This is a genomic window from Breznakia pachnodae (assembly GCF_030814225.1).
In the GTDB taxonomy this organism is placed as follows: Bacteria; Bacillota_I; Bacilli_A; order Erysipelotrichales; family Erysipelotrichaceae; genus Breznakia; species Breznakia pachnodae.
Window position 1 is genome coordinate 173,015 of the sequence record NZ_JAUSUR010000007.1, and the last position, 57,002, is coordinate 230,016.

Consider the following 57,002-nt stretch of genomic DNA (forward strand, 5'->3'; position numbering starts at 1 on the left):
CAAGATAATGGTCTTGTTTCATTCTCTTAATTACATACATGATATGAATTATTAAATTTTGAACAACAACATCAGATACTTTATAATGACTATTCGTCAGAATATCTACTACAATATTTCCAACCTTTTTAATTAGTTCTTCTTCATCATTTAAGAAGATATCTATGTTTACCCTTTCATTGAGTATACATCTTCTTTTATTCTTTTCACTTCCCTCAATATACATTCCATATTTTGGTTTCACAATTATTTTTAAATCATATTTCGCAAGTGTTTCTCTTACAATATTTAAATCCTTTGTCATTCTTGATTCAGAAACAAAGAGTTCATTTAAAAGCATATCCTTTCTAATAAATCCCTTTACATTAAAAAAACGATAAAGAATGTGAGTAACACGTGAAGTAGTATCACTAAAATTTCTACAAATAATAGAATCATTTGCTTCGCTTAGAAAATATTCAAATTTTTTACTATCACCAATTGTTATTTGATAACCATATCCAGTTTTTGAGGTAATAATAGTACTATAGTCGTGTAAAGCCAAATCTAAAACTTTAATATCAGCTTGAATGGTTTTATCACTTACATTCAATCGTTTGGATAATTCTTTTGAAGACAGGTATCTATCTTGATTATCTGTAAGTTCTTTTAATAATCTAATTTGTCTGCTTTTCAACATATCATTTCGTTTATCTATTCCCTACTATAGATACGACTAACCTCCTTATGGCTTTCTCCTACATCCTTCTTTAATTTTATTGTATCAAATATTTATATAATTTAATATATGGCATCGTTATCCACGTGAGATTTATCAAATACTTCAAAAAAAGAAACCATATATTATAGTTTCTATGATTCTAAAATATATTAGTATATTTCCAATGACATATAAAAATGGAATCATCATAATAGTTCAAATGATTCCATTACCTACAATTATTATTAATTAGCAGTTATTAAAGTTAGGATCAATATCTCGCGGACTAAAATAACCTTTTATGCAATTAGGGTTTCTTATACATATTTGAACATGCGTTTTTTCATAAATCCCTGAATTATCATAGACTGGATTTCCTTCTATAAAAATCCCCTTTACAGAATCATACTCATATTTCTTATATCTTTTGTTTAGATTATGTAAATACTCAATAACTCTACAATCTAATTCTCTTAACAATAAATCTGTTCCCTTCTTTCCTATTTTGTTTGTTGGAACTTTCTCACCTAGATTTTCTAAATCATCTACCATATTAGAATATGATTTTTTTAATAATTCCAAATTAATAGTTTCATCTAAACTTAGACAATGTCCTAAATCTATTACTGCTCCTATAACTGCTGGATTTTTATTTTACTATAAGGATTCTTACTCTGATCTACTGCCCAATCATATGCTCTTTTATAGTTCCTCTCCCAAAAATATTGTCCATGTCCTAACCAATCATAATTATTTGTACTATTCTTCAACCTTTTACCATTCTTCATGACTTCGTCAAAAGTACTTTGATCACATCCATGAAATCCAATAATTAAATTAGATATTTTTGAATACATTTATTTTAGATCCTTTATCTTTCCGTCTTTCGTGATTAATCCTGCCCCATATAAATTATCGAATGCCAATTTACGCTTTTCACTTTCTGTCATTTTTTCTCTATCTTTATGCATTTTTTTCATAAATGCTATCATTCTTTTTGCATGTTTGTCATATTCACTTTCTGTATGTAATGGTTTCATATTATCAGTTCCTTTCTCGTTTGAATTTTACTTTCTTCTACTCATATATTAACATGAAACACAATCTCTCCTAAATAGAAACGTTTTTCCCTTTTCTTACAAATATCAACTATAATTTGATTAATATTGACTTTTTAACTATGATTTAGATAAAAGAAAAACTACTATTTCTAGTAGTCTTTGTTACACTATTCTTTATAAGGACACTTTATATCTTAAAGAACTTTATAGATAAGTGGTTCTTTTTCAATTTCATGGTCTTCAATCACAAGACAAGATCTCATATCTTCAATTAGACTGTCTTTAAATGAATCATTTACATAAAGTGTACATAAGACATCACCTTTTTTGATGTAATCATATCTCTTTTTATGAAGTACAATTCCTACACCATGATCAATCTTATCTTCAATTTGCATTCTTCCTGCACCCAGAGCACAAGATAACAATCCAATTTCTTTTACATGCACTGTATTTAGATATCCTTCCACATCTGCAATCACGTCAACGGTTTTATTAGAAATAGATAACAGGTCATAGTTATTGATTACTTCTCCATTACCGTGTTGATGCTCAATCATTTCTTTTAATTTTGCAAGTGCTGATCCATCCTTAATACATGCAACTACTTTTTCTCTTGCTTCTGCTTCATCCTTACAGATGCCAGCCATTGTTAGAATTGTACAAGATGAGTGTACACATAATTCATAGAAATCTTCATCATAATTTCCTTTTAAAGTTTCAATTGCTTCAAGGACTTCTAATGAATTTCCTACACTAGTGCCTAATACATCATTCATACTTGTGATTTCAGCTGCAACTTTACGTCCAACGCTTTCACCAATCTCAATCATGCGTTGAGCCAGTTCAATTGCATCCTCTTTATTATTCATGAATGCTCCATCACCACATTTAACATCCAGTAATATTACTTCACTACCTGCAGCAATTTTCTTTGACATTACACTAGAAGCAATTAATGGAATACTACTAACAGTTCCAGTTACATCGCGTAATGCATATAATTTCTTATCTGCATATACCATATCATTTGTCTGTCCAATAACTGCACATCCAATCTCTTCTACTTGCTTCATAAAATCTGCTTCACTAACTTCAACTTTTAACCCTGGAATTGATTCCAGTTTATCTAAGGTTCCACCAGTAAATGATAACCCTCTACCACTCATTTTAGCGACCTTACAGCCACAAACAGCAAGAATAGGTGCCAATACTAATGTTGTCTTGTCTCCTACTCCACCAGTCGAATGCTTGTCCACAAACACACCATCATAACCTGAGAAATTATAGGTTCTACCACTGGCAATCATTGCTTGAGTAAACACTGCAAGTTCTTCTTTGTTTAATGAATTAAAATAGATTGCCATAAGTAATGCAGATGCCTGATACTCAGCAATACTTCCATCACAATAAGCTTCAATAAAGTATTCAATTTCTTCTTTACTTAAGACAAATCCATCTCTTTTCTTTTCAATTATTTCAATTATGTTCATAAGTATACCTTTCCTGTTATTCATCTAAATCAGAAGAATCAAATGCAAAAGGAATCAATTCCTCTACTGTAGTTTCTCTGATTTCATGCTCGTTCGCAAGAGTAACTTTCGCATTCCTTGGAACCAGTTCCACCATTACCTGACGACATGCTCCACAAGGATAGGTAAGTTGTTTTGCCATAGTAACAATTACCATTTCTTCAATATCTTCCTTGCGCACACCTTGACTATATGCATAAAACAATGCACTGCGTTCTGCACAGTTTGATAAACCATAGGATGCATTTTCAATATTTGCACCAAAGTATTCTTTATCTTTTGTTTTTACACATGCAGCAACTTTAAAATTAGAGTATGGCACATAAGCATTTTTTAAATAAGCTCTTGTTTTTTCAATTAAACTATTCATGTAGTCCTCCTATTTTAAAAATAAAGCCAAATTCAAAATGGAACTTGGCTTCATAATTGAATTATCGTTGTCCAGCGTCGTAAATCTTTCCAGCTGCCTTTGGACCAACCGAACGTTTCGCAAATAGAATCAATGCGATAATCGTTAGTACATAAGGGATACTGTAGAAAAATTCTGTTGGTAATCCTGATAGTCCAGGAATGTTTCCAGAGTATGATGAAATGATTTCTGAGAAACCAAAGAATACTCCAGTAAACAGACAGCCAAGCGGATGCCATTTTCCAAATACCAAACATCCAAGTGCAATAAATCCAACACCATGAATTACACTGGCACTAAATTGAATATTTGTAGTCAGAACCATAATCCCACCAGCTAGACCACCTAAGAAACCAGAAGTTAAAACACCGATATAACGCATTTTAGCCACATTAATTCCCATAGACGCACTTGCTTGTGGAAATTCTCCACATGAGCGCAGACGTAATCCAAAACGTGTCTTATACATTAAGAAGTATGTGATCAACACAAGCGCTACCGCAATAAAGAACGTTGGATACGTATTATTAAAGAACATTGGTCCTAAGATCGGAATGTCCTTTAATATCGGAACTGATATCTTCGCAATATTTGTTGGGAAGTTTGGTGTTCTTTGTCCATCAAATATTAATTGACATAAGTAAATTGCAATCCCTGTAGATAACATATTTAGTGCTACCCCAGAAATTGTCTGGTCTGCTTTCAGGTTAATCGAAACAAATGCATGGATTGCTGAATATGCACACCCAACGATTGCCCCTACAAGAACTCCAATCCATGGAGTGAAATTACCAAATGTATCACTTAGTAAAATCGTTGCCGTTGCCGTTGCAAATGCACCAACCAACATAATACCTTCTAACGCAATGTTAATAACTCCACTACGTTCAGAGAATAAACCACCAAGTGCCGCAATAACAATCGGCGTTGCCATAATTAAAGCCGCGGGAAACATCTGTAGAAATAAATTCATGCTTTTACTCCCCCTTCCACTTTATCATTCTCTATTTTATTACCATCGCCTTCTATTTTATCCGGCTTTTTCTTTTTCTTACCAAACTTACTAAGCAATAGTACAATACCATATTGCATAGCTACAAACAGTACAATACCTGCAGAAATAATTTGGTTAATTTCTTTTGGGACACCTGCTGCTTGCATTAATGGAGCCATTACATTAAGTAGACCAAACAATAGTCCAGCTAACATAATTCCAATCGCATTAAATGCACCAACAAAGGCTACAGCAATTCCATCGAATCCATAGTTTTCAAAGGCTCCGATAACTCTACCCATATTAAATGTTCCAAGTGATATAACCGCACCAGCCAGACCTGCAAGAGCTCCGGCAATCATCATTGAATAGATGACATTACGTTTCGTTTTCATTCCTGCATATTGTGCAGCATCTTCATTGAATCCTGTTGCTCGCAAGCTAAATCCAAATGATGTTTTATTTAAAATAAACCAATATGCGAATATAGCTAATCCAACAATTAAGATTCCCCAATTCAGACGAGAATTGTTTGTAATTGAACTTAAGAAATCACTTGATAATGAAGCTGATTCAGGTATGATTACAGTCTTTGAAATACTAGATCCTGGTAATGACTTCAAAATAAAGTTTGAGAAGTACATTCCAAAGTAATTCAACATAATACATACTACAACCTCATTGATCTTGTAACGGCTTTTTAGAAACCCTGGAATTAATCCCCAGATAGCCCCAGCAAGTGCTCCAGCAACTACACAGGCAATTGCGTGAATAACACCAGGTAATGGAACTAAAATAGCGACACAAATACTTGCACAGGCTCCAACCATTACTTGTCCTTCTGCTCCAATATTAAACATTCCTGTACGATAAGCAAATGCTACCGATAATCCTGTTAATATGATTGGCAGAGAAGATACGATAAACTCACCCGTATTACGTAAGTTGAAATTACCAAAATTATCAAAGGTAAAACCAACCAATCCTCGTAACATAGCGTTAAATAAAACCATTGGACTATAACCAGAAATCACCAAGATGATAAGACCAAGAACAAGTCCCAATCCAACTGATATAAGTGATATTTTTATTGGTGAAAGGGTCTTTTTCATGATTCCTCTCCTTTCTTAGTTCCAGCCATATATAATCCAATATCTCTGAAATCTGTTTCTGAACGATCTAAGAAAGCAGTACATTCACCATCATGCATAACTGCAATTTTATCTGATAAATCTAAAATTTCATCTAAATCAAGTGAAACCAAAAGTACAGCAGTTCCTTTATCTCGTTCTTCAATTATACGTTTTTGAATATATTCAATGGCTCCTACATCCAACCCACGTGTTGGCTGTACAACCAATAATAGTTTAGGTTTACGTTCAATCTCTCTTGCGATGATTGCTTTTTGCTGATTTCCTCCAGACATACTGCGAGTTAAAGAATCTTTTCCTTCACCACTACGTACATCAAAAATCTCAATCAGACGATCTGCATGCTTATCAATCTCGTCTTTCTGTAAAATTCCACGTTTTGAGTATGGAGCATCACTGTAAGATTGCAACACTAAATTTTCTTTTAGTAGGAAATCCAATACTAGTCCATATTTATGACGATCCTCAGGAATATGTCCAACCCCTTTATCAAAGCGTTTCTTAATTGACATATTACTAATATCCTCACCATTCAGATTAATGCTTCCCTTATCGTTCTTCATCAATCCACATAATGCATATATTAATTCACTTTGTCCATTGCCATCAACCCCGGCAACACCCACGATTTCACCAGCACGAACCTGCAAAGAGAAATCTTTTACTTTACGATTTTTATCTTCATCACAGACATCAATATTCTTTACATCCAAAACAACTTCACCAGGATGTGCAGGACCCTTTTCAACATTAAAGTTAACATTACGTCCTACCATCATTTCTGCCATTTCTTCTTTTGTTGTATCTGCAACATTTACGGTTGCAATATACTTCCCACGACGTAGGATACTACATTCATCTGCAACTGCCTTAATCTCTTGAAGTTTATGAGTAATCAAAAGAATACTCTTCCCTTCTTTTACTAACTTCTTCATAATAGCGATCAAATCATCAATTTCCTGCGGTGTCAACACTGCTGTTGGCTCATCAAATATAAGAATCTCCGCATCACGATACAACATTTTTAAGATTTCCACCTTTTGCTGTGTACCTACTGAAATATCTGAAATTTTCGCATCTGGATCAACTTTAAATCCATATTGATCTGATAAATCTAAAATCTTCTTTTTAGCTGTTTTATAATCAATCATGTGGTTTTTCATTGGTTCTTGACCTAACACAATGTTTTCAGTAACCGTAAATGATTCCACAAGCTTAAAATGTTGATGTACCATTCCAATATGCAATTCAGTAGCTAAATTAGGATCCATATCCTCGATCAGTTTCCCTTTGACTTTAATTTCTCCAGAAGTTGGTTTATATAAACCAAATAAAATAGACATTAATGTCGATTTTCCAGCTCCATTCTCACCAAGTAAAGCATGAATAGATCCTTCCTTCAAACGAACGGTAACATCATCATTGGCCTTAATTCCAGGGAACTCTTTTGTAATGTTCAGCATTTCAACTGCATATTCCATTTTATTCTCCTTTTCCTATAAATGGGAGAAATGACTTTCTCCCATTATATATTACTTATTCAATTGTTACGTTCTATTAGTTAGTAGAACCGTTTGAAATTGTTGGAGTTTCTCCAACTTCGATATCTCCAGCTATAATATCTTCAATTGCTTTATCTAAAGCAGCTTTAATATCATCACTTAAGTTAGGATTTTCTTCTGGGTATCCTACACCTTCTTCTTTAAGTGTGTATGTAGTGATTCCAGCTTCAAATTTGTCATCCATAACTGCTTGAGCAGCATCGTAAGTTGCAACATCTACACGTTTTAATGCAGAAGTTAAGATTACTGATTTTTTATTTCCATCTTCATCAGCTTCACCATATTCACCAGTTTCGTATTGGTCTTTATCAACACCTACTACATAAACGATGTCTCCAGCTTCACTTCTAGTTTGAGCTTCTTTGATAACTCCATTACCTGCGTTTCCAGCAGCATGGAAGATAACTTTTACTCCAGCGTCATATTGTTTAGCAGCTAATGTTGTTGCTTTACCAGCATCATCATAACTTCCAACGTAGTCTACATGAATTTTAACATCAGGGTTAGCAGCAAGTGCTCCTTCTTCAAATCCAGCTTGGAAAGCTCCAATAACTTCACCTTCCATACCACCGATAAATCCAACATCATTAGATCCTAATTCTTTCGCTTCTAATGCAGCTGCAACTCCAGCTAAGTAAGAAGATTCGTTAGCAGCAAACAATGCACTTTCTACATTATCAGCTTCAACCACACCATCAATAATCAAGAATTTTGTGTCAGGATATTGTGATGCAACATCTGTCATAGCATCAACAAATAAATAACCAGCTGCGATTACGATATCATTCCCATCATCTGCCAATGTTGAAAGGTTAGTAGTGTAATCAGCTTCTGTTTTTGATTCTAGGAATGTATAACAACTTTTGTCTAATTTGTTGTCTTCAGCAAATTTTTCTACACCTTCCCAAGAACCTTGGTTGAATGAACGGTCATCAATACCACCCATGTCAGTAACAAATCCAATTTTGATCGGACATGTTTCATCTTTTGCGCTGTCATCTCCATCATCTGATGACCCACCACAACCAGTTAGAACTAGCATCAGGCAAGCCGCTACAGCAATAATACTAAATTTTTTCATCTTTACCTCCAGCTTTTCGCTTTTCTTTTGAAAAATTTCAATCTGTATACTTTATTTATACAATAATTATATCACTATGTCCGTTGTCTAAAACAACTTTTTTGAATTTTTCTGCATAATTTTCACTTACGCTTTCATTTCCAAAGTACTCTATACCAACTGAGCGAACTCCATATGGACGGAATCGAAGAAGTTTATATGGAATGCCATCATGTAAATGCTGGCTTACATAAGTAACTGTTGCTTCGTTTTGCGCATCTTGATTAGGAAGTAATACCGTTCTTACTTCCTCGAGTTTGTTTTTACTCTGCAAATAATCCAAATTCTTTTTGACTAATATATTATTGTATTGGCAAATTTCATAGTGAAAGTCTTCATCACTTGCTTTCACATCGAGCATGACTCCATCACTTATATCAAGTAACGCTTCATGCTTTTCAAAATCAACCGCACCATTACTGTCAATCAAACAAGTCAGACCTAACTTCTTTGCTTCTTCAAACAGTTCCAGCAGAAAGTCAGCATATAGCATACACTCTCCGCCACTGACGGTGATCCCCTCGATAAAAGCCAAATGTGGCTTTATATAATCGATAATATCCTGCACTGTCATTTCCTGTACTTTAGGAGACGATAGATGTGGACACACTTTAATACATGTATCACACTCCACACAGGCTTCTTTATTCCATATTACTTTTCCATCTACTTTAGATAAAGCATTTACTGGACACTTATCTACACATACTCCACAATGATTACATAAATGTATCGTTTCTGGGTTGTGACAATATAAGCAGGAAAACGGACACCCCTGAACAAATATCGCTGTTCGATTTCCTGGTCCATCAACATTTGAAAATGGAATAATTTTATTAACGAGTGCCTTTTTCATACACTCTTCTGCTTAGTGCTTTTCCTTTTTCTTCTGCACCTTTACCATATGCTGTTACCTGATTTAATGAGGCTTCGTTGTTGCGTAATCTTTCAATTTCACTACGTTTCACTAAATAACCAGTTACTCGAACAACATCATTATCAGCATTGTATCCAGTAAAGTAACGCATTCCACTTTTGAAAGCACCTTTGATAATATCTAATAATGCCTGTGGATTCTTATTCCATGTCTCATCAAATTTAAAGATATCTCCAATACCAGACACAAAGTGCTTATGCATTTTCGCTTCCAGTAACAAGTGGTCTCTTAAGTCAGGTTCGTTTCCAATTGGAATACGACATCCTGGTGAGTTATCAGTTCCATCGCTATCGATACCTACCTGCGCATGCATAACATAAGTATCGTTGCATCCTTCACAATACACACCATGGTGATCTTCCACCATGTCATGAATTGCATCAAGAATCTTAGAAGCTAACTCCTCTGCCTCCTTGCTGTGTCCATATCCTTTATTCTTATCAGTAATTCCTAATAACTTGTTGGTACACTCTGCCAAACCAACCACACCAAACATTCCAGTGAAGTTTTCTTGTTTCACAAAGCCTTCTTTCGCTAAGAAATTACTTTTAAAGAAACTTGATTCCTCTACAATATACGTAATTCGTTGATCCATATTCTTTAGTAATACTTCGACATAATGTGGAAGTATGTTATTAAGGAAGTCATCCTTATCTTTTGCTTGTAGGGCTGCGTAATATAAACGGATACGTGGCAATGTATATCCACCACCTGCAACTTTCAGTGCGTTATAGCAACTTACGATTGCATAATCTCCATTCATATCCTTTGAATACAATTCATCATTCGCAAAACTTGGTTTACTTGTTTCCAGCATACATTCTACACATTTGCGTGCAAACGCTTCACTTGTCTTTTCTGGATTATAAAGTAGTGTAAGGTTTGGAATAGCTAATTGCATTTCCTGTGTTAGTTCTAATACAATATGACCTACACGATTTTCTTCAGGTCCAATATTTGCATGGACAAATGAATCGGTAAGGGTTTTATCAATATGTTGTAAGAATAATTTCAATGCTTTTCTTGTCATTGCCTCATCTGTATCAAATGGTGCAAAAAGCGTTGAGAAGTTTCCTAAATATACAGGAAACGATGTAATACTTGGAACATGCTTATAGAAGATAAGCAGTGCATTCGTTGCTTCCCAAATATCTGTTGGTGGTTCAATCCCTAAGAATTCACACCCTTTTTTCATTAATAATTCATAGTCAGGAACAATATATCTTGGACGATAAGGCGCTAACCCTTCTCCTAAATCACATAACGCTCCATTTTCCAGTGCTTCCAGAAACTCTGGATCACGTGGCAATGAATCATCTTCACTCTCCGCAAGTCTTGCCAGTGTCAGGACTTGTTGTTGATAGGTTAAAGTTGGATCTTTAATGATCTCACTTACTTTGCTCATAAATAGCCTCCTCAAACTTATTTACGATATTTCACAATATCATCAAGCTTAGATACTCCAATAGTGCCTTCTGGCATTTTCAAATCAAAGTTATCCACAATTGTAGCACCAACATTTGCAAATGTATCAAATATTGGCAATCCTTGTCCTTCTTCCATATCCGTACTGTACGCTAAGAACGGTACCATTTCTTTTGTATGATCACTTCCTTCGTAAGTTGGATCATTCCCATGATCCGCAACTACGATTATCAAATCATCACTTTTTATCTCTTTTAATAACTGAGCCAGTAATACATCGAAACGTTCCAGTTCTTCACCATATCCTACCGGATTACGTCTGTGTCCCCATAGAGCATCAAAGTCTACCAGGTTTACAAAACATAAACCATGCCAATCCTTTTTCGCAATATCGATTGTCTGCTCCATCCCATGTACACTGCTCTTTGATTTATATGCCTCAGTGATTCCTTCACCATCAAAGATATCATTAATTTTTCCAACACTGATAACATCAAGACCTGCATCTTTTAATACATTTAATGCTGTCTTACCATAAGGTTTTAATGCATAGTCATGACGATTCGAAGTACGTACAAACTCACCCTTCTTACTTCCAGTATAAGGACGAGCAATTACTCTTCCTACTTTCCATTCTGGTTTCATTGTAAGTTCACGTGCAATCTCACAGTACTTATATAAATTATCCAAACCCATCGTTTCTTCATTACCACAAATTTGCAGTACTGAATCTGCTGATGTATATACAATCATATTTCCTGTTGCGATTTCCTCTTCACCAAACTCATCAAGAATTTCTGTACCACTCGCTGCCTTGTTTCCAATCACTTTGCGTCCAGTACGTTTTTCTAATTCATCAATTAGTTCTTTAGGGAATCCTGTTTCAGTAAAGGTCTGGAATGGTGTTTCAATATGCAACCCCATCATTTCCCAGTGACCAGTCATTGTATCTTTTCCAACACTAGCTTCTTTCATTCTTGTGTAAACTGCAATTGGTTTTTCTACTGCAGGTACTGATGCTAGTTTTGTCAGATTCGCAATTCCCATTTCTTGTAATGTAGGAATCTTGAAGTTTGGCATATGTTCACTAATATGACCTAAGGTATTTGCTCCTTTATCATATCCTTGTAGATCATCTGCTCCTGCTCCTAGTGAATCCACTACAATTGTAAATACTCGATTATACTTTTTCATATCTTATATGCCTCTATATTTTAATTGCACTTTCTAACGCAATTTCCATCATCTCATTAAACGAATTTTGTCTTTGCTCTGCTGTTGTAACCTCACTTGTTACAAGAGAATCAGAGATTGTTAATAAACAAGCTGCTTTTTTTCCTAAGATATTCGCATTGTGGAATAATGCAAAGCTTTCCATTTCCACACATACACATCCATGTTTACTGTAGAATTCTTCATGTCCATCTACATTTGATTCATGATAGAATACATCACTTGAATGAATACGATTCTCATGAACTGTTTTATTAATACTAGCTGCTGTTTCTTTTATTAATGTATTTAACTCTGCACTAGGTTTCATAACAGCACTTGCTTCACCACTTTGTGCTAATGCAAATGAAGACTCACTCCATGCATCATCAGCCAATACAATATCAAATAGTTTTAAATCTGCTGTATATGCTCCAGCACTACCGATACGAATAATTGCATCGATATCATAAAACTTAAATAACTCATATGAATAAATACCAATGCTTGGCATTCCCATTCCAGAACCCATTACCGAAATTCTTTTTCCTTTATAAGTTCCAGTGAATCCAAACATGTTACGTACATTATTAAACTGTGTAACATCTTCTAAATATGTCTCTGCTATATACTTTGCCCTCAGTGGATCACCAGGCATTAAAACTACTTTTGCAATATCCATTTCTTTTGCTTCAATATGTGGTGTTGCCATTATTAAAAACCTCCATTATTTTCTTTTCTTAAATATAACTTTTATACCCATTTTTATATTATCTTAGTGTATAATTAAAGAAAAGGTCAAGTGTCCTAAAGGAGTTAAAAATGTCATATATTTTAGACTATTGTAAGAAGCACCTACAAGAAGAGGATTATATTTTTATTTCTACCATATTTAAGAACTGCCCAGAGCACACGCAATCGCAGATGGAAATCATTAATTATGAAAAAAATCAGGCAATTATGGAAACCGGAGATGCCAACACTTATGTATATTTTTTACTAAAAGGTAAGGTTGCAATGGTAGATGAAAAAGTACCAAGTATTCCATTTACATTTGGTGAGTATAAAGCCATTGATGTACTAGGTGACTATGAGTTATTTTCAAACGTGTCTGGACGCTTCGTATCTTTACGTGCAAATACCCCATGCACTTGTATTCGCATTCAGTCTGGTGATTATATGAACTGGATCAAAGCAGATGTAAATGCTCTGTTTATTCGCGTTAATATGATTATGAGTGTATTAAGTAGAGAAACACAGTTTATGCGACAATTTATATTCTTAGATATGGAAACTAGAATCATTGTTTATTTCTATGAAGAATATTTAAAACGTGAAGTTCCTCGCTCAATTAGGATAAATGCAACTCGTGAAGAAATTGCAGGTAAAATGGCTTGCAGCATCCGTACTCTTAATAGATCATTACAGAAGATTGAAAAGAATGGTTTTATCACAAGATATCGTGGAAAGATTTATATTAGTATTGATCAATTTAAAAAAATAGAGTCATTCGTCACAAAAAATAATATCTCAATTGATAAACTTTTATGGGATGGCCAAATCTTAGTTAAATAGAAAAACACTTACAATCATTTCTTTGGTGACTGTAAGTGTTTTTCTATAGTTATAGTGTTTTTCTCATAACATATTTTTGATTAGTTTCATCATAAACTTCAAAACCACATTTCTTATATAAACCAAGTGGTCCCATGAAATCTTGAAAGAGTTCATTATATTCTTTATCTGGATATACTTCCACTATAGTAAACCCGTCTTTTTTAGCATCTTCGCAGACTTGATTTAATAATTGTGTTGCAATTCCTTTATTTCTCATATTAGGATCAATAGAAAAACAGAATATAGATTTAACTTTCACATTTGTAGCAGAATCCACAGAAGCTAAACATCCCTGCCAGCCTTCACAATGTAAACATTTAGATTTCTCATTTGCATTACACCAACCAACAACCTGATTATCTATATAAGCCAAATATCCTTGTGTTTTTCCTTTTCAACATTATCGATTGCATATCTTTTTCTATCTTCCGCAGTTGAAAAATCTTTTCCAGTATCATCCCCACTGTTCCATCCAACACAATAGCAACTGTTTTCTGGATTGTCATTTTCATGTGCGACATGCTCAAAGAAGTATAAGTAATCATCTAATAAACTAAATTTTAATTTTTTTATTTCTATTTTCATGTAGTTACTCCCAAACATTATATTGAATTTCGAAATTAATTTTTAGAAATCGCTTGTCTTATATCTAATTGTTACAATTAATACATTCTTTTTTTCCTCTACTACACGGTATACAATAACGTAATTCTTAATAAAAAATTGTCGATAACCTTTACCACCATAATTCCCAATTAACCGTTCCTCATAACGATTAGGCATAAAGTCTAATGTAAATATTGCTTTTTCTATTTCATTAATTAAGTTATCAGCTAAATCTTCTGCACCGATATGTATTGCAATATAGGTATATAGTTCATCTAAATCCCTATAAGCTTTTGGCATTATTTTTAGGGAATATTTATCCAAAGTGTTTCCTTCTTAAAGCAGCTAGAGCATCCTTTGCATCTAATAAATCTGCCTCTGTCGTATATTCCGCTTCTGCTTCAGCAATTGCCATATCCATGTATAGTGTATTCACTAGTTCCTCATATGCTTCAATACTCATAACAACTAAATCACCATATCCATTTTTAGTGATGAATATAGGCTCTTTCTTAGCATGGCAAATATCTGATATTTCATTTGTATTCCTTAAATCTGTAATAGGTCTAATATTAGGCATAATATAACCTCCTTTATTTGTACATAATTATAACATCTTTTTGTACATTTTACATTTTAAAAATAATAGAATATCAATAAAACCTCTTTAAGTAACTATCCTAATATCAAACCTCCTATTTTATGCTTATTAGTTTATTAACTTCTTCATCTTTTTATCCTAATTTTTCAAAAGAAAAAGAGCGTTATCCGCTCCTAACAAAATTTATATTATTCTTAATCATGTAGCATTGAATTCAAAACTTCTAATTCTTTTTCATCAAGATATCGCCAACACCCCTGATCTAAATAATCTACCTTAATATTCATAACTCTTATACGTTTCAACTTATCCACATGATAATTAAGAGCTGTACACATTCTTCTGATTTGACGATTCATCCCTTCCGTTATTATAAGAGAAAACGTATAATCATCTATCTGATTTACAATTGCTGGCTTTGTTTGTTGATAAGCATTGGTAACTGCATTATATATTGTTACACCATTTCTCATATTCTCGATAAAATCATTTGTGATTCTGTGATTAACTCTTACGATATATTCTTTTTCATGTTCATTAGAAGATCGTAGTATCTTATTCACAATATCACCATCATTCGTAAGTAAGATAAGTCCAGTTGTATCTTTATCTAAACGACCAATAGGAAAGATTGGGCTACCATAATTCATATAGGTAACAATATTACTTTTATCTTTTAAATCAGATGTACATGTAATTCCTTTAGGTTTATTTAGCACTATATAAACAAAGTTCTCTTGTTTATTTATAAGTTTTCCATCTACAGTAACTTTTTGTCCATCCTGTACTTTACTCCCCATTACCGCTAGTTCACCATCAATATAAACTAAACCTTGTTCGATTAATTTATCTGCTTCTCTTCTTGAACAATAACCAGAATTACTAATGTACTTATTTAGACGCACTGCATCTTTTGGCTCATGTTTAATTATTTGATTTGTTTCCTGTTTTTTCTTTCCTACTTGTTTTGCATATTTCATATGTAATTCCCTTCTATACGAGTATAATAAGCAATATATTGCGCTTTATCATATGATTTTTACTAAACATATTCTATTAGAATTAACTGTTTGTTACCACAATAAAGCTGGACTACTTTTTATTAGTTTAGTGTCCAGTTTATTTTATCTTATATTTGTCTTTTTTGATATACATAAATCAACTTATTTATTTTTTTATTCCGCATTAATTGTATACTAAGACTGGAAAAAACAATTTTACTATTATTCGTCAATCCGTATATAATAATTATATACTCTTTTGCGAAAGAAAGTAGGTGAGATTTAAAATGAATTTTATTGATATAATGCCCAAAGAAGTAAAACATAAATTACAAGAAAAAAACTATGCTGCTGGGGATACTATATTATATGCTGAAGAAGAAAATAATTACGTTTATTTTTTATCATCTGGTGTTGCTGAAGCTTACATTCAAAGTTCCAATGGAAATTTTGCAACACTTTACTTATATAAATCGGGCAGCTTTTTTGGAGAAATAGAACAATTTTACGATGGGAAAAAGCCTGTAGAAATTACAGCACTTTCAGATTGTATTGTAAAACGACTTTATCGAACTTATTTTCTGGAATGGATTAAAAATGATTTTAATGCAACAACATTCTTAATACAAGGATTAGCCGAAAAACTAATTTCTAATTCTCAATTGATAGAAAACATTTTGGAGCTCACAGTAAAAGAACGCTTGCTTCGAAGTATATCATTGCATTATCATCGAAATACGCTTGATTCACTTAATAAATCTCGACTTGCTAAAGAAGTGAATGCGCCTATTAGGAGCGTTAATCGGGCAATAGACGAATGTAAAAAGCAAGGATTACTAGATTTTTCAGATAACAAGTTTATTATTATAGAACCTAAGGAACTTCTAAAATTTCTTCCATATATAGAATGATGAAAGCAGACATCTTATTTTTCAAGATGTCTGTTTTTATTGGTCAATTGACCTTTATTATTAAGTTGTCTAAATGTAATATACTTATAAGCACAAATTCTTAGGAGGTATATCATGAATGTTGCAATAACCAGAATTTTAAACATCTTAGGTGATGTAAAAATAGTAGATAAGATAGTAAATCTAAATAACTCGGATATAAACTCTTTTCTATTAAGTGTCTTTCAATCAGCTGTAGCAAAAAAGACACCTCAAAACATGTTAGCTGCGTTTTCTACCAATCGTTTCACTAGTCCAAGCCAATTTGACCCAATCGCCTTTCATAATTTAGAGGTGAAGTTGTTATCACTCTCAGAAAAGCTTGGAATTAAAAATCTGTTACTTTCTCCCTCTGCTCCGCTTGGTAGTTGTAGTGTTTTTGGGTGTGTAAATCAAAACAATGTAATTAGTGCATCACGGGGGACCGAAACATTATCAGACCCTTCTAATATGATAGCAATTATTATTGCTGATGGGTTAAAAAAGAAAACATTATGTAACGAAGATGCTATCCATTATGCTACGACTACAAGAGTAGTACGTGCTCAAGCCTTTGAAGGTGAAGGGTTTTATGCTCACTTTGGAATATTTTGCATAGTTTCCTCTGGAAAAGATAAGGGTTCATATTCATGTGAATCTAAATTGCTAATAAAGCATCTAAACTATTACAAAGACCTCTTTACAAATATTGAAAACTCAAAAATAAGTATTTGCTTACGGAAACGTGGAGGTTATCCCGCCCGAGATGGATTCTTTGAAAAAATGACTGCTATAGTAAAGTCTTCTTTACCAGAGACTCAAATTACTATTGATTTGAATAGTGAAGACAATGCTTACTACAAAGGAATAAATTTTAAGATTTATCTGCATCACAATGATGATGTAATTGAAATTGCTGATGGAGGTTTTGTAAACTGGATTAGTGAAATGACAGGAAATAAGAAAAATCGTTGCCTGATAAGTGGGGTAGGTATTGATAGATTATTGACTTTGGAGGAATAAAATCTAAAACAGGAAAATAAATTAATACCTCTACTCTGGACAAAGAGCTGAAAAGTCGTAGAACAGGATATCATTACCTTGGAGAACACCTACACCCTATTAGCAAGCTTCGATAAGGTATATGATAAAATCAGCAATAAAGAGAAAAAATCTCTATTTCTTCGTTAATCAAAGAAATAGAGATTTTTTCATCTAATGAATCAGATTTACCTCTGAAGTCCATTTTATTCAATTATCTGGTGTATAAAGTCGGTGGAGATGTTTACGAATTTTTGTGGGACAAAAGTACGCATGTCTCAATATGCGCAGTCTGTGAGAACATATCAACCGGAATTACTGTTTCTACATTATACTTCTTAGACAACACATTCAAATTCTTTGCAAGTGTAGCCGGATTACAAGATACATACACAATTTGCTTTATGTTACTTTTCATAATACAATCCAGCATTGTTTCATCAAGACCACTTCTTGGAGGATCCACAATCAACGTATCAATCTGTTGTACTTTAGAAAGTTTCACTAACTGTTTCCCAGCATCACCAACTATAAATTCCGCATTCTTTAAATTGTTGCGCTCTGCGTTTCTTCTGGCATTCTTAATTGCATCTTTAATTGATTCAATCCCAATTACTTTATCCGCTTTCTTTGCCATAAATAAAGACATAATACCAACTCCACAATATGCTTCCACAAGAAGATTCTGGTGGTCTGGAATTAATGTATCAACAATATGATAAAGATTTTCTGCCTGCTTTGTATTTAACTGAAAGAACGAACGTGCTGATAATGTTACTTTCAAATCATCAAAACGAAAATTAATCTGTTTCTTTCCTTCTAATACATTCAATTGATCACCAAAAATCTGTATTTGTTTTTTTGATGCATTAATCGATTCACAAACTGAAATTACTTCAGGTATATTCATAACCTTATCAATACAAGTATCATCAAAACTCATACCACCATGTACAAAGGTACACTGACACTTATCATCAATCATTCGTAAGACAAGATAACGTAATCCTTTTTTATCATTATTTGTATAAGCCTTATAGTGATACTGATTTAATATCTTCACAATTTCTATTTTAATTTCATCTAAACGTTGTTCATGGACAATACATTGTTTTACTTCCACAAATCGATTTGAGTTTTGTTCGTACATCCCAATCGTTAATTTGTCATTTTTCATAGCGAAGGGAAGTTTTAAACTATTACGATAAAACAAGGGTTGTTCATTCGCTACTACGGGTTGAATTAATGATTCTTTGACTCTTGCATACTTCCATAATGTTTCTCTTAAGATATCATATTTAAAACTCAGTTGGGCTTTGTAGTTTGCATGCATCATGGTGCATGCACCACACTTTTTATGAATCTTACACTCAGGTAGTACTCGATCTTCGCTACTTTGAATAACTCGATTCAGTTCACCAATCGAGTATGTATCATGCTTTTGCGTAATACTTATATTTGCATATTCCCCAGGTAATACTCCATGAATAAAAATTGGTTTCTTATTTATAAAACCAATTCCTTCTCCATTAATTCCTATTTTCTCTATTTTTGTTTCCATTTGATTAACACCTTAATTTTCTTCTTTAACACTTGAACTTGAGTAATCACCCAATTATATAACTTATCATTTTTATATTCTCTTCTTGGATAGCTTGGACCATATACCAAATTTAAACAGTAGCCAAAATAAATAACTGATGATACTACATATATGGATAACAACGCAATGACAAGTGATGCCATTGGACCATAAACACTTTGATATGATGTCAGATAATTAATAAGCGTAAATAGTAACTGACTCAACAATATAATAACTGCTGTAGAGAATACAGCTCCAACTATTCCATAGTGGGAAGGTCGTTTCTCAAAGGTGACCATCTTATACAATAACAGAAATACAATAAACAATCCTACGGTTAAGGTAACTGCTAGTGGATATTGAAAGAATCCAGCAGCTAATGCAATTGCCGTTACACTTAATACAAGTAGTAAAAATAAAACATATGATTTCATTCTTATTAAGATCTTAGGTATATTATAGTTTTCTTTTCTGGCACTGATTAACATAAATGAGAAAATACTTCTGCTGGCTAAGTTAAAAGCCAGTACAAGGGAAACAATCAACGTTACAATGTTTGGATAATCGCGATTGGTAATATAATCAATAAAATCTGCTATTAATGATTCTGGTATAAATCGATATAAATACTCTAATAATAATTCAATATCTAATACAGAGTTATTGAATAACATTACAACTACAATTAACATTGGAAATAATGCCAATAAAAAACTGTACGATAGTGAATATCGAAACAGACTTCCTTCAAATGATGAAAATTCACTGAACACTAATTTTAGTTTCTTCATAAACATCCCCTTTAATACTTATTATTTTAAATGATATATCTTAGAAAAACAAATATAGCCCTCAAAATTATTCCAAATAAAAAGCAAGTAACGCTAACTATTACTTGCCCATTCTGGTACTTCGTTTCCTCTTCTAAGCAATACAGCTTTCTGTGATTCTGTTTGATTCAAAAATAACAGAATAGAGCGAATTTCTTCCTCACTACATCCCAAAACAATTTTGACCTTACAATCTCTTTTTAAGATATCAGCAGATACGATAATAGCTTGAACTGTTTTATTCTTCATCTCTCCACAAAATACATCAATCGGTGCATTATCATTTCCGATTGTATCTCCCAAAGATCCATAATCAACTGGATAAATCAGGTTTTTAAATTTTGGATGAGAACTGTCTTTAGGACGTTCAATCGTTAACGTACTTGATAAGAAAATTGTATCTAGTTTCTGCCAGAATAATGCATTATTTTCAAATTCTCTCATGTTAGTTCCTCTACTTATTTACAACTATAACTATAACATAAAGAAAACAGATAAGAAACCTAAACCGTATTCTTATCTGCTTAATTTTTTCTATTTTTTATCTAACTGATATTCTACAACTAGATCTTCTAATTCATCTTCAGTCATTTCACCAGAAATAAACTCTGCAACCTCTTTATTTTCAATAATAATTGTTGATGGAGTACCCTTGAAAGTATCACCTAATTCTTCTTTTAAAGCATCAAATACACCTTGAGGATCTTCCTCATTTGTAAGGTTCAACTCATAGATTTTAAACCCATGTTCAGGCATGTATACATCCAGAACATTTTGTTTATAATCAATACAGTGTGAACAGTTTGTTTGCGGATGTAAGAACCATGTATGGTCCATCCTCTTTTTTCATTTCTTCATATTCTTTATAAGTTATTTCAACAATCTCACCAGCGTCGCTACTTCTGTCATATGAGTTATCACAACCACTCAAAACAACCAAGAAACTAGCCAATACTAAGAATAATTTTTTCATCTATAATCCTCCACAAAATAATGTACTGTTTTCATAACGGTATATGCACAGGCATATAATTTATCAGGTGCAAGTTTAAGCGCTTGTTCAAAACTCATCGCTCGATCTGCAACACTGTAAATTCCAATAAAGCCCAAATCATATAACTTATTATATTCTACTCCTAATGCACCACTTATGCAAATACAAGGTTTGTTAAATTTCTTCGCAATATCCAAAACACCAACTGGAACTTTTCCATACAATGTCTGGGCATCACTTTGACCTTCTCCTGTGATAATAAGATCACAAGTTTCAATAGCATTGTCCATATGATTATAAGAACGCAAAAGTTCTAACCCACTCATAAAGTGTGCATCCAGTAATGCAAGGGCGCCACCAATACCACCAGCAGCTCCACTTCCTTCATGACTTGCTATATCATAACCTAAATCTTTGAATTTATCAGCATAATCTTTCATTGCGATATCCAGTTTCTTTATCTGGTTTGGATACAGTCCTTTTTGTTTTCCAAATACATAAGTGGCACCATTTTCACCCAGTAATGTATTCTTCACATCACAAGCTGCAATGATTTCGATATCCTTCAGAAACTTAAACTTTTTAATATCAATACGATGGATTTTCTTTAGCTGTCCAGCATTTGATTTTAAGTAATTCTTTTCTTCATCATAGAATTTAGCACCTAATGCCTGAAGCATCCCCATTCCACCATCATTGGTAGAACTTCCACCAAGTCCTAAAATAATTTTCTTTACGTTTCGTTTACTGGCATCCAACAGCAATTCACCAACACCAAAGCTTGTTGCATGCATAGGTTTGCGTTTTTCACGATCATACATATTTAATCCAATACAGGAAGCAACTTCAATCACTGCTGTCTTTCCATCATCAATTAAACCATAGGTTGCTTCAATTGGACGAAAGTATGCATCCTTTACTTTTATGGTAACCATTTCACCATCACAGGCATCCACAAATGCAGCAGTTGTTCCTTCACCACCATCACCCATAACAAAACTTACCACTCCATATGTATCATCTACATCGTGAATGGCTTGTTCAATGATTTGGTTTACCTTGGAACTGCTCATACAACCTTTGTATGAGTCACAAGCAACTGCAATTTTCATGGCGTTTACCTCGAAATAATTATAATATGATTAAACTATGATTACAAATAAAAAGAGCAACTTAGTTACTCTTAATAATCGGCATTATAATATAAAACTTCTCCTGTTGTTGCATCAACTCCTGCATCGTATTCCTGTCCATCTTTCACCATTTCTATTTCATAGATTGCAGTACCTTCAACTTCAAGTTCACAACTAGTTACAGTCCCGCCACCTGCGTGTTTGATAATGATATCCTGTGCTTCCTGAGAAGTAATGTAAGCATCGTTTGTTGTACCACCTGTACTTACTGCTTCTTGTTCTTTACTTACAATGGTTCCTGCTGTATCAATCTTATATTCATACTTGATACCATCACTAACGATATCAATTTCGTAGTACAGCACACCATCATCATAGTCTTCCTGTTGTTTTGTAACTTCGCCATTTACATCAGCCAATGCAATTTCCTTTGCTTCTTCTAATGTAATTTCTGCTGTACTATCATTTTTGTTAGTATCCGTTGTTTTATTATCATTTACTTTATTTGTATCATCACTTGTTCCTGATGAACATCCGGCCAGCAAGAATAGTACAATTGCACCTGTAATTAAATATTTATTCATGTTCTTTTCCTCCATTAAATTTCAAAATAAATTCTGTATATTTATTTTTTTCACTTTCTATTTCAACACTAAATTTATACCATTCGCTGATTCGTTTTAAAATTGACAAACCTAAACCAAAACTATTCTTCGCATTTTCTCTTGATTCATCTACACGATATAAGCGATCAAATATTTTACCTGTTTCTTCTTTTTCAATACCAATTCCATAATCTTTTACACTCAATACATCTTCTCTATGTGTAATTACAATATGTTTACTATCTTCTCTACTATATTTAATTGCATTATCCAGTAGAATCATCAGGACCTGTTCAAAGTGTTCCTGTTTCATCAGAATATCGTTTCCATCAACTGACTGAAATTCAATCACAAAGTCTGGATGCAGTTTTTTATATTCATGTATAATTCGTTCAATAATATCATCAATTGATAATATACTTATATTACTATCATCAAATTCTTTAGTTAACTGTAGTAGTTCTCCAGTAAGCGTAATCATTCGATTCACTTCTAGTTTTATTACATCTAATGAATCATCCAATACTTTAGGATCTTCTTTCCCCCAACGTTGTAGCATATCCAAATTTCCATTAATGATTGCCAACGGGGTTTTCAGTTCATGTGATGCATCTGACACAAACTGATTTTGTTTCTGGATTGATTCTTCAATATCGTCCATAAGATAATTGAACTCTTTACCTAAATCATCCAGTTCATCGTTATTAACAATTGGTACACGTTTATCTAAACCTTCATTCTTGATTCGCTTAATCTGGTTTGTAAAACTGACTACACTACTTAGAAAACGTTCTGATACAAAGAATCCTCCAAGGATACTTGCAACTAAGGCAAAAATGATTAATAAAACTAATGCGATACCAATAATACTGAAGAATGGTTGTAAGATATCATCATCAATACCATAAACTCGTTCAATAATCTGCGCAAAGTAAGTAAGAAATAAGTAAAACAATCCGGTACATACTACTAGAAAACTTAATATAATTGTGGAAGTAATTAAGGTTAAGCGAGAGCGAATATTTTTCTTTCTCATTGGAATCGATACCCTATTCCACGTACCGTATGAATATATTTATCTTCACCATTTTCTAACTTACCTCGTAGATGACGAATATAAACATCCACTACATTTGTTTCGGAGTCATTTTCATACCCCCATACTTCTTCCACTAATTCATCTCTGCTAAATACTTTATTAGGATTACGCATAAACAATTTTAATAATTGAAATTCCTTTGTTGTCAGTACAATTTCTTCTTTACCTTTCCACACTTGAAAAGAATCATAATTAAGTGATAAATCACGATAGGTAATCATTTGAATCTTATTCGTTTTGCGACGTAAGATAGCATGAATTCTAGCAAACAACTCTTCCATAGCAAATGGTTTTGCCAGATAGTCATCAGCACCTGATTCCAATCCATTCACCTTATCCATAACACTGTCTCGAGCCGTTAGCATAATCACTGGAGTATCTTTTTCTAAGCGAAGTCTTCTGCATACTTCTACACCATTCATCTTTGGTAACATCAGATCTAATAAAATAAGATCATAATCATGTTCAAGTGCCATTGTTAAGGCTACATCACCTGCAGTAGCTGACTCAACTTCATAATTCTCATGTGTCAATTCCAGTTTAAGTAAATCAAGCATATGCTTTTCATCTTCTACAATTAATATCTTTTCCATAACCCATCCTCCTAATCATCATAATCTATTTCTACGATTGTTCCATCACTTGCATCAATTACCACTTCTACCTCATGATGATTATCATCAATCATGGTTAATTCATAATACGTATTAAATATTTCATGTTCCACATCAATTTCAGTGACCTTGCCACCAACCTGATTTTCAGCAATCTCAATAATCTGTTCTCTACTATAGTTTATACGAGTAGCAATTGACTGAAACAATAAAACAGTAACTGCAATTACTAAGATAATTAAGGCAATTAAGCCAACTATTATTTTCTTTTTATGTTTCTGAATAAATTCCATATGCTACCTCCTGTCTATACTATAAGATATTTATTAAGTTCTTGCATGAATTTCACCAGTGAGTTTCATTAAAATTTTTTAATAATTCACTTCCTATTAGTTAATGCAATTATATACATAGAAAGACTTTCTCGCAAATGGCATACAAAAAGAACACACCTTTCGATGTGCTCCTCTAGTACTATTTATTTTTTGCTTTGTAGAATGAACGATTTTCCATCGCAAAGATACGTGGTGTAAATGTTCCTGGTTCTACTCTTTCAAATGCTTTCTCCATTGTGTTCATCTTCGCATCAATGTTATCAATCAAATGTAACATTTCTGCTTCTGGAACCATTGGTAATACTGGCGAACCATATTCATACTCTCCATGATGTGATAATATCATATGACGAAGCAAAGTAAGTTCTTCGTTATCGATATTCATACGGCGAGCAATTTCATATAACTTCGCCTGCATGATCGAGATATGTCCAAGTAGTTTTCCCTCTATTGTATATTCAATAATAACCGGTCCACTTAACTCTACAATCTTTCCAATATCATGTAACAGAATTCCACTAATTAGTAAATCATGATCCAGTAATGGATATTGCTTACATAGGAATTCACCTAGTTCTACCATACCCAATACATGAGTAGCTAAACCACCAACAAAGTTGTGATGATTCTTACTTGCTGCTGGATAAGTATAGAAATCTGTTTCATATTCCAACAATACAGCCTTTACAAGTCTTTGGTAAGTATCATTGCGAATTGAATCAATTGCATGATTAATCTTATACTTCAATTCTTCCTTACCAATTGAACTGCTGCGTACAAAGTCTGCCAGGTCTTCATTGTTACGATCTAACATCTCAATATGTGATACTCTGATTTGCAGTTGATTGTTGTGTGATAATACATCCGCAGTAATCATACAGATCATTCCTGCTTTGTATTTATTGATTTCATCTTCACTAACATTCCAGTACTTTGCATCCATTACTCCAGTTTTATCCTGAAGTTGCAGTGACAAGTAAGGAGCTCCTTTGTTGGTAACACCTTTATTTACTTGGAATATTAATAGCTTCATTTTAATATGATCGCCATTATTTAAATCTTTTATTTGTTTATTCTCCACTTAAATCCCTCATTTCTAATGCATGTATGATATCATCATACATAAATCCTTTGCGTAATACGTATTGTAATACTCTTTCTCTTAACGCTTTTCCTTCATATTTACGAGAATAATTACGATAAGCTTTATCAATTGCCTTTTGCAGTGATACACTTTCTCTTAATATATCATCTTCAAAATTCATTTCATCTACTACTTCACTTGCTTGCGATAGCGAATATCCATTGGTAATCAGTTTATTTTTGATTACTTCTTTTTTCTCTTTCAGTGACTTATTCTTAATTGTATCCTGATACTTTAATGCTAACTTGAACGCTTTAGTATATTCATGACTTTCATCATATTGTCCCATATGTCCCTCAATTGTTTCATAAGGAATTCCCTTACTTACCAACTGACGAATCATCTTCTTTTTACCATATAAAGAATGATCCAGTTTTTCTAACTGTACAATTGTATAGGCATCATCATTGATATAACCTTTTTCCTCTAACATATCAATAATTTCATTGATTGTCTTAATACCCAAAGGTTCTTCCATATTAACCATAAAGTCATACATCTCTTTACGTGTACGGTCTTTAGAACGCAGTTTCTTCAGACAACCACGATATACAACCAGCACTTTTTCTTTTTCTCTTAGCGCTTCATATAAACTATTCTCTAAAATCCCACCTTTTTTGATTTCATACATTAAGTAGTCATCCAGTGAAATTAGCAGTTTTTCTTCTACTCCAGTTTCCTGGTTCGTCAGATACAAACGCATACAGTCATCACTTGTCTTAATTGATTCAATGTAATAGGTTTCTTCATAATCAAGAATAGCCTGTTCATAGGCTTTGTATACTGAATTATAGAAGTGATCAATATCATACTTCTTAACTACATCCATGCAGTCTTGTGAGAAGTGCTCACGCTCTTCCTTGCTTGTTGCAAAGTAAGCATCTACCTTTTCTCCATATTCCTGTGGTGTCGCAAAGTAATATCCAGTTTTATTTTCATAAACAAGTTCTTCCAGAACTTCATCTTTTCTTGCGAATACAGGAAGTCCTGCAGCCAGTGCTTCAATAAACGTCATCCCTTGTGTTTCACTTAAGGATGGAGATACAAAGGCATCAGCAATTGCATAATACGCTGGCATATCCTCTCTAGGCTGTTTATCTGTAAAGATAATACGGTCCTGAAGATTTAACTCATTTGCCTGTTTTCTTAAATCATCCAGAGATGGTCCACCACCAACAATCATCATTTTCACTGCTGGATCCTTTACATATTGAAATCCATCAATAATAATATCCATACTCTTTTCAGGAGCGATTCTACCAATATAAGAAATCAGTTTTGTATCTTCAGTAATATGATACTGTTCTCTGATGCTCTGACATAACTCTTCTTTTACATTCTTTGGTTTAAATGCTTCCAGATCAAGTCCTGTTGGAATAATATGAATTGGACGCTTCACTCCATAGCGAGTCAGTGCCTCCTTTGTCTTCATACTAGGTGCAATAATTCCCGCAACTGACTCACACAAGAATTTCGTAAGTGAATTCATTACTTTTCTTGATACATTATCCAAACCAGGTAAATCAAAACGATTAATGTAATGAGTATAATCCTCATACATTGTATGATACGTATAAATTACTGGTATCTTTAATTGTCTGGCAACAATACGAGCAAATACTCCTACTCCAAACTCAGTCTGTACATGGACAATATCCAAGTTTAACTTTTCTACTTCCGCTTTCACCGTAAAGTGATATGGCGTACTAAGAATATATCCATATAACCATTTCAGTTCTAACCCAGGCATTCGAAATACATTACCTTCTCTAGTTGAATGAAGTAATCCTTTATGTGAAGTAATAATATATACCTCATGACCATGTGCTTCTAAGGCATGTTGTAAGGTTACTACAGAAGACACAACCCCATTAATATCTGGTGTATAGGTATCAGTGAAGATCCCGATTCTCATAAATAATCCTCCTCGCTAATAATCTCATTGCTTAATTTATCATACTTATGTTTCAGATATATGAATGTTAATCCACCAATCAAAATAATTACATGATAAGTAGAGAACCTCCATAAGATCATCATACTGTTGGTTTCTATGCTTGTGAATAATGTTGAGAAAATCAACATAAACGCTGCCTCAGTTCCACCACTGGCTCCAGGGACTGGAAAGAATGCATTGGCAATACTTACAAAGGCACTCATGGTAATAATATCTAATGCCATACTTATATTTACGTCTAATCCCATCAGATATCCTATAAATAAAGGTAAGATATATAAAATCGTAAGTCTGATGATATTCAATATGACACATTTCACTACCATCTTTTTCTGGTGCTTGATGTTCTTAATCTCAGAAGTAAAACTTTCTAACTGAACATTCCACTTCGTAATCGTTGCAACTGGATCCTTTACAATCTTCAATCGATGTAATAGATTCACAACCCAGTAACTGATTTTCTTATAAGCTTTAGGAAATCTTGCCATTGTATATAGAAGCAAAATTACCATACTATTTACTACGTATCCAATCAGTACTAACAAGAAGAAAGCTGAATGTTCCGTATAGTAATAAGTAAAGCGAAGAATCATTAAAATCGTACTATAGGCAACCATTACACTTTGGTAAATAATAAAATCAATCCAAAGAATACTGGCTCCACTACTAATTTTAATTCCCTGTTTCTTCATAATATACGCCTGTGCAAACTGTCCACCAGTTGCACTTGGTGTGATTCCACTAAAAAAAGCACCAACAAACGCAATTTGAGCGCCTTCCTTATATGTATAGTCTTTTTTATGTTGTTTTCCTAAAATTTGGTAAATTTTTCCAATTAAAAAATAATACATTACTCCATAAACTAAGATTAATAGAAATGCATACCATTTTATATTACCCAACAAACCTAATACTTCTTTAAAATTGTCTTTTAATGCCAACCACAAACCAAATGCAGTAAGCCCAATAATCAATAAGAAGTTAATTATATAACTTTTCTTTTTCATATTCCCCCTACTGCGCTAATACTTTTTCATAAATTGCTTTTAATCGTTTTCCTATTTCTTCAATACTTCGTTGTTCAGCTGTTTTTCTTCCTGCTTCCTTTGTCGATGGAAGCGTGTTTTCAACAACACCACGAATCAAATCCACAAACTCTTCATTGCTTGTTCCTTTATAACAATTCACTTTATCTTCTAACCAAGGATCAAACACTGGAATATCTCTAACAATTACATTTTGTCTGGAAGCAAGTGCTTCTAGCACAACGATTCCTTCGGTTTCCTCTTTACTTGGGAAAAAGAATGCATTACTTCCACTGAACGCCCCTTCAATAATCGGACCCTTCACATAACCTGGAAACAATACATTGGTAGGGTGATCTTCATTTACCACATCACGAATGTGTTTCGGTATTGTATATAATGGTGTATATCCAAACCAGATAAACTTATACTCTGGTAATTGTCTTGCCACTTCCACAAAATCCAAGATTCCCTTACGGTCAAAATACAACCCAACGCCAATAACTACTTTATCTTCATCTTTTAGACTGAAATATTTGCGAAACGCTTTGATTTTCTCTACATCATAATCAAAACGACGAATATCAATCCCATTAGAAATATCTTCAATCGGTTGTGTTAATCCATATCCTTCTAACAGTTTTTTAGAATATGGTGTAGGAGTTAAAATATAATCTCCTTCCGAATATACATTCATTATAATTTTCTTAAAAATTGGTGATAACTGATTACTTAAAATGAAAGAATCTCGAAAGTCTTCTTCTGTACTATGTGCATGTACAACAACTTTTTTTCCTTCTTTTTTAGCTTTAGCAATCAATCTTGAACTATTAATCATATATGTATTAACGTGTAAAATATCATAATCTTCACTGTCAGGATCAGTTGTATAATCGATGCCCTGACTCTCCAAAGCTTCCATCTGATGTTTCATTGCACGCCCAATTCCTGAAGTCTTAATTAGTTTTTCATTTTCGAAATATAATAGAATTTTCATAAGGCCTCCATTATCCTATACATTATACCATAGCCCCCATAAAATAAAAAGAAACGGCGGGTACCGTTTCTTTCTTTATATAATCTGTAAAGTAAAGCTGGAAGATAGGAAAGGGATATTTACGCTTTACTTTACAATGTTATTATAGCACACATTTCATTTATCACAACGTAGATGCACGGTGCATATAAAAATGTTACGAAAATGTGTGACATTTACAACATTATAAATTATCCATTTCTTCAAAAGAAAAGCCAGACATTAATTGCCTGACTTTACATAATTATTATTCTCCTGTGTATGCTTTCTTTAGAATTTCTTCCATATCAGCAATCATAGGTAATCTAGGGTTTGCTGGAGAACATTGGTCTTCATAAGCAAGCATTGCGATTTCATGAACTGAATCCATCCATGTTTTTTCGTCAATTCCTTGTGCTTTGAAGTTTGCTTCAATTCCAACTTCCTTGTTTAATTTTTCAACTGCTTGAGCAAGTTTTTCTACACCATCAGCGTCATCTTTTACGTTTAATCCAATTAAACGAGCAGCTTTAGCATATAATTTGTCAGCTCTGTAGTAGTTGTATTTTGGCCATACTGGTAATTTTTCTGGTTTTTGTCCATTGTAACGAATTACATATGGTAACAGAATTGCATTTGTACGTCCATGAGGAGTATGGTGGATACCACCAATTTTATGTGCCATTGAGTGACACATTCCTAGGAATGCATTAGCGAATGCCATACCAGCCATAGCTGATGCATTATGCATTTTTTCACGTGCTTCAGGATCATTTCTACCATCTTTTACAGCTCTTGGTAAGTATTCAAATACCATTTGGATTGCTTGTAGAGCTAATCCATCAGTATAGTCACTTGCAAGTACAGCAACTAGTGCTTCAAGTGAGTGAGTAAGAACATCCATACCAGTATCAGCAGTAACAACAGCTGGTAGGTTAGTAGTAAATGAAGCATCAATAATTGCAACATCTGGAGTTAAAGCATAGTCAGCAAGAGGGTATTTCTTGTTGTTTGCTTTATCAGAGATAACAGCGAATGGTGTTACTTCTGACCCAGTTCCACTTGTAGTTGGAATACTAACCATTTTTGCTTTTTTACCTAATTCAGGGTATTTGAATGCACGTTTACGGATGTCCATAAATTTTTGTTTTAAGTCATCGAAACATACATCTGGTGCTTCATAGAATAACCACATTCCCTTAGCAGCATCCATAGCTGATCCACCACCAAGGGCAATAATTGTGTCAGGTTGGAATGAACGCATAACATCTGCACCCTTATTAATTGTAGTAATATCTGGATCTGGCTCAACGTCACAGAATAATTGAACTTTAACGTTGTTGTGTCTAGCTGCTAATTGTTTTGTAATTTTATCTACAAATCCTAGGTCTACCATTGATTTATCCGTAACGATCATCGCACGTTCAATACCTTGCATTTGTTGTAAGTATTCAATTGAATCTCTTTCAAAATAGATTTTTGATGGAACTTTAAACCATTGCATATTGTTTTTACGTCTCCCTACTTTTTTAATGTTCAATAAGTTAACAGGACCTACGTTATCTCCAACAGAGTTTTTACCATAAGATCCACAACCTAATGTTAATGATGGAATGAATGCGTTATATACATTACCAATACCACCAAATGTTGAAGGAGAGTTCCAGATTACACGGATAGCTTTTACTTTCTTACCAAATTCGATAGATAGTTCTTCACTAGCAGTGTGAATTGCAGCCGAGTGACCAAGTCCATTAAACTCAACCATAGCTTCTGCTTTATTCATACCATCTTCTGTACTGTTTGATTTAATGAAAGCTAATACTGGAGATAATTTTTCTCTTGTAAGAGGTTCTTTCACTCCAACTTCTTTACATTCAACACAAATGATGTTTGTTCTTTCAGGTACTTCAAATCCAGCTTCTTTTGCAATCCAGTATGCAGATTTACCAACTACGTTAGCGTTTAATCTAGCGTTCGCTGCTTCACCAGCATTGTTTACACCAAACATAAATGCTTCAAGCATTGCTTTTTCTTTTGGTGTTGCAAAGTAAGCATGGTAAGATTTGAATTCTTCTTTTACTTCATCATATACTTCTTTATCAACGATAGCTGCTTGTTCAGAAGCACAGATCATACCATTATCAAATGCTTTTGATAATACGATATCTGCTGCTGCTTGTTTAAGGTTAGCTGTCTTTTCAATGTATGCAGGCACGTTACCAGCACCAACTCCTAATGCAGGTTTACCACATGAGTAAGCTGCACGAACCATTGCATTACCACCAGTTGCTAGAATTGTTGAAATTCCATCATGGTTCATAAGAGCGTTTGTTCCTTCCATTGAAGGTACATCAATCCATTGGATACAGTCTTTTGGAGCCCCAGCTGCTACTGCTGCATCATATACAACTTTAGCTGCTTGTTGTGAACATCTATTTGCACTTGGGTGAAATGAGAACACGATTGGGTTTCTTGTTTTCAAACAAATCAATGATTTGAAAATTGCTGTTGATGTTGGATTTGTTGTTGGCACGATACCACAAACAACTCCTACTGGATCAGCGATTTCCACGATTCCTGCTTCTTCATCACGGTTAATAACTCCTACAGTTTTTAAATCACGCATGTAGTTAATAACGTGTTCACAAGCAAATAAGTTTTTTGTTGCTTTATCTTCAAATACTCCTCTACCTGTTTCGTTTACTGCTGCTTCTGCCAGTACACCATGTTGGTCTAATGCTGCTACACTTGCTTTAGCAACGATAAAATCAACTGCTTCTTGGTCTAATTGACGAAACGCTTCAAGGGCTTTCAGTCCTTTTTCAACTAGAGTATTAACCTCTTTTTGAGCTGGACTAACTTCTACTTTTTCTTCTTTTACTGCTTTTGCCATAAGTCCTCCTGTGCACGATTGTGAAATCTTTCACTTGTCATCGTTGCAACTATATTACCATAGAAAAACCAGTTAATCAAGGTTTTTGTTAATCTTTTCACAATTCATACATATGTTCTAATAAACTGCATCAATTATCACTATTTCATGTTATATCTTTATGATATTTACAACGAAAAGCAAGACCTACACCGTAAGTCTTGCTATCTATATATTAAGTAATATCTTTCTTTTCTGATACGAATACTGAACCAAATAAGTATACCGCTAAGAAGATAGCTCCTGAGATGAATGCTGTCATCCATCCACTTGTATCACCTGGGTTCAACATCTGTAAATTCATAACTGGTGAGTATGGAATCAAATCAATTCCTAGGAAGTGATCTAATACTGAGTACCCCAGTTGTGTTGCCATCATGACTACTACAATCAATGTGATGCTAGCAGCACTGCTTCTAAAGAAGCTTGCTGCTAACAATACTAGTGCTAAGAACACTACGCTTAAGAAGAAGTCCATCCCAACGTATTGCACTAATAAACTTGCATCACCGATTACCACAGTGCCGACAAATAGGTTTCCAAGAATATAAGTCAGTAAAATCATGAGAATAAAATATATTATAATTCCAACGGTCGAAACTACGAATTTCGACAAGGCAATTGTGGTCTTGTTTTTTACACTAGAAGCAATATTTTTAATATAACCACTACTGTAATCTGTACATATGAACATCGCTGCACCAATTCCAATAACCATTGGTATCATTCCATTCATAAGTGTTTCATAAAGCAAATCAATCATTTGCATATTGTTTACATCGTATCCATAAACCTCTTGAATCCATGCTGGATCAGAGCTTCCTAATGAATACATCATCATTGCTACAAACGCAGCTAATATAAGTCCTACTATATAGAAACTTTTTGTTCTAAACATTCTATAAAAATCCATCTTTATAAGATTAAACATAGTTTGCTCCTCCCATCATGTCCACAAACAGATCTTCCACACTTTCACTTTGTTCAAATATTGAAGATACAAGTACTCCATTCACTACTAGTGTTGAGTTTAACTTTGCACGATCTACATTTAGATCATAGATTCTGAAGATGTTATCTTCATGATCATAGTTATCAATATTTAATTTCTTTAACACACGAATACTTTCTGCCACATCATCAACTTCTATTTGAATTGCATTCTTTGATAATTCTTCTAGTTGATCTCTTGTAAGTTCTTTAATTAATTGTCCTGAAGCAATAACTCCATAACGGTTCGCAATCTTTCCTAACTCTTCCAAGATATGTGAAGAAATAATAATTGTCATTCCTCGTTTTTGTAATTTTAATAAGATTTCACGAATCTCAATAATCCCCTGAGGGTCCAAACCATTGATTGGTTCATCTAGTAATAACAACTCTGGATCATTTACTAACGTAATTGCCAATCCCAAACGTTGTTTCATTCCTAGTGAGAAGTTCTTTGTATTCTTTTTCGCTACTTTCTCTAAACCTACTAATTCTAATAATTCCTTAATCTTCTTATCACTGTCTTTGATTCCTAACAAGATACATTTCATCTTGATGTTGTCATAGGCACTCATAGCTGGATATAACCCTGGATTTTCAATCAGTACTCCAATTCTTCCTCTTGCTGGAGTTAAATCCGTTGATCCAAATAATTTAATATCCCCATTCGATTTATGTAATAGGTTAGCAATCATTTTCAGGAATGTTGTTTTCCCTGCTCCATTACGTCCAATAAACCCATAAATCTCTCCTGCCTTTACATGCATCTCTACTGCGTCTACTGCTGTTTTCTTTCCAAATTTTTTCGTAAGACTAGTTGTCTCTAAAATATATTCACTCATATATACGCTCCTTCCTTGCGATGTTTAACATCTCTTTACACTCTATATAATTAAGTACTGATGATACTAACAGAATTGCTGATACTACAAATAATACATTTTGAATGATGGAACCATTGTAGTCTATTAGCAAGTATCCAATCAAACCCGATAGTGTTAATGAAACAATAAGATATAATTCCTTCATACATTTCCTCCCTCTTTTGTACCTGTGTACTAATTAACTAATACAACTATACTACCTTTATCAAACTGTGTCAATACAATAATACAATTTTTTTAACTTTTTTTATTTCCCCTTTTTTATATAGTTTATTTTCCTTCAAATAGAGAGTATACTATCCTTATATATATTAGGGGGTGCATATATATGAGTCAGTCCAATACGCAATTAATGACACACGGAAATATTACAAAACAAATTTTATGGTTTTCACTGCCACTATTAATTGGAAACTTATTCCAACAATTCTACAGTACAGTGGATTCAATCGTTATCGGTAACTTCGTAGGTGACAATGCTCTTGCAGCTGTTAACTCTTCTGGGCCGATTGTTTTTTTGTTTATCAGTTTCTTTAATGGTCTGGCAATTGGTGCTGGGGTGGCAATATCAAGACATTATGGTGCAGGTAATCTTAAGGAAGTAAGCAAGAATGTGCATACAGCCATTGCTCTTACATTCGTAGTTAGTGTTCTGCTAACAATCGTAGGTTACTTTATAACCCCTACTATTTTACAGATTATGAATGTAGATGCTGAGGTAATGGCAAATTCTATTACTTACCTACAGATATATTTCTTAGGATCCTTTGGAATCATTACTTATAATATGGGAAGTGGTATCTTACGCGCTGTTGGAGATTCACGTCGCCCTCTTTATATCCTTATTGTTTCATGTGTAATCAATATCGTTTTAGACTTAGTATTTGTAGTCGTTTTTGGTTGGGCTGTAATGGGAGTTGCAGTCGCTACGTTAATTGCTCAAGTTGTCAGTGCTATTTTAGTACTATATCTCCTTATAAAATCAACCGACATTTATCGCTTAGAAATAAAAAAAGTCCGTTTTCACAGGGACAGTTTAGAAGAAATTATTCGTATTGGTTTACCAAGCGCGATTCAAAATATGATTGTATCTTTATCGAATGCAGTGGTTCAATCCAACATTAACAGTTTTGGTAAGTTTGCCATGGCTGGTGCTGGTTCGTATACTAAGATTGATGGATTCGCTATCCTACCAGTTATGAGTTTCTCAAATGCACTTACAACATTTGTCGCTCAGAATATGGGAGCCAGAGAATATGATCGAGTACGAAAAGGAATTCGTATTGGTTTAATCCTGAGTTGTTCCATCACCTTAGGTATCTCATTAATTTTATTCTTATTTGCTCATCAAATTTTAGCTCTGTTCTCAACGAATCCTACAGTTATTGAGTATGGAACATTAATGATGAGAAGCATTGTACCTGGTTATATTATCCTTGCAATCAGTCATAACCTGGCTGGTGCATTACGAGGTTCTGGTCAGACCAAAGTACCAATGATTATTATGATTTTCTCTTGGTGTATCTGTCGTATTGCATGGATTACTATAATGGTAAAACTATTCAACGATATTCAACATGTATTTATGGGTTGGCCAATCACATGGGTGATCAGTACAGTCTTATTAGTAATTTACTTCAAACGAAGCAATTGGTTAAAGGAAGAAAACAATCCAAGTTAGGGTTGTTTTTTTGTTAGACCATCAATTGTAAGGCGAAAAGATTGCTGATTACTCATAAGTGTATAAACATATATATCTACTGGTTGCACATCCATTCCATCTATTGCTTCAAGTTTTGGATTCATATCAATTATTTTCTTAGGTAACACCGTAATCGCTGTTCCTGATTCAATCATTGATACCAATAAGTCCATTGTGTCAACTTCAATAATAGCCATATCTTCTAAGCTATTTTCTTTAAGATACTTTAATACTTCTAATCTATAAGGGCACTCTCTATCTCTGCTTATTATTATCTTATTCTCTATAAATTCTGATTTATTCTGATTACTCTTTACCCAACGAATAGTTTCAGATATTTTTGAAATCTCTTTAATTTCTATATCCTCAATTTTTTTATTTACAACAAGAACATCAATTGCTCCGCTTTTTAACATTCTAATCAGTTCAGAAATTGGTTTAGTGAAAACAGTTATCTCCTCATTTAGTATGGATTGTTGTAAATAACTATAAGATATTGAATTTGTGGCCCCAATAGAAATCTGTTGATTGTCTTCTAAAAACGTTCTTTCCATAATGGAAAAATCAGATAATACTACTTCAACTTTTTTTAAGAATTTTTCTCCATCCTTAGTCAATTTCACTCCATTATTCTTCCTAATAAATAAAGTGCGTTTCATTTCATCTTCTACCTTTAGTATTCTTTTACTGACATTTGATTGAACGTATTCCAGTTTCTCAGCTGCTTTTGAAATTGAACCTAACTTCGCTACTTCATAAAAAATTTTGAGGTCATTAATTTCCATTTGATTCTCCTTTTTCTGATATTACTTTCAGTAATATCTAACATGATTTATAACCATTATACAAAGATATGCCCTATAAGTATAATAAGACTATAAACAAAAAGGAGTACTCTATATGAATGCTATGCAATACAAAATTACATTACCAAACGATTATGATATGAATATCATAAAAGAAAGAATTTACAAAAACGGTTCAAAAACGGATGGCTTTACTGATCTTCTTCTAAAGGCTTACTTGGTAATTGATACTAAGGTAAAAAAACAATATTCACCACTCTATATTTGGCAAGGGAACATTGGTATGAATAAATTCATTTTTGATGGATTCTATGACAACATACTTTCTTCCTTCGGATGGCAAAAAATAAACATTGCGATTCCTTTCATAATAAATATATCTAACTCAATTAAGGATTCTAGATATGTATTAGAAATTGGACACAATATAGCAGAAACAGATAAAATGAAGAAACCTACATTCTCTAAATCTTTTGACAACAGTTTAGGAAGTCTTCTTCTATATAATCCTGATAAATGGAAGTATGTTGAATTCCATTTTTTTGAAAACAAACCAACTAATCAACTTGGTTGTAGTCAAATCTATCAAATATTTCATATTTCAACTCAATAACTACAAGAAAAAAAATCTACCGTCGTAGATTTTTTTTGATTACACACAGGTCTATCTTTCTCCTATGATAGGTATGGCCATATCTGTAATATCATTAATAAAATTTATGCACAGGCCACATCTATGTGTATGGTTTTTCTCTTTGCACAGGAATGCATAACTTTTATTAACTTGAGAATGTGAATTTCATTGTGAGTCATTATATATGAAATTCCTTATCTCTATTACAATAGTTTCCTACTGTACCTATATGATAACAAAACTCTTCTATATAAACTATTATGAAAATTGCATGGTGGTATGCCAAATTATATATAGCACATTCTCTTCTATATTATCTAAATTCTTTTTGCGCGACCTTTTGTTGTTCCTCAGAAATAATCTCAATAAATCGTTTATCCAGTTCATTCATGCGATAGCCTTTTTCATAAATTAAGACATCCTTATATATATGATTCACTTCTTCACAACCACGTTGAACCAACCCATGACGTTCTAATATATTATCTGGAATTGGTGATGCCCACATATAAGAAGACTGCATACTTTCTAATAAATCAAATTGATTATAACGTTCATATACCGATATTTTCTTCTTTATATTTTTGTCTTCACTTTCGTTAGCATCCTTCATAAGATAAGGAACACTATTATCACCATGAACAATTTCTGTATAGTTGGTAAGTTGTTTATATTGAATTGATTCTTCTTTCGCTAATGGATGATTTTTTGACATAATTACTCGAAGTTTAAATTCCCAGATATCTTCACTTGCAAGATTTTTATTCTTTAAGTAATCACGGAAGTAATTTTCGTGCACTACCTGATAGCGAATAATACCCAGATGGAAGTTTCCTTCTGCAACACTACTGATTGTCTGTACAGAGTTTGTTTCCTGAAGACTTAAGTTAATGCCACGCTCCTGATCTAACGTAATAGCAAATTTAGTAAACCCTTGAGCAATATAACTACCTCTTGGAATCGAAACATCAAAGGTCTGTACATTCTTTGCACCTTCATCTCCTATTTCCATAATTTTATCTAGTTGATTTAACACACTTTTCGCGTATACTAAAAACTCTTTCCCCTGCTTGGTTGGAAACATTCCTTTTGATGAACGCTCAAACACATCATATCCCAGCACCTCTTCTAATTCTTTAATTGCTTTACTAAGATTTGGCTGTGCCATATACAAGCCTTCGGCTGCATGGGTAATGGAACCTGTTTTTGCGACTTCCAGTGCATATTTTAATAACAATGTATTCATAGATAAACCTCTCTTTAATAAGTATCAAATATTCTAATGTTCTCACTCATTACAATTATTTGACTTCATGTAACAATTATAACATTTTTATTTCTATTGCGTTCATAATACATTTAGAGGCGAATCCAGTATACCTCTGGCAATGTATGAAGGACGGAAGAAATGACCTTGGAATTATAATTATCCAAGGTCATTTCTTTTCATATTAATTAGTATTATTTCTTGTATACTACTTCTCCATTAATAATTGTATATTCTACTTCAGTTGCAACATCTAAAATATCACCATTCGCGATTACAACATCTGCATCTTTTCCTTCTTTGATGGAACCAACACGGTCAGCTACACCAATGATTTCAGCAGCATTAATTGTAATTGCTTTGATTCCTTCATATGCATCCAATCCTGATTTAACCGCAAGGCTTACACATAGAGGTAAATACTCTTGTGGTACTACAGGTGAATCTGTAGTTATTGCAATATGCATTCCAGCTTGTTGAAGTACTGCAGGTGTAGTAAATGATTTTTCCTTTAACTCAAATTTTGACTTATGAGTCAAACTAGGCCCAACAATTGCATCAAAACCACTATTCTTCACTTCATCCACAATCAAATGTCCTTCTGTACAGTGGTCTAACGTCATATCTAAATCAAACTCTTTTGCTATACGAATCGATGTCAGAATATCATCTGCACGATGTGCATGTGCCTTTAACGGAATTTCTTTCTTGATAACTGGAATCATGGCTTCCAGTTTCATATCAAATGCAGGCATTTTTGTGACATCTCCATTTGCTGCTTCTTTTTTTGCTAAATATTCTTTTGTCTTGAATAACGTCTCTCTTAATAATCCGGCAATATTCATTCTTGTTTTTAATTTACCACTTTGATAGAACATCTTAGGATTTTCTCCAAATGCACATTTCATGGCAACATCATCTTTTACAATCATTTCATCAATACAGTTACCTTGCGTCTTATAAATAACAAAGGTACCACCTAGTACATTTGCACTTCCAGGTCCTGCACATACAGTTGTAATACCAGCATTTCTCGCATTTACTACCGTTTCATCCATTGGATTAATTCCATCTTTCCCACGCATATGTGGCATAACCGGATCACTTGTCTCATTATAATCCTGACCCTCTGTACGAATTGAACTTTCATCCAATCCTAGATGACAATGTGCTTCCACAAATCCTGGATATACATATTTGCCTGTAGCATCAATTACTTCCGCATTATCTGCACTTAAGTCTTTTCCTACTTTTACGATTTTTCCATTATCTATCAGAATATCACCATTGATGATTTTTTCTGCTTCCATCGTATATACTTTACCATTTTTAATTAATATCATTTCTCTCACTCCTTTTCTACAATTATAGCACCAACCAGAAAAAGTTGTTTCATTATTTTGCTGGTGCAAGCCCTTTGATCATCATTTCTGTCCACTGGGTAGTATACGGAACGATTCGATCATAAATTTTAGGGTTAGAGATTCCCTCAATCAACGCCTGAAAATATACCAATAAAAATTCATCCGAATATTTCAGATCCACTTTCCCTTCCTTTTTACCTCGATGAAATAAATCCAACATGATACCAAAGCTTTCCTGCGTATACTGTTTCATTATAATAGAATCACCTTGTTCATCTCTACCAGTAAAATATTCCATCAGATCCAAATAAAATCGGTGATTAATCTCTTGCAGATACTTAATCTTATTATTACTCATTGCAATGAGCGTATCTTCAAAAGACATTCCTTTGTCCATAATTGCTTTTGTTGTATTTCCCATCAAATCAAAAAAATAACGAAAGACTTCTTTTATTAATTCTTCTTTACTTCCAAAATATTTAAAAATTGTTGTCTTTCCTACACCAGCTATTTTCGCTATTTCATCCATTCTCACATTTGCGATTCCCTTATCTGTATTCATCATCTGAAATGTCGCTTCAATAATTTGATGTTTCTTAACCTCTGTCCTTTTTTCAAACCCGTTCATATTCACTCCTGCTTTCTGTACTCATCATATCACAAAAATACAAAATTATGAACTATTAAATATTTTTAGTTCTTAACTTTATGAAATTAACAGAATTTTAACAAATTAAACACCAAAATTATCATTTTAGTATTGTATCAGTATTGACTTTAGCGAAAAAGTATATATCATTAAACTTGTAAATGAACTTTGGTTTGATACAAGGGGATAAAAGGAAAAATAGATGGAAGATAGCTAAATCCTTATATTTATTTCTCTACGATTTGAACGTTGTCTTAGAACTGGAAAGCACGTTACAACTTAACTATAAAAAAGGAGTATCAGTGTTATGGAAATTATTAAAGTAAAAGGTTTACAAAAAAAATTCGGTAAATTTACTGCTCTGCATGATGTATCACTAAGTGTTAATGCAGGTGAAGTTGTTGGTTTCATCGGACCTAATGGGTCTGGTAAATCAACAACCATTCGTGTTTTGCTGGGAATCATTAATCGTAATGGTGGAAGTGCAGAAATCTTTGGAAAAGATGTCTGGAGCGACAGTCTGGAAATTCATAAACGAGTTTCTTATGTTCCTGGAGATGTTGCTCTATGGGGAAATTTAAGTGGTGGAGAAATTATTGATTTGTTCATAAAACTTCACGGTGGTGGAGATAAAGCAAAACGTGATTATCTGATTGAACGTTTTGAACTAGATCCAAAGAAAAAAGCAAAAACTTATTCAAAAGGAAATCGTCAAAAGGTTGGATTAATTGCAGCCCTCAGTGTTGATTCTGATTTATATATATTTGATGAACCAACATCAGGGTTAGACCCCTTAATGGAAGCTGTATTCCAGGAAGAAATTGAAAAAATAAAAGATGCTGGAAAAGCAATTTTGCTTTCTTCACATATTTTAAGTGAAGTAGAACGTCTTGCTGATAAGGTTGCAATTATTCGTCAGGGTAGAGTCGTAGAAACTGGAACACTAGATGAATTACGTCATTTAACTCGTTCAACAGTTACTTTGGTTACTGAAAAAGATGTATCGGCAATTTCATCAGTGGATGGAGTTTATGATTTTGTATTGAATGGTGAACAAGCTACCTTCTCTGCTGATAATCAGCATATGAATACTATTATGAGTGAAGCAGTCAAATTAGGTGTAAAAAAATTTGAATCCGTGCCTCCAACCCTAGAAGATTTATTCATGCGTCATTACACAGGACAATAACTGTGGAGGTATGATGATGAAAGAAAAATTTTCGCTTTGGAATGTATTATTCATTCAGTATCTAAAACGTGATTGGAAGAAAATCATTGTTTGGATTATTGGAATCAGTATATTTGCAGCTGGCTTTGTCCCAGCATTTGAAGAAATTGGAATGGGTCAGGGGTTAGCTGGTATGTATGAGACCATGCAAAACCCAGCAATGATTTCAATGGTTGGTCCTACTCCAATCACAAATGCACTTGATTATACATTAGGTGCAATGTATTCAAATGAAATGCTGTTGTTTTGCGGAATCTTCGCAATGATTATCTCAGCATTACATGTTATTTCTCACACCAGAAAAGAAGAAGACTTGGGTCTTAGCGAACTTATACGTTCCTTTCAAGTAGGACGTCAGGCAAACTCATTAGCTGTTATCATTGAAACCATACTAATTAATATTGTATTAGCAATCGTAATTGGTGGAACCATGGTAAGCTTTGGTGTTGAATCTGTCACAAGTGATGGAACGTTCCTCTTTGGAGCATCCATTGGATTAGCAGGTATCATCGGAGCTGTACTAGGATTGGTTATGGCGCAAATCATGCCTTCAAGTTCTGGAGCTACTGCAACAACCCTCAGTCTGATTGGTTTACTATATGTAATTCGTGCAGGAAGTGATATTTCAAATATTGATTTATCAATGTTGAACCCTATGGGATGGACGTATCTCACATTTCCTTTTACTGAGAACAACTGGATACCACTTATTTATGGAGTTATCTTCTGTGGTATCGTGGTAGTGATTGCTTTTGTGTTAGAAGGCAAACGTGATATGGGAGCTGGTTACCTTCCTGAAAGGGAAGGTCGTGCAACTGCCAAACAATCTTTACTATCCGTTCCTGGTCTACTATTCAAACTAAATAAAGGAACTATTATTGCATGGCTAATTGCCTTTGTTGTTTTAGGTGCTGCTTATGGATCAATTTATGGTGATATGCAGGCTTTCTTGGAAAGTAATGATTTAATGAAACAAATGTTTGCTGCTGGAGGAGTTTCACTTGAATCATCCTTTACGTCAACAATTATGATGATCATGGTTGGTTTAGCAGCAATCTTGCCAGTTGCAGTCATAAATAAATTGTTTACAGAAGAAAACAGACTACATCTAAGCCAAATTTACTCAACCAAAGTAACACGTTCACAAATGTATTGGACAACCGTTGCTATTGCAGTAATTGCAGGACTTATAAGTATCCTATTTGGTGCTGGTGGTCTAGGTGGAGCAGCAATCACAGCATTAAGTGGTGATTCATCATTAAGTATGCTTGATTTCTTAGTGGCAGGAATGAACTTCTTACCAGCTGTTTTATTCTTTACTGGTTTAGCAGCACTTGTACTTGGATGGTTGCCAAGATTTGGAAAAGCAGTTTATGGTTATCTAGGGTATTGTATTGCCATTAATTACTTTGGAGGAATATTAAATCTTCCTGATTGGTTTTCTAAAACTGCAATCATGAGTTGGATTCCTCGAATGCCTATGGATGACTTCGATGCAGTGGTCTTTATTGTTATTACTGCTATTAGCATTGTATTCATGATTGTTGGATACATTGGATATAAAAAACGCGACTTACTAGAAGGCGCTTAATATAATAAAAGCAAAAGATAATCATGTCTTTTGCTTTTTTCATTTCTATTTTGATACATGTTGTGAACCAAATTGGTCCATAATTGCTTTCACTTCTGCTTTCTTGTCATCTTCTAATGCATCAATAATTTTTGGTGTCACTTCATTAAGAAACTCATTATTGAATGTCCCATCATTTTGACGTTGAAAGCATTCTTCTAGTAACTTCTTCACTTCTTCCACTTTATCAGGTTTTGCAAATCCTACAATAAAGTCAAAGAATTGTTGTTGTCCTGGATTCATGTGTGCTCCTCCTATTCTGCTACTATCATTCTACTACTTCGACAGTCAACAAACTACTATTTTACAACCGTCCATTCATCAATTGTTTTACCATCTTTATCAACTAACTCCAACCAGCTATTTGTACCAGCAAAGTATAGAAATAATCCAATTTCATTTACACTTTTTAAAACAATATCCTTAGTTGTCACAAAGTTTTCAAACGCATCTTTATGTTCTTCCCTTAATGTATTTCCCATCTTTGCAGACAAACCCACTGAACCATCTTTATTAAGTGGTGCTTCTTTCATCATTGTTGCTCCAGCCTTTAACAGCATTTCATTTCGTTTCTGCCAAATTACAGTTGCTTTACTTTCTCTTGCATCAACATAAAACTCAATTTGACTTACTTCTTTACTCCAGCGATGTTGAGCTTTTGCTGGTTTGCGTTTTTCCTTCTTTTGCATCACATAGCCAAATGCATCTAATATTGCCAGTATCTCATTTTCAACATCTGATCCTGCCTGATTATTTTCTAATGTATCTTTCATTTCATCTTCACTTATTCCATAGGGCATAACAATCGCAATAGCTTTATCATATTGATTATTATCTTCTAAATCGTTCATGTTATCTACATACTTCACAAAGCGACGATCTTTCATTAAGATATATAACTCATTGTCTTTTATGTTTTTAACACTCTTTAATATTTTCACAATTGCATGTTGTGATGAGATTAATATTTTACTATCATCTATCATTACTTCTAATTTAAGTTCCATAACCATTCCTCTTCCTTGTATATCTCTAATCTATCATAACTATAGATTGATGTCATTTAACTTACTTCAATTTAGTGATGTTTTCTTGTTGTGATATTATTATTTTTTTGTTACAATATACAAACCAAATAAGAGGTAATTTATGCAACAAAGTGCACCAACAAATGAACAAATATCACAATGGAAGAAAGTATGGAGTCAATACAAAGATCGTTTAAAGCCTAATCGTAAAAGTGGACAGGACGTAATTGACTATCTTTTCTCTAGATATCCATTAACTGAAGTAGATGATGAAGCATTAAAAGAAGTTGTTACAAGCAATATTATGTGCAATGAAGTATATAAAGAAAAACTACCAGATGGTCAACAACCTTCTCCACGTGTTTTCTACTTAGATAACATTGGACATGGTAAACATATCTACAAACAACAAGACCCAATGTATAAGGACACTAAAATATTCATTGGAGTAGATACTGTTTCTGGTCATTTCCATATCGAAGGAAGCAGTCTTTTATGGGATGAAGTATGTGCATATCAAGGTGTAGATGAATACGATATTCAAAATTTCTATTATGTTGCAGAATATATCAGTTGTTTAAAACGATTTGATTTACTAAATTCAATATTAAATTCGTAAACTATTAATCCTTCATATCATTTTCAATATATCATTGATATAATGAACGTAATATGGAGGATTTTATTATGTTTAGTATTTCACTTAATTTCAATGGAAACTGTAAAGACGCTATTACCTTTTATGCAAAAGTATTTAAACAGGAAACACCAACCTTCCTGACTTATGGAGAATTGGATACTTCTTTTGATCCTAATGTTCAGATGTCTGAAGAAGGAAAGAATCGTATTGCAAATGTTCAGTTAAATATTGGTGGAACGATTGTTACATTCTGTGATATGCCAGATAACTTTGAGTTTATCAACGGAAACAATCTAACCTTGTGTGTTGGCTTTTCTGACTTTGCAGAGGCTACAAGAGTATTTAACGAATTAACAGAAAATGGTGGTATGGTATTTGTTCCACTAACACAGGAAAATCCAGCTTACAGTCTGTTAGCTGATCAGTTTGGTATCAACTGGAATATATCATGCATTGATATGTAGAAACTTATCTTTGGATAAGTTTTTTTCTGGTTACCTTAGTATCAAATCTCTATCAAAACTCTTATAATAGGAGAAAGGAAAGGAGATTGTTTATGTTAAAAAAGACAGATGAAAAAATCAACAAATTATACGTATCATTAGATAAGTCACAACAAGAAATTATGGATACACTAATCATTCTTCTACAGGAATTACCTTATGAGGTGGAAGGTGAATGGAAATGGAACGCACCTAATTATACCTATCAAAAGAAACTATTTGCTTATATCAATACAGCAAAAAATCATGTAACTTTTGGATTTCATGATGGATATCGTTTAGATGAATATGATGAACATCATATCTTACAAGGAAGCGGAAAGAATCTTCGTTATATAAATATTACAGATGCAAAAATGATTCCTAAAAATGAGTTGTTAGCACTTGCTACAAAAGCAATTGAGATTCGATAAAATGGCTGAAGCAAAAATGAAAATAACATCCTATGATGTTAATGCCTATTTAGAATCAATTGAAAATCCCAAGAAAAAAGAAGATGCAAGAAAGTTATTTGATATCTTCAAAGAAGTATCACAATATACTCCTGCTATCTGGGCAAATAAAGTTGTTGGATTTGGTAATCTTCATTATCGATATAAAACTGGACATGAAGGTGATATGCCATATTCTGCATTCGCCATTCAAAAAGCAAGAATTACTTTATATCTATGGATTGATGAAGATAAAAGAAAACCACTATTTGATAATCTTGGAAAATATAAAGTAGCCAAATCTTGCATTTACATCAATAAATTAGATGATATCAATATTAATACTTTAAAAGAAATAATTAAACTAAATGAAAAAGGATTAAACGATAGTTTTCCAAAGTAAAGGAATCGATTCCACAAAATGTGAGTCGATTTTTTTTGCCCTAACCATACACAAGTATATCCTCCATCAATTGACAGAATTACACCTAATCCTGAAGGCACTACTGTTGCATCTACTATCTTGTTTTTTAATACATTGTTAAAAAACATATATTTTACTATTGACAATAGTGTGTGTAGCACAGTATAATATGGGTGAGGTGATAAACATGCCAGAAAAAGAACAATTAAATAGTTTTCTAGTTGAGCTAAGACGAGGTAGTTTGATCTTAGCAGTACTAGGAAGTTTGAAACAACCACATTATGGTTACTCACTATTACAGACAATGAAGGATCACGATATAGAAATTGAAGCCAATACACTATACCCTCTGCTTCGTCGTTTAGATAAACAAGGTTTACTAAATAGTGAATGGGATACAAATGAAAGCAGACCAAGAAAGTATTACACAATCAGTAAGCAGGGTGAATCACTGCTCAAAGAATTATTAGTAGAATGGGGAAAGATGCAAGACAGCATTGAATCAATTTGTAAGGAGGATATGAACCATGGATAAAATTATTAATAAATACGTTTACGATGTAACACGTAGATTACCTGAGAAAGACCGCTTAGAAGTAGAAGAAGAATTAAAAGCAAATATTTATGATATGCTTAGTGACAATCCTGATGAAGCAGAAGTCAAAGCAGTGCTACAAGAGTTAGGACATCCTTCGAAGCTAGCTGAACAATATCGCCAAAATCCAAGATATTTAATTTCACCAGCAATGTATGATCAATATATTCAAATTTTAAAATGGCTATTGCCACTTGTTGGTGGAATTCTAGCAGCATTAGGATTTATCCTTGGTAGTTTAGATGTTATAAGCGCCGCAAGTGGTACTGTTGATATCAAAGACATTTTAAAAGAATCAATTTCTCAAGGAATTAGCATGGGAATATCAGGAGCATTCCAAGCTTTATTTTGGACAACACTAGGGTTTGTAATCGCAGAACGTTCTGGATATCAGCAAAAAATTGCGAAAGAATGGAAAATCGAAGATATTCCTGAAATCCCTAAAAATGACAAAGATAAAATTTCATTATCTGAAACAATTATAGAAATGGCATTATCAGTAGTATTTACTGTTATTGGAATATTAATCTGTAGTGGAATCATTCCAGTTGCCTTCTCTTTTGCACACAATGGAAGATTTGTTCAAGAAGTGTTCAATACAAGTTTCCTACAAACTTGTGTACCAATATTCATCATTATTCTTGCATTCTCAATGCTTGAATATATTAGTAAATTAGTATATCGCAGATGGCACCCAATGGTGTGTACTGGAGTTATCATTAGTAATATCGTTAGTGCTGGTGGATTCATTTACCTATTAACAAGACCAAATATCTTCAGCAGAGAATTCTTAAACTTTGTAGAAACAAATGATTGGGGAAGTCATGATATCATGCAATTCTTTGGTACTGGTGGAAGTAATCCTGTAATTATTACAATCATAATTATTATAGTAGTAGTAACTGTAGCAACAAGTGCTCATGCACTATACAAAACAATAAGAGCAAACGCCAGATAATATAAAAGCAATAATCGTGTGTGATTATTGCTTTTTCATTAGCAACCCATTCTTAGTGACTAATTTATATACTTGAAGAATTCTTTTATTATTTAAATCCCACAAACTGATTTCATCAATGATTAATTGAGGATGCTTCTTACTAATATCTCTTAGTGCATTCCCTGCTGACTTACGCACATATTCACTTTCATCATCTTTTAATGGTGATAAGTAATTTACTGCTTTTTGTGGATGTTCTTTGAAGTGTGGTCGAGAGGTCCATATTCGCAAACCTTCACTAACTGCTCTTCGCACATTAGCTACAGGTGATTGTAACCATTCTTCAATATAAGGAATGGCTTTTTCATAACCTGTTTTACTACAAAAGTAATCAAATGCCATAGCTAAAATTTCTTGCACTCTCCAATTATCATCTTTACTTACTTCATCCTTCAAAAACAGCAAACATGATAGATTATCAATTGAAAGATAACCAAGAAGAAATACTGCCAGTGAACGTTCCTGATAGGCATTTGAAGAATATAGTTCATATGCAAGTTTTTTACTCTCAACTGCATCCATCGATTTATATAATTCAATCGATACTTCCTTAATTACTTTAAATCCTCCTTCAATGTTTAGTATTGTATCTTTAACTTCCTTATATTCCATCGCCTTACCTCTTTTAACATATCTATCATATCATACTATAATTTACTTTAATAATTAGTAAAATAATTAAAACTGTCTCATTGAATTATAGTTTAAAACCCTCTATGATTGAAGTAGGAGGTACTACTTATGGCTAATGAAGATAAAAAAGACTTTAATGAAATGCTTCAAAGAAGCAATGGGATGCCAAAGATTCAAATTATTGATGATGAGAAAGCAATCAAAAAATATGGTGGAGAGAGAATGTATTTTGCGCCACCAATGGATTATGATAACATCATGAAAACTATTCCTTTTGGAAAAGTAATTACTACTGGTGAGATACGTGAATATTTCGCAAAACATAATAATGCCGATTTCACTGATCCAATTACTTCTGGAGTATTTGTTTCCATAGCTGCCTGGGCAAGCCATCAAAGAGAAGATAATAAAACACCTTTCTGGAGAACTTTGAAAGCCCATGGTGAGTTAAACAAAAAGTATCCTGGCGGTATTGAAGAACAAAAACAATTATTAGAAGATGAAGGTCATACGATTATTAAAAAGGGTAGAACAAATATTCGATATTACGTAAAGGATTATGAAAAGGTACTTGCCACTTTAACGTAATACTTACAAACACCTTTCTTATTTATGCTATAATAGGTACAGAAAAGGGGGATACCTTTATGATAAGAGTTATCGCAACATTCCAGTTACAAGAAGATATGATTGACGTCGCAAAGAAAATTGCTGAAGTCCTGGTAAGTGAAACAAGAAACGAAGATGGATGCATTCAATATGATTTACTTCAAGATAATAAAGATGAAAATCATCTAGTAATGATTGAACACTGGGAAACACAAGAAAAACTGGATGCTCATTCAGCCAGTGAACACTTTGCTAAATATGTTCCAATGCTTGCTGAGTTATGTGTAAAAGCACCAGAAGTTGTAACTTATAAAAATTTATTTTAAGAACACATATGATATCGTCAACAGGCGGTATCTTTTTGTTTCATTTGAGTGGCTATTTATGATTGCGGATTCTATAATGAAGTTAGTAAAAACATTTACTAGGAAAGGAAAAAAATATATGAATAATAAATTTGCAAATTGTTTATGGTTCAATGGAAAAGTAGAAGAAGCAGCAGACTATTATCTAAATCTTTTTCAAGAAACTAAAAGAAATCGTACATTATATTTTGTGGAAGATGCACATGGAACAACTGGTGATATCCTTACTATTTCATTAACCCTTGATAACCAAGAATTTGTTTTATTGAACGGAGGTCCTGACTTCGTCATGACACCTGCAATCTCTTATGTTATTAACTGCACAGATGCTGGACATTTAAAGAGGATATGGGAGGAGTTAAGTAAAGATGGCGAAATACTAATGGATCTTGATAATCTGCCAGGAGTTGGTTTATTTGGCTGGCTAAACGATAAATACGGAGTATCTTGGCAATTAAAAGTAGGGGATGGTAAAGAAACAATTACACCATGTTTTATGTTCGCGAATAATCTTTATGGAAAAGCTAAAGATGCGATGGAAACATGGATAGAATATTTCCATAATGGAACTATATTGTCACAATCAACAGACAAAGATGGTTCCCTCACGATTGGTGAGTTTGAGTTATTTGGACAACACTTTCTAGCAATGGACAGTGCGATGAACCATGACTTTACATTCTCAATGGCTAATTCATTTTATGTGTATTGTGAAGATCAAAATGAAATTGATAATCTATGGGATACTGTAACCAAAGATGGAGTAGAATATCCATGTGGTTGGATGATGGATAAATTTGGTGTTCCTTGGCAAACTGTTGCCAGAGATATGGATGATCTAATTGATATCAAAGAACCTAAAAAAGCATTAGCTGTAACTAAAGAATTATACAAAATGAAAAAAATTGATATCAATCTATTACGTAAAGTTTATGAAGAAAATTAAAAGAAATGGCAGAAAATAAATTCTGCCATTTCTTTTATATTTTTATATCTTCAATACTTTCAGTAATAATCCAATCATCCATATTGCTTTCACGATTATATTTAAACGGTTCTACTGCTTCCAATTTATCTATTTCAAATACTGCCAAGAATTTCTTACCAGCCCATCGTTTGTATTGGTCTTTCGATAGATTTAATTCTTTTTCATATTTATCCACAAATGCAACTGATTCTTCTTTTGTCATTTTTTCAGTTTCAATCACTTTAGAGATAATACCACGATGAGTAATCAACATATCGCCACCAGTTTCCACAAAATACACAATATCGTCCACTTTCGCACGTCCCCCTAAAGGAACTTTCTTCCCTGCAGCACCACGAATAATCATCGTCTTTTCTTTATTTATTAATTTTTCTAATTCTTTGGCTTTATCATTTAAATAAACCAAATGCTCTGCTCTTCCTTCTTTTGCCTTATACCATTCACTAACTGCCATAAGTTCTCCTCCTATTATTAATAAAATTGTATCATAGGAGGTATAGAAAATATACTGTTCGTTTCCTTTGTATAAAAATTAACCCAATAGTACAATTTAACTATCAAAGGAAAGTTAGGAGATATATATGAGAAAATATGATATTGCAATTATCGGCTCAGGTGTTGGTGGATTTGCCAGTGCTTCAGCATTAATTGAAGCAAAGAAAACAGTAGTAATGATCGAAGAAGATGTGTGGGGTGGAACTTGTCCAAACCATGGGTGTGACCCAAAGAAAATACTGCTCTCAGGCGCAGAAACAATCGAACAGAATATCCAATTAAAGGGAAAAGGAATTACTGATGTAGCCTCTATCAACTGGGGCCAGTTGATGGAATTTAAGCGTTCATTCACAAATCCATTTCCAGATAATTTTAAAACGAATGCTGAAGATTTAGGAATTGATACAATAAAAGGTACTGCAACATTTCTAAGTAAGAATCAAATTCAGGTTAATGATGAGATAATTGAGGCAAGTAATTTTATTATTGCTACAGGACAACGTCCAAGCCTTTTAAATATTGAAGGTAAAGAATATATGAATACCAGCACTGATTTTTTAGAGCTGGATGAACTACCAAAAAGCATGGTATTCTTAGGAGCGGGATACATTACATTTGAACTGGCAAGTATTGCTAATCTTGCAGGAAGTGATGTAACAATCATTCATCATAATCATCGTCCTTTAAAAGGATTTGATGAGAATTATGTTTCTGATTTAGTTTCTTCGATGAAGGACAAAGGAATCCATTTTGCATTTGATGTAGATATTAAAAAAGTTAGTAAAGAAGATGATAAGTATGCACTTAGTGGAAATGATTATTCCTTACAAACTGATTATGTTGTCTGCGCAGCTGGAAGAGTTCCTAATATAGAAGATTTAAATTTAGAAAAAGCAGATGTTACATATGATAAACGAGGAGTTCAAGTCAATGATTTTATGCAGACTTCTAACCCTTCTATTTATGCATGTGGAGATGTAGTTATTAAAAAGCAACCAAAGTTGACTCCAGTTGCCTCATTTGAAGGAAGTTACGTGGCGAGTAAAATCTTAGATAATACAGTAAAAGAAATTGATTATCCAGCAATTACAACAATTGTATACAGCAGTCCTAAACTTGCGAAAGTTGGGATTGATATAAGTGAAGCAAAAGAACAACCAGATAAATATTCAATCAATGAAATTGATATGACGAACTGGTTTACTTATCGAAGAATGAATGAACCCATTGCGAAAGCAACAGTAATCTTTGAAAATAAAAAACTTGTTGGTGCCTATACACTAAGCAATCAGGCAGACACATTAATCAATTATCTTACAATCTTAATTGACAAAAAAATTACAAAAGAAGATATTCAACAAATGATTCTTGGTTCACCAACTGTTGCTAGTGATTTATTACACCTATTTTAAAACAAAATGACATAGTCGATATTTTATCCACTATGTCATTTTGTTTATTTTATAAATACAACAATATCACCATCATTAATAAGCTCTAACATCATTAATTCTTTTTCATCAATATAACCCAGGAAATTCCTTTGACCATCATTTTCGATTTGCTCTAATACAATCTGAATTTCTCCACTATAATGCTTATAATTGTCATTCACCACTACAATACTTCCACGTTCAAAATAGTCTTTATTACTATTTCTAGGTTCTATTGTTTTCGTGTTATAAATGAATCTTGGTAAACGAGAACGCCAAATCCACTCAGAACTATCACCCATGTCACAGTGGGGATAAAAATCGAATAAGATTTCCTTTTCAATATCACTAATCTGACTATCCAAATGAACTCTCACTTTCTTTTGACTAGAATTCTTATTCCCTATAAAACCTGAGGATAAAATCATCTTAATAATCGGGTTATCCTGATCAATCGCTACTGGTTTTAGGGTTTGAGCCAACAGTTGAAATTCTTTCTCACTTGCATATGCATTTCCAATAAGCACATCATCCACATGATCTGTTGCCAATAATAATCTTAATTGCAAATCAATTGGTAACCCACGAAGTTTTTCAACTGTACATAATCCATCAGTTGCATCCCATACACCATGAGTATCTTTTTCATTTGAACTTATAAAAGCACCTACTCTTACTCCCAATTCTCTTAACTCTTTGTTGATTCTACGAAACTTATCCCACTTCATCCCAGTATAACGCTGAGGATAAAAATTATGACAGACTAGAATCTTAGAAGGTTCTACTCCTTTATCAATTAATCTCTTAATATGAGCACTATCTATAATAGATGCATTGAACTCAATCAGAATTCCATATGGATTATTGATTAACTGTAAATCACCGTCATCGCCAAAACTTAAATCCATTCGAATAATATCAACATGTAGGTCGTTGAATACAGATAGATTATCTGGTGATGCGCCAACTCTTTCTAGGCATTCTGGATTCACATCTAATGAAACCTGAATTCCAACTTCATGAGCACTATCAATTAATTCCTTAAAGTAATCCAATACCTCTTCTTTACTGCCGTCAACTGAAAACATACTCGAAAATACTCTTGTACATCCATTTTCTGCTGCTAGTTTAAGATATTCTTTAATCTCATTCAATGGTTTTATATCTGGATATACTGACACTCCTAATCGATGCATATACAGTCCTCCTATATATTTTTTATATCTAAAATCATTATATCATGCTTTGATTGACACGCAGTGAAGACAAATGGTATATTGCATACATAAGTAAAATTCCAAAAGGAATGGTGAGGTAGTTATGAAAATTATAAGATTGTTTTGTGCTGGTGGTGCATCTACTGGTATGCTTGTACAAAGGATGAAAAAAGCTGCAGAAGAACAAGGTTTGGAAGTTGAAATCAGTGCTCATGCAGTAAATAAGTATATTGATTTAGGACCAACCTCTGATTGTGTTCTACTAGGTCCACAAGTTGGTTACCGCAGTAAACAAATCATTGAAGAGTTGAATTCAGTACCTGTGGAAGTTATCAATTCTATGGATTATGGAATGATGAATGGCGAAAAAGTGTTGGCTCGTGCTATGGAAATAATGAAATAAAAGTTCTTCATTGAAGAACTTTTATTATCTCATTTTCGTTAATTCAATTGATTCTTTTCCACTCATATGTTCAATTGATATTTCTACAATTGCTGTATGAGCTAATGATTTCTCAATTTCCTTAATCGTTCCTTCTTTATGATTTGGCGAATATTTATCTGCCAATACTTCGAGTGCAATTCTTTTATCTTCTTCACTCTCTAAAACACGTGCTTTTCCAAATACAATAACACTTCTAAAATAGGTTGTGTATTCTTCTGGAACTACATCATCCTTTTCTATAACACAGAATGACACTTTCTCATTACGCATAATTCCATCTAGCTTATGTCCTGTTTTCGCACCATGGAAATAAATCCTATTATCCCTATATACATAACTTAATGGTACAGCATATGGATAATCATCATCCCCACTAACTGCTAACACACCTGCTGTAGCTTTGTTTAAAATATCAATACACAGTTCCTCTGCTAATACCTGTTTACTTCTTCTCATCTCTCTAAACATTTTAGATCTCCTATCTTTTAAATAAAACGTTCTTTTAATTTCTACTATAATTTATTGGAAAGAAAAAGAACGTTTACTAATAATATGTTTATTTTACTTCTATTTATTAGTGGAATCAAGTCTATGCTTCTGAATCGAATATGATTTTACCATGCCCTCCACAGTACTTTGTTGTTTCATCAATAATTTTATTAGCAGTATCCAGTAATTCTTCATGGCTTGTCACTTCATTCCCCTGAACAATATAAAATATATTTTTCGTTTGATCTGTTACTTTGGTCTTCTCTGCCTGCCTTACTTCCAATTTACATATAACATCATCTGCATCGTCAACATATGCATATTCTTCGCTTCTTAAACTTTTAGGTTCCACCTGTCCAATTGGCACAAACTTCTCATTCCCTCTTATGAAATCCAATCGTATATTACCAGTAATCTTATCTATATCATGAGCCCCTAAAGCGATTGCCGTTTCAGTAGATATCAGATTATAAATATCTACTGCTAGGTTAATAGAAAATAAATCGCCATTCTTATGAAGCAATTTGATTAAATTTTCACTCGCAGGAATATTATTTCTTTTTGGAATACTAATCTTCTGATGTAACTGCCAGTATCCATCTAAGATATCATTATGTACGCCTTTTTCAATATCATGTAATACACGTTCTATTCTATCCGTATGTTCCTTGCGATAAGTATCCGAATACTTTGAATTTTCAATATCTGTAATTTCCACACCAATCAATTTAACACCTATCTTCTTTACATCATCATTTATTGTTACCTTCATTTTATACCTCTTTCTTTCATCTATATCACTAATATTTGTTCTCAATTAACAACACATTCGCTGATTACTAATTGAATAACATATCTTCTTATAATTCACCCATCTGTATACATCCATCAACAACTTGTTTCTATTTACCATTGCTACTTCCTCCTTTACAATGCTAATTATCCATACAAACAAAAAAGTCCCTCATCCATAGGACGAAAGACTTCGTGTTACCACCTAACTTCGTTATTATCTCACAATAATAACCTCTTCAAGTACTACCATACTCTATCGCTTTAACGGGCGAACACGTCAATACCTAACATTACTGCTCAGCATGCAACTTCAGAAACCATTTTCACAAATCTACTCTCTCTATCTACTTTCACCATATGTAGACTCTCTATAAGAGATTTCAAAATGTTACTCTTTTCATCATCGTCTTTGTTTATATGCTCTTTATACTACTCCTATCATTTCCCTTTGTCAAATGCATTTTGTCTAGTCTAAATCTTCTCCATTTGATGCAATTACTTTCTTGTACCAGTTGAAGGAATCTTTTTTCAAACGTTTTCGAGTACCACTTCCTTCATCATCTAAATCCACATAGATAAAACCATAACG

At 33.3% G+C, this 57,002-nt stretch carries 67 protein-coding genes and 1 other annotated feature (2 of these 68 running past the window's edge); of the genes, 18 read left to right on the plus strand and 49 right to left on the minus strand.

Features of this window, described 5'->3' with window-relative positions:
* From J2S15_RS16895 to deoD, 14 genes are all read right to left on the minus strand, one after another.
* Window positions 1–679, minus strand: partial view of a BglG family transcription antiterminator gene (locus J2S15_RS16895; protein ID WP_307410463.1) — the 5' portion only. Its footprint begins 1,199 nt before the window's first position; 679 of the gene's 1,878 nt are visible here — the first part of the coding sequence; its start codon is at window positions 677–679; its stop codon lies beyond the left edge, outside the window.
* Between the two features lie 270 nt (window positions 680–949).
* Entirely contained in the window at window positions 950–1,282 is a 333-nt protein-coding gene (locus J2S15_RS16900; RefSeq protein ID WP_307410466.1) for a hypothetical protein, read from the minus strand.
* 50 nt (window positions 1,283–1,332) lie between these two features.
* Window positions 1,333–1,557, minus strand: coding sequence for a hypothetical protein (locus J2S15_RS16905; protein WP_307410468.1), 225 nt, complete (start codon window positions 1,555–1,557; stop codon window positions 1,333–1,335).
* Window positions 1,558–1,740 (minus strand): hypothetical protein, encoded by a 183-nt coding sequence (locus tag J2S15_RS16910; protein WP_307410470.1) that lies wholly within the window; start codon window positions 1,738–1,740, stop codon window positions 1,558–1,560.
* Window positions 1,741–1,955: 215 nt separating this feature from the next.
* Window positions 1,956–3,254 (minus strand): thymidine phosphorylase, encoded by a 1,299-nt coding sequence (locus J2S15_RS16915; RefSeq protein WP_307410473.1) that lies wholly within the window; start codon window positions 3,252–3,254, stop codon window positions 1,956–1,958.
* Between the two features lie 16 nt (window positions 3,255–3,270).
* Entirely contained in the window at window positions 3,271–3,663 is a 393-nt protein-coding gene (cdd, locus tag J2S15_RS16920) for a cytidine deaminase (RefSeq protein ID WP_307410476.1), read from the minus strand.
* A gap of 61 nt (window positions 3,664–3,724) precedes the next feature.
* The gene (locus J2S15_RS16925; protein WP_307410479.1) at window positions 3,725–4,675 is read right to left on the minus strand and encodes an ABC transporter permease; all 951 of its coding nucleotides are present in this window, start codon (window positions 4,673–4,675) and stop codon (window positions 3,725–3,727) included.
* On the minus strand, window positions 4,672–5,808 hold the full coding sequence (locus tag J2S15_RS16930; RefSeq protein ID WP_307410481.1) for an ABC transporter permease: 1,137 nt from the start codon (window positions 5,806–5,808) through the stop codon (window positions 4,672–4,674). Before J2S15_RS16930 ends, J2S15_RS16925 begins: the two co-directional genes overlap by 4 nt.
* On the minus strand, window positions 5,805–7,328 hold the full coding sequence (locus tag J2S15_RS16935) for an ABC transporter ATP-binding protein (RefSeq protein WP_307410484.1): 1,524 nt from the start codon (window positions 7,326–7,328) through the stop codon (window positions 5,805–5,807). The genes J2S15_RS16930 and J2S15_RS16935 overlap by 4 nt, the downstream gene beginning before the upstream one ends.
* A 76-nt stretch (window positions 7,329–7,404) precedes the next feature.
* A complete protein-coding gene (locus tag J2S15_RS16940; protein ID WP_307410486.1) occupies window positions 7,405–8,490 on the minus strand; it encodes a BMP family lipoprotein in 1,086 nt (361 codons plus the stop codon).
* Window positions 8,491–8,545: 55 nt separating this feature from the next.
* Window positions 8,546–9,385: a YjjW family glycine radical enzyme activase gene (locus tag J2S15_RS16945; RefSeq protein ID WP_307410489.1), complete on the minus strand. Its 840-nt coding sequence runs from the start codon at window positions 9,383–9,385 to the stop codon at window positions 8,546–8,548.
* Complete coding sequence (locus tag J2S15_RS16950) at window positions 9,366–10,871, minus strand: YjjI family glycine radical enzyme (RefSeq protein WP_307410492.1); 1,506 nt, start codon at window positions 10,869–10,871, stop codon at window positions 9,366–9,368. The genes J2S15_RS16945 and J2S15_RS16950 overlap by 20 nt, the downstream gene beginning before the upstream one ends.
* Before the next feature lie 17 nt (window positions 10,872–10,888).
* Window positions 10,889–12,085 (minus strand): phosphopentomutase, encoded by a 1,197-nt coding sequence (locus J2S15_RS16955; protein ID WP_307410494.1) that lies wholly within the window; start codon window positions 12,083–12,085, stop codon window positions 10,889–10,891.
* 13 nt (window positions 12,086–12,098) lie between these two features.
* Window positions 12,099–12,815, minus strand: a complete 717-nt coding sequence (gene deoD / locus J2S15_RS16960) for a purine-nucleoside phosphorylase (protein ID WP_307410497.1) — start codon at window positions 12,813–12,815, stop codon at window positions 12,099–12,101.
* Between the two features lie 110 nt (window positions 12,816–12,925).
* Between deoD and J2S15_RS16965 the strand changes: the two genes are divergently transcribed.
* Window positions 12,926–13,678: a Crp/Fnr family transcriptional regulator gene (locus J2S15_RS16965; protein ID WP_307410500.1), complete on the plus strand. Its 753-nt coding sequence runs from the start codon at window positions 12,926–12,928 to the stop codon at window positions 13,676–13,678.
* A 49-nt stretch (window positions 13,679–13,727) separates the two neighbouring features.
* Here the strand turns inward: J2S15_RS16965 and J2S15_RS16970 are convergent, their stop codons facing one another.
* The 5 genes from J2S15_RS16970 to J2S15_RS16990 all read right to left on the minus strand — a co-directional run bounded on the left by J2S15_RS16970 (window position 13,728) and on the right by J2S15_RS16990 (window position 15,907).
* Window positions 13,728–14,093, minus strand: coding sequence for a GNAT family N-acetyltransferase (locus J2S15_RS16970; protein ID WP_307410503.1), 366 nt, complete (start codon window positions 14,091–14,093; stop codon window positions 13,728–13,730).
* Window positions 14,081–14,305 carry a hypothetical protein gene (locus J2S15_RS16975; RefSeq protein WP_307410506.1) on the minus strand — a complete coding sequence of 75 codons (225 nt, stop codon included), beginning with the start codon at window positions 14,303–14,305 and terminating at the stop codon, window positions 14,081–14,083. Before J2S15_RS16975 ends, J2S15_RS16970 begins: the two co-directional genes overlap by 13 nt.
* Window positions 14,306–14,347: 42 nt before the next feature.
* On the minus strand, window positions 14,348–14,650 hold the full coding sequence (locus tag J2S15_RS16980; RefSeq protein WP_307410509.1) for a type II toxin-antitoxin system RelE/ParE family toxin: 303 nt from the start codon (window positions 14,648–14,650) through the stop codon (window positions 14,348–14,350).
* Window positions 14,643–14,906 carry a type II toxin-antitoxin system prevent-host-death family antitoxin gene (locus J2S15_RS16985; protein ID WP_307410512.1) on the minus strand — a complete coding sequence of 88 codons (264 nt, stop codon included), beginning with the start codon at window positions 14,904–14,906 and terminating at the stop codon, window positions 14,643–14,645. Before J2S15_RS16985 ends, J2S15_RS16980 begins: the two co-directional genes overlap by 8 nt.
* A 215-nt stretch (window positions 14,907–15,121) precedes the next feature.
* Window positions 15,122–15,907 (minus strand): pseudouridine synthase, encoded by a 786-nt coding sequence (locus J2S15_RS16990; protein ID WP_307410514.1) that lies wholly within the window; start codon window positions 15,905–15,907, stop codon window positions 15,122–15,124.
* A gap of 308 nt (window positions 15,908–16,215) precedes the next feature.
* Here J2S15_RS16990 and J2S15_RS16995 point away from each other — a divergent pair, with 308 nt between their 5' ends.
* Both J2S15_RS16995 and J2S15_RS17000 read left to right on the plus strand, forming a co-directional pair.
* Window positions 16,216–16,839, plus strand: a complete 624-nt coding sequence (locus J2S15_RS16995) for a Crp/Fnr family transcriptional regulator (RefSeq protein WP_307410517.1) — start codon at window positions 16,216–16,218, stop codon at window positions 16,837–16,839.
* A gap of 114 nt (window positions 16,840–16,953) precedes the next feature.
* On the plus strand, window positions 16,954–17,880 hold the full coding sequence (locus tag J2S15_RS17000) for a hypothetical protein (RefSeq protein ID WP_307410520.1): 927 nt from the start codon (window positions 16,954–16,956) through the stop codon (window positions 17,878–17,880).
* 262 nt (window positions 17,881–18,142) lie between these two features.
* Here the strand turns inward: J2S15_RS17000 and rlmD are convergent, their stop codons facing one another.
* The 18 genes from rlmD to J2S15_RS17090 all read right to left on the minus strand — a co-directional run bounded on the left by rlmD (window position 18,143) and on the right by J2S15_RS17090 (window position 35,188).
* Window positions 18,143–19,459 carry a 23S rRNA (uracil(1939)-C(5))-methyltransferase RlmD gene (gene rlmD, locus J2S15_RS17005; protein ID WP_307410523.1) on the minus strand — a complete coding sequence of 439 codons (1,317 nt, stop codon included), beginning with the start codon at window positions 19,457–19,459 and terminating at the stop codon, window positions 18,143–18,145.
* On the minus strand, window positions 19,444–20,274 hold the full coding sequence (locus J2S15_RS17010; protein ID WP_307410526.1) for a YihY/virulence factor BrkB family protein: 831 nt from the start codon (window positions 20,272–20,274) through the stop codon (window positions 19,444–19,446). Before J2S15_RS17010 ends, rlmD begins: the two co-directional genes overlap by 16 nt.
* Window positions 20,275–20,367: 93 nt before the next feature.
* Window positions 20,368–20,757 (minus strand): Inorganic pyrophosphatase, encoded by a 390-nt coding sequence (locus J2S15_RS17015; RefSeq protein WP_307410528.1) that lies wholly within the window; start codon window positions 20,755–20,757, stop codon window positions 20,368–20,370.
* A 90-nt stretch (window positions 20,758–20,847) separates the two neighbouring features.
* Window positions 20,848–21,150: a hypothetical protein gene (locus J2S15_RS17020; RefSeq protein WP_307410531.1), complete on the minus strand. Its 303-nt coding sequence runs from the start codon at window positions 21,148–21,150 to the stop codon at window positions 20,848–20,850.
* The gene (locus J2S15_RS17025; protein WP_307410533.1) at window positions 21,098–21,286 is read right to left on the minus strand and encodes a hypothetical protein; all 189 of its coding nucleotides are present in this window, start codon (window positions 21,284–21,286) and stop codon (window positions 21,098–21,100) included. The genes J2S15_RS17020 and J2S15_RS17025 overlap by 53 nt, the downstream gene beginning before the upstream one ends.
* Entirely contained in the window at window positions 21,283–22,419 is a 1,137-nt protein-coding gene (locus J2S15_RS17030) for a glycerate kinase family protein (protein ID WP_307410536.1), read from the minus strand. The genes J2S15_RS17025 and J2S15_RS17030 overlap by 4 nt, the downstream gene beginning before the upstream one ends.
* Window positions 22,420–22,490: 71 nt before the next feature.
* Window positions 22,491–23,024, minus strand: a complete 534-nt coding sequence (locus J2S15_RS17035) for a PepSY domain-containing protein (protein WP_307410538.1) — start codon at window positions 23,022–23,024, stop codon at window positions 22,491–22,493.
* Window positions 23,017–24,081 carry a sensor histidine kinase gene (locus J2S15_RS17040; RefSeq protein ID WP_307410541.1) on the minus strand — a complete coding sequence of 355 codons (1,065 nt, stop codon included), beginning with the start codon at window positions 24,079–24,081 and terminating at the stop codon, window positions 23,017–23,019. Before J2S15_RS17040 ends, J2S15_RS17035 begins: the two co-directional genes overlap by 8 nt.
* Window positions 24,078–24,737, minus strand: a complete 660-nt coding sequence (locus J2S15_RS17045) for a response regulator transcription factor (protein ID WP_307410544.1) — start codon at window positions 24,735–24,737, stop codon at window positions 24,078–24,080. Before J2S15_RS17045 ends, J2S15_RS17040 begins: the two co-directional genes overlap by 4 nt.
* Before the next feature lie 11 nt (window positions 24,738–24,748).
* Window positions 24,749–25,051, minus strand: a complete 303-nt coding sequence (locus tag J2S15_RS17050) for a PepSY domain-containing protein (RefSeq protein WP_307410545.1) — start codon at window positions 25,049–25,051, stop codon at window positions 24,749–24,751.
* A gap of 181 nt (window positions 25,052–25,232) precedes the next feature.
* Window positions 25,233–26,174 (minus strand): 3'-5' exoribonuclease YhaM family protein, encoded by a 942-nt coding sequence (locus J2S15_RS17055; protein ID WP_307410548.1) that lies wholly within the window; start codon window positions 26,172–26,174, stop codon window positions 25,233–25,235.
* Window positions 26,164–28,152, minus strand: a complete 1,989-nt coding sequence (locus J2S15_RS17060) for a glycosyltransferase (RefSeq protein WP_307410551.1) — start codon at window positions 28,150–28,152, stop codon at window positions 26,164–26,166. The genes J2S15_RS17055 and J2S15_RS17060 overlap by 11 nt, the downstream gene beginning before the upstream one ends.
* The gene (locus J2S15_RS17065) at window positions 28,149–29,201 is read right to left on the minus strand and encodes a lysylphosphatidylglycerol synthase transmembrane domain-containing protein (protein ID WP_307410553.1); all 1,053 of its coding nucleotides are present in this window, start codon (window positions 29,199–29,201) and stop codon (window positions 28,149–28,151) included. The genes J2S15_RS17060 and J2S15_RS17065 overlap by 4 nt, the downstream gene beginning before the upstream one ends.
* Before the next feature lie 7 nt (window positions 29,202–29,208).
* A complete protein-coding gene (locus tag J2S15_RS17070) occupies window positions 29,209–30,216 on the minus strand; it encodes an LTA glycolipid anchor biosynthesis glycosyltransferase, IagA/BgsA family (RefSeq protein ID WP_307410556.1) in 1,008 nt (335 codons plus the stop codon).
* Between the two features lie 286 nt (window positions 30,217–30,502).
* The gene (gene adhE, locus J2S15_RS17075) at window positions 30,503–33,130 is read right to left on the minus strand and encodes a bifunctional acetaldehyde-CoA/alcohol dehydrogenase (RefSeq protein ID WP_307410559.1); all 2,628 of its coding nucleotides are present in this window, start codon (window positions 33,128–33,130) and stop codon (window positions 30,503–30,505) included.
* Between the two features lie 214 nt (window positions 33,131–33,344).
* A complete protein-coding gene (locus J2S15_RS17080) occupies window positions 33,345–34,100 on the minus strand; it encodes an ABC transporter permease (protein ID WP_307410561.1) in 756 nt (251 codons plus the stop codon).
* Entirely contained in the window at window positions 34,093–35,001 is a 909-nt protein-coding gene (locus J2S15_RS17085) for an ABC transporter ATP-binding protein (RefSeq protein ID WP_307410564.1), read from the minus strand. The genes J2S15_RS17080 and J2S15_RS17085 overlap by 8 nt, the downstream gene beginning before the upstream one ends.
* Window positions 34,994–35,188, minus strand: a complete 195-nt coding sequence (locus J2S15_RS17090) for a hypothetical protein (RefSeq protein ID WP_307410567.1) — start codon at window positions 35,186–35,188, stop codon at window positions 34,994–34,996. The genes J2S15_RS17085 and J2S15_RS17090 overlap by 8 nt, the downstream gene beginning before the upstream one ends.
* A 183-nt stretch (window positions 35,189–35,371) precedes the next feature.
* Between J2S15_RS17090 and J2S15_RS17095 the strand changes: the two genes are divergently transcribed.
* Window positions 35,372–36,724, plus strand: a complete 1,353-nt coding sequence (locus tag J2S15_RS17095) for an MATE family efflux transporter (protein ID WP_307410571.1) — start codon at window positions 35,372–35,374, stop codon at window positions 36,722–36,724.
* On the opposite strand, the gene J2S15_RS17100 is transcribed toward J2S15_RS17095, so the two are convergent.
* Window positions 36,721–37,530 (minus strand): LysR family transcriptional regulator, encoded by an 810-nt coding sequence (locus J2S15_RS17100; RefSeq protein ID WP_307410574.1) that lies wholly within the window; start codon window positions 37,528–37,530, stop codon window positions 36,721–36,723. The genes J2S15_RS17095 and J2S15_RS17100 overlap by 4 nt on opposite strands.
* Window positions 37,531–37,645: 115 nt before the next feature.
* Between J2S15_RS17100 and J2S15_RS17105 the strand changes: the two genes are divergently transcribed.
* Window positions 37,646–38,164: a DUF4865 family protein gene (locus J2S15_RS17105; RefSeq protein ID WP_307410577.1), complete on the plus strand. Its 519-nt coding sequence runs from the start codon at window positions 37,646–37,648 to the stop codon at window positions 38,162–38,164.
* A 334-nt stretch (window positions 38,165–38,498) separates the two neighbouring features.
* Here J2S15_RS17105 and J2S15_RS17110 read toward each other — a convergent pair whose 3' ends face one another.
* The 3 genes from J2S15_RS17110 to J2S15_RS17120 form a co-directional block, all read right to left on the minus strand.
* A complete protein-coding gene (locus J2S15_RS17110) occupies window positions 38,499–39,431 on the minus strand; it encodes a LysR family transcriptional regulator (RefSeq protein WP_307410580.1) in 933 nt (310 codons plus the stop codon).
* 215 nt (window positions 39,432–39,646) lie between these two features.
* Window positions 39,647–40,795: an amidohydrolase gene (locus tag J2S15_RS17115; RefSeq protein ID WP_442319972.1), complete on the minus strand. Its 1,149-nt coding sequence runs from the start codon at window positions 40,793–40,795 to the stop codon at window positions 39,647–39,649.
* Between the two features lie 52 nt (window positions 40,796–40,847).
* Window positions 40,848–41,444 carry a TetR/AcrR family transcriptional regulator gene (locus J2S15_RS17120; protein ID WP_307410582.1) on the minus strand — a complete coding sequence of 199 codons (597 nt, stop codon included), beginning with the start codon at window positions 41,442–41,444 and terminating at the stop codon, window positions 40,848–40,850.
* 328 nt (window positions 41,445–41,772) lie between these two features.
* Between J2S15_RS17120 and J2S15_RS17125 the strand changes: the two genes are divergently transcribed.
* Both J2S15_RS17125 and J2S15_RS17130 read left to right on the plus strand, forming a co-directional pair.
* Window positions 41,773–42,654 (plus strand): ABC transporter ATP-binding protein, encoded by an 882-nt coding sequence (locus tag J2S15_RS17125; protein ID WP_307410584.1) that lies wholly within the window; start codon window positions 41,773–41,775, stop codon window positions 42,652–42,654.
* A gap of 16 nt (window positions 42,655–42,670) precedes the next feature.
* Window positions 42,671–44,284 (plus strand): ABC transporter permease, encoded by a 1,614-nt coding sequence (locus tag J2S15_RS17130; protein ID WP_307410586.1) that lies wholly within the window; start codon window positions 42,671–42,673, stop codon window positions 44,282–44,284.
* 45 nt (window positions 44,285–44,329) lie between these two features.
* On the opposite strand, the gene J2S15_RS17135 is transcribed toward J2S15_RS17130, so the two are convergent.
* Both J2S15_RS17135 and J2S15_RS17140 read right to left on the minus strand, forming a co-directional pair.
* Complete coding sequence (locus tag J2S15_RS17135; protein WP_307410589.1) at window positions 44,330–44,566, minus strand: hypothetical protein; 237 nt, start codon at window positions 44,564–44,566, stop codon at window positions 44,330–44,332.
* A 56-nt stretch (window positions 44,567–44,622) separates the two neighbouring features.
* Complete coding sequence (locus J2S15_RS17140) at window positions 44,623–45,330, minus strand: hypothetical protein (protein WP_307410593.1); 708 nt, start codon at window positions 45,328–45,330, stop codon at window positions 44,623–44,625.
* Between the two features lie 142 nt (window positions 45,331–45,472).
* Here J2S15_RS17140 and J2S15_RS17145 point away from each other — a divergent pair, with 142 nt between their 5' ends.
* The 6 genes from J2S15_RS17145 to J2S15_RS17170 all read left to right on the plus strand — a co-directional run bounded on the left by J2S15_RS17145 (window position 45,473) and on the right by J2S15_RS17170 (window position 48,902).
* Entirely contained in the window at window positions 45,473–45,970 is a 498-nt protein-coding gene (locus J2S15_RS17145; protein ID WP_307410596.1) for a hypothetical protein, read from the plus strand.
* A gap of 68 nt (window positions 45,971–46,038) precedes the next feature.
* Window positions 46,039–46,455, plus strand: coding sequence for a VOC family protein (locus J2S15_RS17150; protein WP_307410598.1), 417 nt, complete (start codon window positions 46,039–46,041; stop codon window positions 46,453–46,455).
* A gap of 92 nt (window positions 46,456–46,547) precedes the next feature.
* Complete coding sequence (locus tag J2S15_RS17155; protein WP_307410599.1) at window positions 46,548–46,907, plus strand: DUF1801 domain-containing protein; 360 nt, start codon at window positions 46,548–46,550, stop codon at window positions 46,905–46,907.
* 1 nt (window position 46,908) lies between these two features.
* Complete coding sequence (locus J2S15_RS17160; RefSeq protein ID WP_307410601.1) at window positions 46,909–47,328, plus strand: DUF1801 domain-containing protein; 420 nt, start codon at window positions 46,909–46,911, stop codon at window positions 47,326–47,328.
* A 208-nt stretch (window positions 47,329–47,536) separates the two neighbouring features.
* Complete coding sequence (locus J2S15_RS17165; RefSeq protein ID WP_307410604.1) at window positions 47,537–47,884, plus strand: PadR family transcriptional regulator; 348 nt, start codon at window positions 47,537–47,539, stop codon at window positions 47,882–47,884.
* On the plus strand, window positions 47,877–48,902 hold the full coding sequence (locus J2S15_RS17170) for an HAAS signaling domain-containing protein (protein WP_307410606.1): 1,026 nt from the start codon (window positions 47,877–47,879) through the stop codon (window positions 48,900–48,902). The genes J2S15_RS17165 and J2S15_RS17170 overlap by 8 nt, the downstream gene beginning before the upstream one ends.
* 24 nt (window positions 48,903–48,926) lie before the next feature.
* Here J2S15_RS17170 and J2S15_RS17175 read toward each other — a convergent pair whose 3' ends face one another.
* Window positions 48,927–49,556, minus strand: coding sequence for a HEAT repeat domain-containing protein (locus J2S15_RS17175; protein WP_307410607.1), 630 nt, complete (start codon window positions 49,554–49,556; stop codon window positions 48,927–48,929).
* A 129-nt stretch (window positions 49,557–49,685) separates the two neighbouring features.
* Between J2S15_RS17175 and J2S15_RS17180 the strand changes: the two genes are divergently transcribed.
* The 3 genes from J2S15_RS17180 to J2S15_RS17190 all read left to right on the plus strand — a co-directional run bounded on the left by J2S15_RS17180 (window position 49,686) and on the right by J2S15_RS17190 (window position 51,497).
* A complete protein-coding gene (locus J2S15_RS17180) occupies window positions 49,686–50,165 on the plus strand; it encodes an MGMT family protein (RefSeq protein ID WP_307410609.1) in 480 nt (159 codons plus the stop codon).
* Between the two features lie 59 nt (window positions 50,166–50,224).
* Window positions 50,225–50,512, plus strand: coding sequence for a putative quinol monooxygenase (locus J2S15_RS17185; RefSeq protein ID WP_307410612.1), 288 nt, complete (start codon window positions 50,225–50,227; stop codon window positions 50,510–50,512).
* Window positions 50,513–50,630: 118 nt separating this feature from the next.
* Window positions 50,631–51,497, plus strand: coding sequence for a VOC family protein (locus tag J2S15_RS17190; RefSeq protein WP_307410615.1), 867 nt, complete (start codon window positions 50,631–50,633; stop codon window positions 51,495–51,497).
* Window positions 51,498–51,531: 34 nt separating this feature from the next.
* Here J2S15_RS17190 and J2S15_RS17195 read toward each other — a convergent pair whose 3' ends face one another.
* A complete protein-coding gene (locus J2S15_RS17195) occupies window positions 51,532–51,993 on the minus strand; it encodes a hypothetical protein (RefSeq protein WP_307410618.1) in 462 nt (153 codons plus the stop codon).
* Window positions 51,994–52,120: 127 nt separating this feature from the next.
* On the opposite strand from J2S15_RS17195, the gene J2S15_RS17200 reads away from it, so the two are divergent.
* Window positions 52,121–53,446, plus strand: coding sequence for a dihydrolipoyl dehydrogenase family protein (locus tag J2S15_RS17200; protein WP_307410621.1), 1,326 nt, complete (start codon window positions 52,121–52,123; stop codon window positions 53,444–53,446).
* 44 nt (window positions 53,447–53,490) lie between these two features.
* On the opposite strand, the gene J2S15_RS17205 is transcribed toward J2S15_RS17200, so the two are convergent.
* Window positions 53,491–54,663, minus strand: a complete 1,173-nt coding sequence (locus J2S15_RS17205; RefSeq protein WP_307410624.1) for a MupG family TIM beta-alpha barrel fold protein — start codon at window positions 54,661–54,663, stop codon at window positions 53,491–53,493.
* A gap of 124 nt (window positions 54,664–54,787) precedes the next feature.
* Between J2S15_RS17205 and J2S15_RS17210 the strand changes: the two genes are divergently transcribed.
* On the plus strand, window positions 54,788–55,087 hold the full coding sequence (locus tag J2S15_RS17210) for a PTS sugar transporter subunit IIB (RefSeq protein ID WP_307410627.1): 300 nt from the start codon (window positions 54,788–54,790) through the stop codon (window positions 55,085–55,087).
* Window positions 55,088–55,111: 24 nt separating this feature from the next.
* On the opposite strand, the gene J2S15_RS17215 is transcribed toward J2S15_RS17210, so the two are convergent.
* The 3 genes from J2S15_RS17215 to ascB all read right to left on the minus strand — a co-directional run.
* Window positions 55,112–55,597: a pyridoxamine 5'-phosphate oxidase family protein gene (locus tag J2S15_RS17215; protein WP_307410630.1), complete on the minus strand. Its 486-nt coding sequence runs from the start codon at window positions 55,595–55,597 to the stop codon at window positions 55,112–55,114.
* 121 nt (window positions 55,598–55,718) lie between these two features.
* Window positions 55,719–56,390, minus strand: a complete 672-nt coding sequence (locus tag J2S15_RS17220; protein WP_307410632.1) for a B3/B4 domain-containing protein — start codon at window positions 56,388–56,390, stop codon at window positions 55,719–55,721.
* Window positions 56,391–56,586: 196 nt separating this feature from the next.
* Window positions 56,587–56,826: a binding site (T-box leader), on the minus strand.
* Between the two features lie 53 nt (window positions 56,827–56,879).
* Window positions 56,880–57,002, minus strand: the 3' portion of a protein-coding gene (ascB, locus tag J2S15_RS17225) for a 6-phospho-beta-glucosidase (RefSeq protein WP_307410635.1). The gene runs 1,314 nt beyond the window's last position; the window shows 123 of its 1,437 coding nt (coding positions 1,315–1,437); the start codon falls outside the window, past its right edge; its stop codon occupies window positions 56,880–56,882.

Excerpts from the sequence above, each read along its gene's own strand:
- J2S15_RS17175 (WP_307410607.1), bottom strand. The coding sequence starts at position 49,556 with ATGGAATATAAGGAAGTTAAAGATACAATACTAAACATTGAAGGAGGA.
- J2S15_RS17045 (WP_307410544.1), bottom strand. The coding sequence starts at position 24,737 with ATGGAAAAGATATTAATTGTAGAAGATGAAAAGCATATGCTTGATTTA.
- J2S15_RS17120 (WP_307410582.1), bottom strand. The coding sequence starts at position 41,444 with ATGAACGGGTTTGAAAAAAGGACAGAGGTTAAGAAACATCAAATTATT.
- J2S15_RS17095 (WP_307410571.1), top strand. The coding sequence starts at position 35,372 with ATGAGTCAGTCCAATACGCAATTAATGACACACGGAAATATTACAAAA.
- J2S15_RS17160 (WP_307410601.1), top strand. The coding sequence starts at position 46,909 with ATGGCTGAAGCAAAAATGAAAATAACATCCTATGATGTTAATGCCTAT.
- J2S15_RS17050 (WP_307410545.1), bottom strand. The coding sequence starts at position 25,051 with ATGGAATTTATTCAGAAACATAAAAAGAAAATAATAGTTGGCTTAATT.
- J2S15_RS17070 (WP_307410556.1), bottom strand. The coding sequence starts at position 30,216 with ATGAAAATTCTATTATATTTCGAAAATGAAAAACTAATTAAGACTTCA.
- J2S15_RS17090 (WP_307410567.1), bottom strand. The coding sequence starts at position 35,188 with ATGAAGGAATTATATCTTATTGTTTCATTAACACTATCGGGTTTGATT.
- J2S15_RS17180 (WP_307410609.1), top strand. The coding sequence starts at position 49,686 with ATGGCTAATGAAGATAAAAAAGACTTTAATGAAATGCTTCAAAGAAGC.
- J2S15_RS17030 (WP_307410536.1), bottom strand. The coding sequence starts at position 22,419 with ATGAAAATTGCAGTTGCTTGTGACTCATACAAAGGTTGTATGAGCAGT.
- J2S15_RS17220 (WP_307410632.1), bottom strand. The coding sequence starts at position 56,390 with ATGAAGGTAACAATAAATGATGATGTAAAGAAGATAGGTGTTAAATTG.
- J2S15_RS17065 (WP_307410553.1), bottom strand. The coding sequence starts at position 29,201 with ATGAAAAAGAAAAGTTATATAATTAACTTCTTATTGATTATTGGGCTT.
- deoD (WP_307410497.1), bottom strand. The coding sequence starts at position 12,815 with ATGGCAACACCACATATTGAAGCAAAAGAAATGGATATTGCAAAAGTA.
- J2S15_RS17125 (WP_307410584.1), top strand. The coding sequence starts at position 41,773 with ATGGAAATTATTAAAGTAAAAGGTTTACAAAAAAAATTCGGTAAATTT.
- J2S15_RS16910 (WP_307410470.1), bottom strand. The coding sequence starts at position 1,740 with ATGAAACCATTACATACAGAAAGTGAATATGACAAACATGCAAAAAGA.
- J2S15_RS16955 (WP_307410494.1), bottom strand. The coding sequence starts at position 12,085 with ATGAAAAAGTATAATCGAGTATTTACAATTGTAGTGGATTCACTAGGA.
- J2S15_RS16965 (WP_307410500.1), top strand. The coding sequence starts at position 12,926 with ATGTCATATATTTTAGACTATTGTAAGAAGCACCTACAAGAAGAGGAT.
- J2S15_RS17105 (WP_307410577.1), top strand. The coding sequence starts at position 37,646 with ATGAATGCTATGCAATACAAAATTACATTACCAAACGATTATGATATG.
- J2S15_RS17135 (WP_307410589.1), bottom strand. The coding sequence starts at position 44,566 with ATGAATCCAGGACAACAACAATTCTTTGACTTTATTGTAGGATTTGCA.
- J2S15_RS17215 (WP_307410630.1), bottom strand. The coding sequence starts at position 55,597 with ATGTTTAGAGAGATGAGAAGAAGTAAACAGGTATTAGCAGAGGAACTG.
- J2S15_RS16915 (WP_307410473.1), bottom strand. The coding sequence starts at position 3,254 with ATGAACATAATTGAAATAATTGAAAAGAAAAGAGATGGATTTGTCTTA.
- J2S15_RS17145 (WP_307410596.1), top strand. The coding sequence starts at position 45,473 with ATGCAACAAAGTGCACCAACAAATGAACAAATATCACAATGGAAGAAA.
- J2S15_RS16995 (WP_307410517.1), top strand. The coding sequence starts at position 16,216 with ATGAATTTTATTGATATAATGCCCAAAGAAGTAAAACATAAATTACAA.
- adhE (WP_307410559.1), bottom strand. The coding sequence starts at position 33,130 with ATGGCAAAAGCAGTAAAAGAAGAAAAAGTAGAAGTTAGTCCAGCTCAA.
- J2S15_RS17110 (WP_307410580.1), bottom strand. The coding sequence starts at position 39,431 with ATGAATACATTGTTATTAAAATATGCACTGGAAGTCGCAAAAACAGGT.
- rlmD (WP_307410523.1), bottom strand. The coding sequence starts at position 19,459 with ATGGAAACAAAAATAGAGAAAATAGGAATTAATGGAGAAGGAATTGGT.
- J2S15_RS17190 (WP_307410615.1), top strand. The coding sequence starts at position 50,631 with ATGAATAATAAATTTGCAAATTGTTTATGGTTCAATGGAAAAGTAGAA.
- J2S15_RS17130 (WP_307410586.1), top strand. The coding sequence starts at position 42,671 with ATGAAAGAAAAATTTTCGCTTTGGAATGTATTATTCATTCAGTATCTA.
- J2S15_RS17035 (WP_307410538.1), bottom strand. The coding sequence starts at position 23,024 with ATGAATAAATATTTAATTACAGGTGCAATTGTACTATTCTTGCTGGCC.
- J2S15_RS17185 (WP_307410612.1), top strand. The coding sequence starts at position 50,225 with ATGATAAGAGTTATCGCAACATTCCAGTTACAAGAAGATATGATTGAC.
- J2S15_RS17010 (WP_307410526.1), bottom strand. The coding sequence starts at position 20,274 with ATGAAGAAACTAAAATTAGTGTTCAGTGAATTTTCATCATTTGAAGGA.
- J2S15_RS17040 (WP_307410541.1), bottom strand. The coding sequence starts at position 24,081 with ATGAGAAAGAAAAATATTCGCTCTCGCTTAACCTTAATTACTTCCACA.
- J2S15_RS16930 (WP_307410481.1), bottom strand. The coding sequence starts at position 5,808 with ATGAAAAAGACCCTTTCACCAATAAAAATATCACTTATATCAGTTGGA.
- J2S15_RS17150 (WP_307410598.1), top strand. The coding sequence starts at position 46,039 with ATGTTTAGTATTTCACTTAATTTCAATGGAAACTGTAAAGACGCTATT.
- J2S15_RS17060 (WP_307410551.1), bottom strand. The coding sequence starts at position 28,152 with ATGAGAATCGGGATCTTCACTGATACCTATACACCAGATATTAATGGG.
- J2S15_RS17015 (WP_307410528.1), bottom strand. The coding sequence starts at position 20,757 with ATGAGAGAATTTGAAAATAATGCATTATTCTGGCAGAAACTAGATACA.
- J2S15_RS17165 (WP_307410604.1), top strand. The coding sequence starts at position 47,537 with ATGCCAGAAAAAGAACAATTAAATAGTTTTCTAGTTGAGCTAAGACGA.
- J2S15_RS17170 (WP_307410606.1), top strand. The coding sequence starts at position 47,877 with ATGGATAAAATTATTAATAAATACGTTTACGATGTAACACGTAGATTA.
- J2S15_RS16925 (WP_307410479.1), bottom strand. The coding sequence starts at position 4,675 with ATGAATTTATTTCTACAGATGTTTCCCGCGGCTTTAATTATGGCAACG.
- J2S15_RS16975 (WP_307410506.1), bottom strand. The coding sequence starts at position 14,305 with ATGAAAATAGAAATAAAAAAATTAAAATTTAGTTTATTAGATGATTAC.
- J2S15_RS17140 (WP_307410593.1), bottom strand. The coding sequence starts at position 45,330 with ATGGAACTTAAATTAGAAGTAATGATAGATGATAGTAAAATATTAATC.
- J2S15_RS17025 (WP_307410533.1), bottom strand. The coding sequence starts at position 21,286 with ATGAAAAAATTATTCTTAGTATTGGCTAGTTTCTTGGTTGTTTTGAGT.
- J2S15_RS16940 (WP_307410486.1), bottom strand. The coding sequence starts at position 8,490 with ATGAAAAAATTTAGTATTATTGCTGTAGCGGCTTGCCTGATGCTAGTT.
- cdd (WP_307410476.1), bottom strand. The coding sequence starts at position 3,663 with ATGAATAGTTTAATTGAAAAAACAAGAGCTTATTTAAAAAATGCTTAT.
- J2S15_RS16945 (WP_307410489.1), bottom strand. The coding sequence starts at position 9,385 with ATGAAAAAGGCACTCGTTAATAAAATTATTCCATTTTCAAATGTTGAT.
- J2S15_RS17000 (WP_307410520.1), top strand. The coding sequence starts at position 16,954 with ATGAATGTTGCAATAACCAGAATTTTAAACATCTTAGGTGATGTAAAA.
- J2S15_RS17155 (WP_307410599.1), top strand. The coding sequence starts at position 46,548 with ATGTTAAAAAAGACAGATGAAAAAATCAACAAATTATACGTATCATTA.
- J2S15_RS16935 (WP_307410484.1), bottom strand. The coding sequence starts at position 7,328 with ATGGAATATGCAGTTGAAATGCTGAACATTACAAAAGAGTTCCCTGGA.
- J2S15_RS17080 (WP_307410561.1), bottom strand. The coding sequence starts at position 34,100 with ATGTTTAATCTTATAAAGATGGATTTTTATAGAATGTTTAGAACAAAA.
- J2S15_RS16990 (WP_307410514.1), bottom strand. The coding sequence starts at position 15,907 with ATGAAATATGCAAAACAAGTAGGAAAGAAAAAACAGGAAACAAATCAA.
- J2S15_RS17210 (WP_307410627.1), top strand. The coding sequence starts at position 54,788 with ATGAAAATTATAAGATTGTTTTGTGCTGGTGGTGCATCTACTGGTATG.
- J2S15_RS16950 (WP_307410492.1), bottom strand. The coding sequence starts at position 10,871 with ATGAGCAAAGTAAGTGAGATCATTAAAGATCCAACTTTAACCTATCAA.
- J2S15_RS17100 (WP_307410574.1), bottom strand. The coding sequence starts at position 37,530 with ATGGAAATTAATGACCTCAAAATTTTTTATGAAGTAGCGAAGTTAGGT.
- J2S15_RS16905 (WP_307410468.1), bottom strand. The coding sequence starts at position 1,557 with ATGTATTCAAAAATATCTAATTTAATTATTGGATTTCATGGATGTGAT.
- J2S15_RS17115 (WP_442319972.1), bottom strand. The coding sequence starts at position 40,795 with ATGATATTAATTAAAAATGGTAAAGTATATACGATGGAAGCAGAAAAA.
- J2S15_RS17195 (WP_307410618.1), bottom strand. The coding sequence starts at position 51,993 with ATGGCAGTTAGTGAATGGTATAAGGCAAAAGAAGGAAGAGCAGAGCAT.
- J2S15_RS17205 (WP_307410624.1), bottom strand. The coding sequence starts at position 54,663 with ATGCATCGATTAGGAGTGTCAGTATATCCAGATATAAAACCATTGAAT.
- J2S15_RS17020 (WP_307410531.1), bottom strand. The coding sequence starts at position 21,150 with ATGGACCATACATGGTTCTTACATCCGCAAACAAACTGTTCACACTGT.
- J2S15_RS16985 (WP_307410512.1), bottom strand. The coding sequence starts at position 14,906 with ATGCCTAATATTAGACCTATTACAGATTTAAGGAATACAAATGAAATA.
- J2S15_RS17085 (WP_307410564.1), bottom strand. The coding sequence starts at position 35,001 with ATGAGTGAATATATTTTAGAGACAACTAGTCTTACGAAAAAATTTGGA.
- J2S15_RS17200 (WP_307410621.1), top strand. The coding sequence starts at position 52,121 with ATGAGAAAATATGATATTGCAATTATCGGCTCAGGTGTTGGTGGATTT.